Origin of the sequence: Nitrospira sp. BLG_1 (assembly GCF_047338595.1) — a bacterium.
Taxonomy (GTDB): Bacteria; Nitrospirota; Nitrospiria; order Nitrospirales; family Nitrospiraceae; genus Nitrospira_D.
Genome location: NZ_JBLFBO010000019.1, coordinates 1 through 42,997, shown reverse-complemented (window position 1 = coordinate 42,997; position 42,997 = coordinate 1). Strand labels below are relative to the sequence as shown.

The following is a 42,997-nucleotide window of genomic DNA, read 5'->3' as shown; positions in this document are numbered from 1 at the left end:
CGGCGCCCTGCTCTCACCCCCACCCTCCCAGGTGGGGAACTCCCGCGCAATTAGAAAATAGTTTATCCTGGTTTTTGACGCACTTAATAACTCCAGTGTATGTGTAAATTGCTACTCGCCCTCTCAGCCAATCGGAAATTGCGACACGACCTAGTGCTAGGATAGCTATTATCACTACTGACATGATCACCCAGAAAATCGCTCGTTTGTCCTTTATCGAAAGGTCACTCGCGAATTTACTCAGCACATAGAGAGCAACTACACCGAGAAGCACTACAAACAAATATGGTCCATATTGCTCCGCCTTGGCGGACAGTTTTAGGATTTCTGCTATCGACAAACTTGGCATGTTGGCATGCGTTCCTTCCTAGGAATGAGTATCTTCAGTTCCATGGTGACTCATCCGAACTGATGGTAGGCAATTCGTACTTTTGCAGTCCTAGACTTGGGAAGAACACAGTTCCTACCCTTGATTCAAGATGTTTCAAATTTGTTTTAAACTCCGATGGTGATTTATTTGAGTTGACCTCCATATGAGGTACTAAGAATGCGGTGAGTGCTGAATTATTGGTGTCCAACACAATTTTAAAAAACTGCGTTGGAACCGCCACTGCATTTCCACCAATTCGGGTAAGTGGCTCTTCGAAGACCGGTCCAGTAATCACGATCAAACTTCTACCGCCCTTCGCTAACTGCCTAACAGACTTTTCGAGCTCCACCCAGATACCCGTGTTAAATGATTGAAGCTGTGGAGCTATGTTTGAAAGATAAAACGTTTGCTTCATGGCGTCTTGGTCATGCGCCATATCTGCGGCAGGCACCATATGCCCTCGTTGAAAAGGAACATCTCGATAGTCCTCCAGCGTTGATTTTCTCCCAGGAAGAAGAGCTGGGTCCTCCTCAAAAGATAATGTGCCAAAGGCCCACCCAAAAGCCCGCTTGGGGAAAGCCATACGGGAGATATGTTGAGGTGTAAGTTCCTCAACGACCCATGCGGGGGTCTTAAAATTAGGACTATGGTCCACAAGAAATCCTCGATGGCATATCCGATCGTGAGTGGGCAGATAATCGACCATCTCACCCAATTTGCTACAATCTGCTGGCTTTAAGTTCGACGCGCAGCCAACAACTGCTAAGTGGATCAGCAGAATGTAACTGAATTCCCTGAATTGTGTGGAAATGGTTTTTTTCATCATACTGTGTTGTATATCCATCTAGAACCCATCTCAATAATGCCCGAGCAGTGATAACGCATACGCATGAAGTAGCCATACGAAATATTCATGGACACACGATCGGATTCGTTGCCACCTGCGGCAACGCATTCCATATTTCCGTGAGGTCAGCTGACCCAGTTGAGAACAAGATCTCCTCAGCACCGTCGACAATTTCCATTTTTGGCCCATAAGTGCTAGCAGAATAGAACCTCCACATAGGCTGCGATTCGGGTGTTCCCAACGTCTGTGCCGGAGCGGGAAGAGATACATCGGCTGTTTTTCTATTTCCATAGAGAAATAAATTACCTTCGTGGATGGGAAGACCAGCTGGCGTATCAATTCGGAAATAGACTGGCATCGCACTTGGTGAGTATATGTTGTCTTTGCCATTGATAGCGCTAAGCCTCAACGTCACGTTATTTTCATGAGGGCGCGATGGAGAAAGCATAAAGAGTTGTCGGTCCATCCCCATCTGGCTAAATTGAGGTTCACAACCATTAGCAAACTTCCGTCGCCTCAACACTGATGCTTCTGGGAGATTTGTATAGGGTGCGAAGATACGAGGAGGCCCTGACCTAACTTCAACACGATACAGAGTATTCGGTGTTGGATCCGGCAAATGAAAGGTCAGAGGGTAGGCACTAGTAGGAAAGTATTCCGTATCGAAGAGCTTTGTGGAAAGCACAAAGCTGGTGATCGCTTCTGGAGGACGAGGAGGGCCGGAGACCACGAACATCTGTCCCCGCGGATCACCGAATGACTTGAGCGCATCCATTGAGACATCGAGTGGTCTACCAGTCTGCGTTAATGCTAAGACCACCGTACTGGAATCGGACCACCCTCGTGTGGGGTAACCAGGGGGTGAACCAGCATCCGGGAAGTGGGCTCCTCCTCCAGGATAGGTCACCCTCTTTTCACCACGTTCGGAACGAAACCCAGCTGCTTTCAGTGCCTGAAGAAAGTAGGGAGCCTCCTGCAGCCATACTTGATTCACCGCTGAAACCCATGGGCCATATCCATGGTATCGCTCCCCAGATGAATCGTAATAAATACGTGCGGTATCATAAAAATCAGCCTGTACCCGCCGCAGATAGTCAGAATTTCCCGTGATCTGATAGAGAAAGGCATTTACGACTAAGTCATTGAACCCAGCCGTAGACCAGCTTACGAAACGATCCACCATCCGAGAGTCGTGTGTTAGATCATAATACCGCGTGAACCATTGTCTCGTCCAAATTGGATGATCTCCCGGAGAGCCGGTACATTCAAATGGTACGTTCAGCAAGTACTGTGACTCATCGCTCATCGCCATTAAGGCATGGGGATCCCACGTGCCGGTATAATAGTCCGTCATCTCTCCTAAATAAGAGACGCGGTCTCGCATAAAACTATTGGCCCAATCTTTACATTGTAACCCAGCTTGAGGCGCTCCAAGAGGCGTCAGCGAGCCTGGCCCGGCGACAGCAAACCACGTGCGTGCCAAATCCAGAGCACGCCTATCCCCTGTAAGGTAATAGCGCAGCATGAACGCCGCTGGGTTGATCCAATGCTCATGCAGCCCCGAATCGCCTCCCCACGGGAGAAACCCCTTGACGTGATACATATATCCGGCTCGCCCGTGTATGGCGCTTCCATCGTCGAAATTGTTGGTATCGATATCCATGTGATGGTCCGAATGCACTCGAGCCCACCGCAAGTGAGCGGGATTTCCACTGCGGAAATACAGCATCCAATCGCCCCACACATTTTGGTAGTGCGATGCGTTCCAGACGCGATGAATCAACGCTCGTCCGTGCGCAGGATCCCAAGAGTTATGGATATTGCCATAGATCCACATGCCATACTCGTCCCCCTGCTCCACAATACCGTGAAGGTAGCCGGGCATAGCGATCTCCAACGCTCGTTCCGTTGCCGGATCGAACTGCCGATCAACAGAAGACAATTTCCCCAATACTTCGCTTGCCGCATTCCACTCAGAACTCGCAAGGGCATGAGGATCCTCTCGGAATAGAGCAACCTGAGCTTGTATGCGGTCTGACGGTGTGCTAGAAGAATGAAAGGACAGCAGCAATTCATTATTGATCACCAACCCTTGACCGTTTGCACTGTTCATCCCAGAAACCTCACCATCACCATCAGGGTGGCCATTGAGTTCTTCAGTTAAGTAACCGGTGACCGCATTCGTGTAATCAACCGGGGGCTGAAGTTGCATTAACCGACCCTGGTGGGCATAGCGAAGCTTGTAAATATGCTCTTGAGCTGTGTCCACCGGCGAGCCTTCAAACACAGTGCGTCCATGTTTAGGCCAGAAATGCACGATCTGGTGGAGTTGTGAGCCAGAGTTACCAGGTGGTTGAGAAGCTCCAATCACGTTGTCGAGTTCAAGTTCTTTAGGATACTTCTGATAAATATCTTTGATCCCGATTACCATATGCGGAAACTTTGGAGCTAAGCCTTTTACCGCCAGCCACCCATCTGCATGGCGACCTGTAGTCAAGGTGGCCCCGTTCCCATCAACAAGCCGGAAAGCATCTCCCTTTTCTTGATGTAAAAAAGTAGTCTTCCCGCGTTTGGGCGCTGGCCCTTCAACGGGCTTGCTCCCCTCGATGCCAAATGCATAAGTTCCGGCTCCGACAAGCGTGTGGTTGTCCCAACCCAGATCTTGAATACGATTCTGTCGAGTATCGTACGTCAGGATGGTTCGATGTGAGATTCGGATGAATGGCTGATTCGCATAGGCTGAAATTCGCGTGACAAATTGACACAATTTGTTTCCAGTTGCGCTGATATACCAGCCGGATGCGCGAAGCGTAACTCGTTGTGGTCCGAATTCTTCCAATTCAACACCGCTGCCAGGCATGGTCTGATCTGGAAGCAGGCCATTGTCTGAGGTGTAGAGGGTCCCTGCTTCATCGACCAAGAATGGCTTCCCCGATCGCAGTGTCTGTTTCATCGGTGCGTGGTTATTCTCTTTAAAAAATACCTGCTCAATGCCAGCAAACCGTTGCCTATTCACTCGGAACTTGAGTGGGCCAGTCTCGACACTGATAGTCTTCGGAGTTTGGGAAACCTTGAGAGGACTTGATGGAGTCGGACTTGTGGGGGAAACATGTTGAAGCGTATAGGTGCGTGGAACCATTCCGTCATAACGTGCCGTGAAGTCGACGCCAAGCCACTTGATGCTTCCACCCAGCGGACGCCACATAGCCCGTGGAATGAGCTGTGCCGGTATGCGAACTCCGTTCTCAAACACGCCAAGAGATTGGGCATCAAATAAAGTACCTTCCGGAAACGGGATTCCCATTGTCACAGGCCATTGGGCATTGGATAGCACAGACTGTGAACCTACCTGGAGTGGTATCGATACAGGGAGGGCCGCAGCCGGTCTATTCTGGTTGACTCGTTCAAAGCTTATGGAAGCCGTCGTGAGCACTGCTCCCATCGCCTCATCAAGCAGCTGTGTTGCGACCATGAATTTCCCGATGGATAGCTGTTGCAGGTCGAGAAAGAATTCTAGGTCAGGCTCTATCATGAGATTCGTTGGAATATGATGACGCCCAACGACAGCACCCGAAGCATCAGTGACCTGGACATCGATCGCACGACGTGGATTGGTGACTCCTGGTTCACCCAGGAAGCTCACAACGATATGGGCCACAGGATCGCTGGCCCAATACACCTTACGATCGCTGAAGGCTCGAAATGCCTGTGGCCTTGCAGTCTGCTTGGGAGCGGGTGGAACGAAATGCACTCCACAGACCAGCGCCCCCTCGCAAAGAGGGGCGCTCAGAACGGAAGATGTTCCTAACCCAAGCGTTACGATTGTTGCTGTGAGAAACAAATACAATCCTCTCATAACGTTCCCCTTCATCTGCGTTTTGGACTCCATGTTCAGTGGTGAGAATCATTCGCTTTCACAGACGGGGAACTCCGCCTCACGTAGAGGAACCAGACATTGAGCGACCAGTGCCGCAGAGTCGGCTTTAGCGCCTCTAAGTCATAGACACGAGCCAACACCTTGTTCGAAGTCGACACGTGCCCCTGCGGCCCCCTTGACTTGAACTGTGTCGACAATAACTGAGGTAATGCTCCCATATTCAACACATCCCGGAGTCGAGTTTCCGGCACCACCAAACGGTCCCGATTTTACCCGCAAGCTGAAACCGCTGGTATTAACAATGATATGGCGCTTCACATTGACTCCCCAGAGGGAGTCTAATGTTTCCCAGTCGTTGGTCTTTAGGACCTGGGACATCGGGATTCGGCTTTTCTGCCCTGCTGCGCTGAAGGGCGGACCGTCCGGTCTTGGTGAGGGGGAGTTTGAAAAACACCCAGCCAAGACCAAAAGTAGAGCTGAGAGTAAAAGAAATCTAAAACCGTTGTTTCTTCCCATATCTTGTTGACTCCTTGCAGGGTATAAGTACGCCTCTGAGACAGATGTTTGGTATTTAATTGTCACTGATTTGTCCACCTTTCCGTTCCTCATGTACGACTCTATCTGCTGGCATTATTCCCGATGACAAAGTTGAGAAAATATTTTAGGTCATCTCCCTTCAGCACGGCTGTCCCGGTGTTCTCTCTCGTAATCATCTCCGCCGTGATGAGAGTCGACGTCAAATTCGGTAGCGTATTGGTAACAAAGCTGACGTATTGGGCACCGCTTAGGTCGTTCCGCAGATTTGCAAGACAGGCTTGAAACAGCATATCGCGCAGTACTTGCAATCCTTGGCTGCGCTGAATCAGAGCCGCCGTAATCAGTTTTCGAGTCGCCTCAACTTCAGATTTACTGGCTAATGTCACGTCATGCGGTAGCTTAGCACTCAACTCTGCCACACTCTTTAAGGCTGCCTCGATATCCGCTTTCACATCTGGCGATGGCTCAGGACAGGCGTATGCCGTTCGCGTTGGGAACGTAAAGATTGCACGTTTATCCGCTTGCAGGAGAAGTACCTTACTCTTGTTGGTATCCACAGTGATGACCTGATTAGGATCATTGAACGTTGAACAGGCAGTAAGCAGAAGGCAGGGAAGGATAAGAACAGCGAGTGCTGGATAGGTGTTCATGTGAGATCCTCCTTGCACCAGAATGTTATTTTATTAGATATTGATCCTGCCAAGCGCGATCCCGTTGAATGCTAGGATCTTGCGACGCCGAGCTGTTGTTTTCTTGTCGGACGGAAGGAAGGCGATACCCTTCTTGTTTAGCTGCCTCCTTACATTTCGCGACGTCGGCGCGGTACTCTAAAGGTGTGTGGCCCAAAGGGATCTTTCCAATACAAGCCTGATACTGTGCATATTGTTCAGCCGTCAATGCATACTTCCCATCTAACACTGCTCTCACGTCAGAACCGGTCGGGTTTTTGGTAGCTTCGGATGGCTCGCCGCTAACCCAAAACACTCTGACATCTGAACCGAATGGTGCTGGGGTGTATCCTTCTACTCCTCCAACCTCTCTACCGAGAAGGATAGGAAAGAGAAGAGCAATGAGTTTGGCTGTAATCATAACCATACCTCACATAGTTTCATCACTCGGCGGTTAAGCTCGGATGATCATAGAAGTGATATGCATTCCTAGAGACGATCCCTATCCCTTGTCCATAGCGTGCTCCCCCAGCCAGCCAGTGCTGCGTCAGGGAAGCTCATCGAATTCGCTCGGTCGTCGCTCGCCTTACCAACAGTCACATGGAGGAGCTGCCTGAGGAGGAGGTAGTTCCTTGATTTCCCTGATTTGAATGTCGCAATTGATAGGCTGGAAGGGCGGTGCGCCGAAATGAACCCGAGCTTGGCAATCGTGTTTATTATTCTTGTCAACCCATCCTAATGGAACTCCAGTCCTTGGATCAGTTTCCCCTTCACTCCCATAACAGGATCCTCCTCCACTACGTTTCGTTACTTGTACTTGCAGTCGTTCATATCCTGCAGAGCAAGGTCCTCCGTACACCAGATTTTCGCTTATACCTCCAATGTTTCCACCTTTATTTTCAATAATGAGAGGAAAGCTCCGCTCATCACCCGGTCCGTGGACCGGAGCTGGTGGGGCTCCAGGGCACTGCTTAACTAATACATTGACACTACTAACCTCCTGGGGACCAAACCTCATGATAATTTTCCTGTTATTCTTGCTGCAAAGCGGTGGTGCTTGGATGCTTAGTGTTCTTAGGTAGTGAGTGGGGGTTGCCATCCACTGGTCCAATGAGTCCTCTCCGCCATCATGCTTCAAAACAACATGAATCCCTTCCGGGCCTGTTGAATCAAGATCGTAGCCGTAATAGGCCAGTTGTGCAGGAGGATGCCCCATATCAATGCCTTCCGGTACGACCTGACAAAGACCCGGTTTCACAGGAGGGATGGGCTGACTACGCAATCGAGCCACTATGCGTTCCAGATCCTGCTTCATCCGGGTACGCACAAAATCGACATTGCATCTGATCTCCACTCCCCCAGTTGCAATACCCTTCTGCGCGAGTTGTGTAACCTCGTTTGCGAGAGTGGTCTGAACATCTTTAGTAAGCTGTCGCTCCAAATCTTTAAGAACGGTTTGCCAGTCACTAGACTGATTCAAAAGCTTATTAATTGCATCTTCAAAACGAGGGATAGCGTCTCTTGTAGCGGGTCCAGTAACTTTATCAATCAAACCTGTTACGTGATCGCATGCCTGAATGGTAAACGCTAGACACATGAGCATGAGTAAACATGCAAGGTGGGATTTTTTGCTCAAAGCAATGAAGCGTGAAGGGCGGGGTCGTAAATTGCCCCCTCTCTCCTCTGTCTCGAGCATGGCTGATTTAGCTGAACAACTAGGCTTCATGTCTCCACATTCAATCATTTCCACAAAACACCTCCTCTTGTGATTCAACTTCTCGCTTTGCACTTATTTGGGTACAAGTGCTTCTCTGCGCGGTCAATTACTGATACAAACCACAATGCGTATATTGCTCAAAGAGAGGAGCTAACTGGCCCGTTTCCCTCGCGCTGGTTTCAGCACGGCTTTTAAGCGGACCCGGGTTGGTCTTCCTCGTCGCACCTGTGGCCGCAAATAAGGCGGAGCCCATCTCCTAGACTCCGCTCTGTTAGAAGGATAGTGTCAGTAATCATCGTCCCTTCTCCCCTCTGGTTATTCTGGCAGCGGGGTTGGCTTCTCGTTCAAGTCCTTTTGCACCTAGTACAGGAAAGGTCTTGTATATCCTATCCGCGACACAGTCTTGGTAGTTATCCGGGAACAGCCAGATCTTCTGCCGGGTCTTGTCCGGGATGAGACAGCGATCTTCCGGCGACAGCGGAAGGCGAAGCGAGACTAGCACATCGGAAGCGATCCACTCGTTCGCGTACCAATAACCGTGGCCTCTCATGCCTCCCATCTCATGGTCCCCGCGCACGTCCGTCACGTCGATCGCATAGAGCCGGGGGTCCTTTGCCAGGTTCTGGAGGTCCTCGACTCGGAGCTCCTTAATGTCCGGCCGTCCTATGCGCGAGGTCCCCGCCACCATGGTGGAAAACCCGAGGGCTCGGTCACCCAAGGAAATGTAGACGTTCGTCTGTTGCGCAAGGTCCATAATCCCTGGCACGTGCTCGCGTGCGAACCTCTTCAGGTCCACGTCTGAGCCCGCGAAGACTACGCTGCCGATACGGAATCTCTTCGTGAGCTGCTCACGACTCTCGTCGGCGAACCGACCCCGCAAATGCGCCAGAGCACTTGCGAGCAACGGCGAGCCGCAACTGTAGCCAATCATGTTGATATACTCTGCCTCCGTATGGCTCAGCAGCTCGATGAGGCGTTCGATGTCCGGAATGAACTCCTCGGCGTCCGTGCATGCTCCATAGTTCCAAAAATGCCCACCCGTGGGCCATTGGAAGGCCACGGTCGCGCCCTTTCCCAGGTATGTGGACAGAGAACCCATGAGGACGGATACTTCCTCGAAACTGACCCGGTACCCGTGCACGTAGAGCACGATCTCGGGAGACCTGACCTTGGCCAGATACTCATTGATCCGTCTGACGAACTGCCGCTCTGCATCGGTGCGCGCCTCGCCAGCATACACATTGCCGATCGCTTCGATACGCTCGACGCGTCCCGGCCGCGGCTTGTCCACACTGCTCGTCCGGTCGGAAGCCACGAGGTCATCGAATGTCCAGCCCGGCTCGCCCAGGCCCACCTGCGCGAGGCCCAACTGGATTCCCTCATCGCTCCTCATAGCGCTGTAGAGGCTGTCCTTGCCGGGAGCAAGCGGCTTCCTGGATGTAGCATAGAAGACTGGGACTGTCGTCGTGCGTAGATCTGCGGGCACGTCAGAGAAGATATCAAGCCGCTCGTCCTTGTAGATGACCGGCGTGGCCATTAGATGCGGGTGCGAGCTCGCGCAGCCGAAGAGCACGGTCAAAAGGACCGACAGGACCATAAGTGACAAAGCTCTCGTCGCCTTCATATGTGCTGCATCCCTGCAGGCTGTCTCAATAGCATGGATTTGTGAGGCATGTTATGAACATGTCAAACTCCCAAAATCTAGTCCGATGTCAATTGTGTTCTGTAGGCCAGGCTGTACCTGTTTCGTACAGGTACCTCCATAGGAGGACACTGAAATGGTCCACAGGCCAGGCTCCAACATTGTAAACGGCTGTATGCTGGTCCGACACCCTGGAGCTGTCGACAACGGTAGTCCCGTAAACCCGTAGCCTGCCTCTTTTCTTTGCCCTGTTGTCGATTCTATCGTCACTGTTCCACTTCCTTTGCACGTTCCGGTCGTGAATCCCCCACCGTAATACAAGCCCACTGAAAGCATGCCGACGTTTCTTGGATTCTTCGGCTCGATTCCACCTCCGCCTCCAATGGTGCAACCGCCAAAAACCATCGCTGCCGACAACACCAATATATGAAACAGCCCATTGCAAACTCTACTCTCACGGCTTAGACTTGAATCCATCGCCTGACCTCCTCTGTTTTGCCATTCCCACACACGCACACGCCACTATTTGCAATATACCCCCTCAGTTTTGGCGCCAGACGATAGCATCACAAAACATTCGTAGTGTCTTTTACATAAAAACATGTAACAATGATAGATCCATATAGCCCTATCTTGCCTTAGGCCATTCGCCATCTATGACTCATGGAATGCCAGCGAATTATTTTCGTACTGTACCCATCAGGCAAGAAACAGGCCGCGAAGAAAACCCGTGACATGGCGTGAATTCCGAAGGAATGGCCTACTCCCTGCGTAAGAAAAATCCCACGAACTGAATCTCTTTCGATTCAGTGAATCTGAATGGATTCAGTGTGTGGATACAAGGCGGATCAGTTTGGAATCGAAGTTGTCGATGAGACCTAGCCCTGAGCGACGATATCCAGCTGACCTGTTGCGAAATTCAGGACAAACGGCCCTGGAAGTAAATGTTAGGCGCTACATTACATCCCGTTAATCCGACGACTTGCAAAAGAAGGTCGTGGAAGAGGTCGCCAAGATGCGGCAGTAGGGTCCCCTTGCTTCTCAAGTTCCAACGACACAGCATGTAGAGCGAGGAGTTCTGTACCCATCTGGATACGTTCTTCAGCCAACTCCCCAAGGACTTCCGGTATGCGGTCGAGATCCGTAACGCGGGGTTACTGGGTCCGGACTATCGCAAGGTCTTAGAGCATCACGGTGTCGCCCATGTCAGAGAGGGCTCCGGAAATTCGGACAGTGTGATAAGTGGTAGCCTGGCTTCACCGACGCCACCGAGAGGTGGTGAACCAAAGGAGCGAGGCGATGAAACGCACGAGACGGAATCACGGAGCAACCTTTAAGGCACAGGTCGCGTTGGCCGCCATCAAAGGTGACAAAACGTTGGCAGAATTGGCTGAGCAATTCAGCGTCCATCCCACCCAGATTACGGAATGGAAACAGCAGTTGCAGTCGCGAGCTGCGGACGTGTTTGGCGGGACGAAGCCTCCGTCAGAGACGCCGGATCTCAAAACGCTGCACGCGAAGATCGGGCAACTCGCGTTGGAAAATGATTTTTTAGCCGGAGCGCTCACCAAGGCGGGCTTGCGGAGCGCAAAACCATGATCGATCGCACCCATCCACTCCCGGTCGTGCGGCAATGCCAGTTACTCAACGTGGCCCGCTCGACCGCGTATTACCAACCGACGCCGGTCTCCGAGACAACGCTGGCATTGATGCGGCGGATCGACGAGCTGCATCTGCACTATCCCTTTGCCGGGGCGCGCATGCTGCGCGAGCTCTTGCGGCTGGAGGGCCATGTCATTGGACGGCGCTAGGTGGCCACGCTGATGCGCACGATGGGGATTGAGGCTCTGTATCGGAAACCGTATCTCAGTCGGCGGCATCCGGCCCACACCATCTATCCGTATCTCCTCCGCGATCTCATGATCAGTCGTCCTAATCACGTCTGGGCGGCCGATATCACCTACATTCCGATGCGACGAGGCTTTGTATATCTCTTCGCGGTGCTCGACTGGGCCAGTCGCCGGGTGCTGGCCTGGCAGCTCTCCAATACGTTGACGTCGGACTTCTGTCTCGACGCCGTGCGGGAGGCGATCACGCAGTATGGCTGCCCCGAGATCTTCAACACCGACCAAGGGTGCCAGTTCACCAGCCAGGAGTTCACGGGACTCTTGAAAGACCACGGCGTTCAGATCAGCATGGATGGCAAAGGCTGCTGGCGAGATAACGTGTTCGTGGAGCGACTCTGGAAAAGTATCAAATACGAGGAGGTCTATTTGCAAGCGTATGACACCGTCAGCGCGGCACATCATGGGCTGGAACGCTATCTGAGGTTCTACAACCAGACCCGACCGCATCAGGCACTGGATGGCCAGACGCCTGACCAGGTGTACTCTGACAATCTGACAACACGGCGGACCGCCGCGTAGTCAGGAATCCGCCAGGCACCACTTATGAACTGGCAGAAACTGTCCAACCAACTGGAGCCACCTCTCAGTAGAGCTGGTGAAGAAAGCGGTGGAAGAGAAGCGCAAAGCCTAAGTGATCGTGAACAATCGATCTGAGGGGAATGCCCCACTCACCATTCAAGCCCTACGGAATGTGCTGCAAGCCTCGGAGGCGTGAGCATTACTTATTTCCAGTGGAAATCCGCACACAAGTCATCGAGAGCGTCTCCATAGGATGTGCTTGCAACTTCTTAGCTCACGCCAACTACAGCAGTGGTGTTTAGTCTTGGGAAATTTCTACCCTGAGTCTCGTGAATCCAATTGGATACAAAGTGTATCGCTTTAGGTACAGTAGTGTGCCAGTACCTGAGGTATGTTCGCACATCTACTCATAATTTATCCTTGACATCAACAATAGCTTTGCTAATGATCTGCGCGGCAATCCAGTCGTGGGCATTTAGCATTCGGGAAACTGTCATCTGGTATCGAGAGTGCATTGGCACCAACTTAGGTTTTTCGGTATCACGTCGTGAGTGATACGGAGCTATAGTTCCAGGCACACACACCACATGTTTCGTGATGTCAACGTCTTCCAATCCTGTGTGGATGACGTGAAAAAGGACTCTGGCGAAGTGAGGTGGCAATGGCGAAATCACCTATGCGAGACATGATTATCGTCTTACCCGGCATTACGGGTAGCGTGCTGGTAGACGAGGATGGCGAGGAGATGTGGAACGTCTCAGGTAAGGCCTTATGGTCGTATCTTCATAGCTTCGGCAAGAATCTTGATAAGTTAGTAGTCCCCTCACACCCTCCTGGCAGTGACGCGCCATCGGGAGGAGTGCGGGCCACTGGGCTGGTGCAGGGACTACATGGGGTCTTCGGTCTGGGTCGGATTGATGGATACAGTGGTCTGACAGCGATGATCCGGAACAACTTCGATGTCGTACCTGCCAACGATGATCTCTCCGTTCCCGCGAACTATGTTGAGTTTCCCTATGACTGGCGTTTAAGTAATCGCTTCACAGCCGCAAGGCTTAAAGCCCTCGTGGATACCCGGCTCCCAGTATGGCAACGTTCTGCAAAGGGTGGCCAAGAGGCAAAAATTATTTTGATTGCCCACAGCATGGGCGGTCTTGTTTCCAGGTACTATCTCGAAAAGCTTGAAGGCTGGCAAACATGTCGCGCGCTCATCACATTAGGCACTCCCTATCGTGGTTCGGTGAATGCAATCGATTATTTGGTGAACGGATACAAGAAAGTGTTTCATAACTTTACGGAAGCGATGCGTTCGATGCCTTCTGTGTATGAGCTCCTACCCATCTGGCAAATCCTGGAAAACCAAGGTAATTATAAGCGTGTGGCTGAAGCAGACGATCTGCCTCACATCATTCCAGCCCGTGCTCAGAATGCCCTTGCATTTCATCGCGAGATTGAGGAGTCGGTCGAGCGGCACCAATTGCTTCCTGAGTACTTGAAGAATTCGTACCGTATTATTCCAATCGTTGGCATTGCGCAACCGACACTGCAATCAGTGCAGATCACGGATGGTTCTCTGACCGCTTCACGAAGATTACCCAATAAGGTTGACCCCTCACTTGACGGAGGCGACGGAACGGTGCCGGAGCTCTCAGCGACGCCCATTGAGCTGTCAGAAGACAGCCGTGAGACATTCTTCGCCGAACGACATGGTTCTCTGCAGAACAACTCTTATGTTCTTGAAGGACTATATCGGTGCCTCAAACGGCTGCAGGTTCGAGGCCTGAAAGAGCTCCGTGGAGACTGGGCCGACAGTGTGCAACGTGCTCAGCTGAGCTTGGATATTGATCCTCTGTATTTGCCCGGGGAAACAGTCCACCTCCAAGCCCGAGTTTTGGGCCAATCTCCAGCGACTCTGAGTCTCAAGGCGAGGCTTGAGGGTGTGACTGTGGATTACGCGACTCGTGAGTACGGATTCCAAGGAGGAGAAGACAGCTACGAACTCACGTTAGAAGGGTTACGCCCCGGGTCATATCGCGTGAAGGTTTTGGCCAGTGAGGGGGGACCAAACACTCCCCTATCGATCAGTGAAACATTCGAAATCGCAGGAAAGACGTAGGGTCTGGCATGAATTGGCCACCTTGGCCCAAGGGAAACGAGAAAGATCTCGCTCGCTACGCCCTTCCTGATGTGGCAGACGGGATCCGACTGGCGGTTGGCCGCGATGACCTACTGGCCAAACGCAAACACCCTGAGCTTCTGCGGGCAATTTACGAGGCCCTACTCACACGGGATATTCGTTACGCCAGGGAAAAATTCGATCCCATACTGGAACAGCAGTTGATCCGACACCCCGAGAAAATATTAGCGGGGGCCGGAGACGCTACGTGCTTAGACCTTTCGCTTCTTTTTGCGGGTCTCTGTCTAGGAAATGAACTGCTCCCGTTGGTTGTCGTGCTAGACGGACACGTGTTTGTCGTCGTTTCATTGGTGCGGGATCTCCGTGATGCCGGTCTGCCTGGACGTCATGACCCAGATCGAGATGGCCCGTGGGCTGCAGAAGGTTTATTGAAAGATGGAAAAACGCTGAACGAATTGGTAAGACGCGGGGATTATCTGCCGATTGAATGTACAGGCTTCGCGAAAAGTGAGTCCATCAATCAAAGAGTACCTGAGGGGAAAGGACGTACTAACGACGGGCAACTGACGTTCGATCGGGCCGTTGAAGCTGGTCGTGAACAGCTGAGCCAGGTAGAACGTGCTTTTTCATTTGCAATTGACATTGCGGTGCTACAGAACGTGCATCATATCCGTCCCTACGAGACTCCGGTGATCCGACATGGATACGTTCCTCCTCCCGAAACACCCAGTAGAGACCAACTCGATTTGATAGATCACCTCCCTGTACTGTGTGACCGATGGCATCAGAATGATGAGTTTAATAACCAGGTTGTGTCGTACTTTAAAACCATGCGCTCGACACGGCCAGTGTTGGTGATCCTGCCTGGGCCTGTTCAGGAACGGCACGGATACTTTTTAGACAGAGTCAAACTGCATTCATTGAATGACTACTTGATTAGAGCAGGAGTATCTGGTGAAAGAAGAGTCTTAGAAATTCGAATGGCTCTTTCCAAGATAGCGACCCCTGAACGCCTACGGGGTGAAATCTTAGCCGAATTACAAGGCGAGCAGACAGGCGGTGACGACACCATTGTGTCTTACATCCGACAAGCACGACTGAAAGCGCTACTGGTCGACATACGACTCCGGGCCTCTGAATGCGAGGAGAGTCCTCAAAAGCCTCTCCAACTCCTTGCTGACTATCTCGCTGCTTTTCCGAATACAAAGGGAGATGTCCTGCTTGGTGCTGTGGTATCCCTCGAGGAAAATAATAAACAGAGTTGGTGGAGTAAGGTGAGAGGCATGGTGAGTTCAACTAAGTCAGAGATCAGGCCATTTGATAACTCTATTTCTAAGCTGGAGGAGCAGTATAGGGATGGTTTAAAGCTTCATGTAAGGGTTTTGACTCGGCTTACCTCGCCCACAGAGGATGATGTCAGGCAGTGGTTGGGCGACAAATTGGTTAAGAAATCAATCTCACGCGTGAAAGAAATTGAAAAGAGCATCAAACAAATATTCAACGGTCACAACAGCCTGCCAATGGATACTCTTTACCCTAAATTGTTGGATATGCTGGAAAAGCCAAAAGGGTAACCACCCATAAATTATTGTGCCGTAGGCTTTAGCTTTTGAAGGAGGGGAACCGTGCCATTTCCGTTTATCACAGGAAAAGCTACACAACCACCTGAACTGCCTGTCGATCTTCCGCAGCCATCCAAAGCCAAACAGTTAGATCCTTCCGGCTATCTCATGGATCAGGCATTGGTCGATGCCGTGAACGTGGCACTGCTGTTGAGTCAACCGTTGTTGGTAACTGGTGAGCCAGGGACTGGAAAAACACAGCTAGCGTACCGGGTTGCGTGGGAACTGGGGCTCAGTGAACCCCTGCGCTTTGATACAAAAGCGGGAAGTACTGCACGGGATGTCCTCTATCGGTACGACACACTCAGGCGCTTTCATGCCGCGAATACAAATTCTGGGAGTCAGGAGAATCTCGATTACCTGACCTATGAACCCTTGGGAAAGGCCATCGTATTGTCTCGCGAACGAAGAGAGGTGCTGGAGATCCTCCCACGAAGTTTGGAGCACACGGGGCCGAAGCGCAGCGTGGTCTTGATCGATGAGATCGATAAAGCGCCCCGTGACTTCCCGAACGATTTGCTCTTGGAAGTAGATAGTCTAGAGTTCAGCATTCCGGAGCTGGATGCGAAGGTAAGAACCAATCCAAAACTCCGACCTGTCCTCATCCTCACGAGCAACTCAGAACAGAATCTACCGGATGCGTTCCTACGGCGATGCATTTACTATCACATTCCCTTGCCTGATCGGAGAAGGCTTGCTGAGATTATCCGAAGCCGCCTTCCCGGCATTGGTGCCACTCAAAACAATTCCGTGTTGTTGGATTCAGCACTGGACTTCTTCCGTGAGGTACGTGACCTGGAGTTGAAGAAGCCCCCCTCAACAGCAGAATTGCTCAACTGGCTCCAGACCCTTGAACACTATGGTGTTGAACAAAATAGAAAGGTGTCAGAAGCTCCAGAGCCCTTGAGGAAAAGTCTCAGCACACTCGCGAAGACCCAAGAGGATCGGGACTATTTGACAACCTGGGTAGACAAGAATTTTCTTAAAGGTTCCTGAAGCGTCAGATGTTCCAGCTAGAGGAGATAGTCGATCTTGCTGACCATCTTAGAGGAGCGGACTATCAACCCACACTCCATCAAGTCTTAGCCGCCCAAACGGTGATTCGCCAAGCGTCCTTGCAGGACTCCGGTCTGGGATCGTTGGTTCGACTGTCTACTGTCCTCCGCCCAATTTTTAGTGCGACTCCAGATCAGCAAGAACGGTTCGAGAAGGTATATCTAGACTGGTTGCGAGCCAGAAGCAACCGGCCGCCTACAATCTCTGTTAATTCCCCGCCTATACTTCCACCTAAACCACCACGCATCCATTGGCGCATGAAATTGGTGGTACCATGCCTGCTGATTGCGCTGGCACTCACGGCCTGGTTCCTTTGGCAAGACCTTCGTGCACGCGAAGCAGTGGGCCGTGTCGTAGCAGAAAATCAACCCATTGCCCAAGCGATCGTGAAATTGGGCAACAGGACTGTCAGAACGGACGAACAGGGTGCTTTCAAGATCCCGTTTAACAATAGCGGCATGCCGCAGCCGTTGCTCGTCGAGATGAAGGGATACCTCCCGAACCAATCCCTAGTGGGAGAGACTATCCTAGCGAATCGGAGCTGGCTCTACCTATCTCCGGTGGATCTTGCAACCCAGTTCGAGATTGGCGAGGTGCAACTCGTCAAGGACACACCCGTACCCGTTCCACCCACGCGACCGCCAGCTATTGAGGCCCAACTGCCTCGCCCAACATTGAATTTGGAGACAATACCAGGCCGAAAACTGACGATTCCTCCTTGGTGGGATCGGCTCTCCTATCCGACCTCGACGGTAGTGTTGACACCGGGGTTACTCGTGCTTGTTTGGTTCCTGTACCGATTCAGTCGCCGGGCTGTGCTCAAACGCCAATCGAGCCTGATCGCTCCAGAGCTCAAGCAAATCCACATCCAGGCTGCGACCCAACACCTCTTTCCCTCCCTTTCGTTGCGATACGTAACGCAACGACTTCGCCAAAGGCGATTCGAAGAGTCTGCGGAATTGGACGTTGCTCGCACGATTCATCTCACGATCAATCGTGGAGGCTTGTTCGCACCGGTCTTCGGCTCGAAGCGCGAACCAAGCTATGTCGCCTTAATCGATCGCGCGACCATGGCGGATCACCAAGCCAGTATGGCGGCTCAAGTGGTGAAGGATTTAGTGAGAGGGAATGTCTTGCTGCGTCAGTTCGAGTTTGATGAACAGCCAACCATTCTAAGGAACGTCGACCCGCTTCATGCCAAGCTGAAACAGAGGGAGGAGGCAATATCTCTGGCGACGAGGCTAGAGATCATATCCTTAGGCGAGGTCACTGCCAAGTTTGCTACCAGTCGTTTACTCTATTTTGCGGAACCTATCACATATTTCGACCGGTTGACTGGCAAGCTCAGACCTTGGGTGGAGACCTTGGAGGCCTGGGACGAGCGGTTCCTGTTTACCTCCGACAATGATGGACAGTGGGGACAGGCAGCGCGGATTTTGAGCCGGCGAGGTTTTCACATTATCCCTCTCACCCACCTCGGGCTAAAACTATTTCCTCACCTATTAGAGCAAAAGACTCCCCAAGGAGAATCGACCGAAGCGACGGCTGGAAAACGCTGGGGGACTTATGGACGAACGCCTCAACGATGGCTGGAGCGGCATCCACCGTCACCAGAAATCATAGCGAAGTTGATGGCTGATCTTCGACAAGACCTAGGGCCGGAAGGCATGCTGTGGATGACAGCCTGTGCTGCCTACCCGGAGATTCACTGGGCCCTAACGCTGGAGTGGGGCGTTCGGCTCTTTGGACACGGCCATGCGACCGAGTCCCTTCTGCCAAAACTCGTATCGCTTGTTTGGTTTCGGCATGCTTTTATGCCGGATTGGTTCCGGGCGGCGCTCTATGACCAACTGACCGCGCAAGAGGCGGAACGCATCAGTCAGGAACTTAGCGAAATTATCAGTGCGTTGAATCCTGAAAGTGGCGACAGTCTTCAGCTCAAAATCGCTACGCCGTCAGGAGCGCGACAACAACCCACCTCTCAGGTTGGAGCGTTTCGCGGCTGGCTCCAGAAGTTTCATCGTAGGTCGGTCATACAAGCGATGGGGCGTGCTGCGGAGCCGGGTAACCCGACGCGCGACTATGTCATGCTGCAATATCTCTCGGGCAAACAGGGGAAAGCCATCACTCCCTATGCCCCCAAAGCCTTGCTCACACTCCTGTTTCCTAAAGGACAACCTTGGTTAGGATTTCGACCGCTTTTCCTGGTGATTGTCGCGTATGTGTTGTCAGCCGGTCTCTGGTGGTGGCAGGATCCTGCACCACTACCTATCCCATCGCCAATCGTTGATATTGCCTTTCTGCCGGGAACGATAGATGTGATTCTAAAGCGTGAAGACGGGTCGGTTGAACGGTGGGGTGAGAAAGAAAAGGAACTAGTTCGCTTGGAATCTGGAAGGGAGAGCGTTCTCGCCGATCGCTTGGCCAAGGTCAAAACGAACCAGCTGACTGTACCCGATCCGGAAAACCTGTGGAAGCTGCTCTATCAGAAAGAGGGACTTCTGTACTTGAAGTTTCGTGATAATGACGAGGAACTCTTACGAGAATCGGTGCCTTCTTCTGAAATAGCCAGTTTGTTCTGGCCAACGCAGCAAGATGCATTTTTAGCGGTAATCTCAGCGGGAGTTCCAGAACTGTTAAAGATCAAAGGACTTACTGAATTGATATTTGCCGAGGCAAAGAGCCATCCGCGTGGCTTTTGGAAGGAACAGCAGGAATTGTCACTCCTAGTCGACAAATTATATGCAGAAGCACTTACTGCGATATCCTCCCTAAAGGTGCAAGGAGGTGCACCCAGAAAGAAACAGATACAAGAAGCGAGAGATGCGGAGTTAACACCAATAGTGGGAAAATTGGAAGCTGCTTATGAAGGTGCTCGGAAACTACACGCTGGCTATGTGGGGCTTGCCGTAAACAGTGCCAGGGCGATTTCCCAGAAATTGTCTCGGGAGGATTTGCTGACACCCGTGCAGCGAGATCTTTTGATTGCAGCCATGGCGAGGAAACGCATGGAATACGGGGTGGCGGGGATTGAGGTGTTTTCGAACAAGATGGAGACTTTGACGAGAGCATTAGATGCGGAGATCCCCACCGGAGTGTTAGATTTGCCGATCAGTCAATTGGTCTTACAAGTCCTTACCGGCAAACAGGAGTTTACCTCGGTTCAGGAGGCGCAAACCGGGAGGTTGGTTCGCGCGGCGATTTCCGTGGTTTCCGCGAGCCGACGTGGCGAGATCGAGGGTGTTGTGGTTGTGGAGACGTACGTCCCCGAATCGCTGTTGACCAAGATGGAGACGATTGGCCAACAATATATGAAGTACAAAAAGATGACGTCAAGGAAGAAAAATGCAGAGTCCGCAGTGAATTCCCCGACTCGCTCACAACCCGCTGCATTTCCTCAACAGGAGAAGCAAAATGTGGAGAGCACAATGGGTAGGCACTCCGCGTCAGAACCTGCAGATTTGACTCAAAAGCAAGCCATTCAGTCAGGAGAAGTACAATCGGTTGACGAACTACCTTCACAAGTCACCGGAAAGGGCAGCGCACCAATCACAACTGCTGGAGACAACCCTAGTTCGCTACAGGCGACAGGTTTCCAGGTTTCGGTGAATCATGTGTACAACCATCCAAGCGTTCCAGTAATCAAGTTCGTGTTTAATGGTGAGATAGTCCTTGTTGTGCAAGAAGGGAATCATCCTATTCTCTTGGCTAGGTCGCAACTTTCTTCGTTCCCGGACGGTCAATGGGTCTCGTTACAAGGCCTCAATCAGTATCTGCTTCCGATCATGGTCATGCGCAGTGATCGCAGCCTTAAGGCCCAGTGGTTATCATCAGGACCGGCTCAACAGCAGGCAACAAAGCAGACCGAGCAGCCACCACAGGATCAAGTAGCTGAGAAATATCCACACACAGTTACCGGTAAAGACGACGCGCCGATGGTTCTCATTCCGGCGGGGGAGTTCATCATGGGATTCCAAGAGGAGGGCAAGAGCGTTCGATATGACGAACGACCAGTCCGTCCGGTTTATCTAAACGCTTACTATATCGATCAATATGAAGTGACGACTACACGCTATTTCAAATTCTTCCAAGAGACGAAACACCCAGCACCGGAGTATTGGAACGCGGATCTCCTTGAGCGGAATAAGAACAAGCCAGTAGTAGGGGTGGACTGGCATGATGCAGCCGCTTACTGTGCCTGGGCTGGCAAGCGCCTCCCGACAGAGGCTGAATGGGAAAAAGCTGCCCGGGGAACTGACCAACGCCTCCATCCTTGGGGGAATGAAGCGTTAACTAACGAGAACTTGGCAAATCTCATGCGGGGTCGAGATAATTACATATCGTTGGTTGATGTTGGTTCATTTGAGCAGGGGAAGAGCCCTTACGGCGTCTATGATATGGAAGGTAATGTTTGGGAATGGACCGCAGACGTCTATCTTGGCAACCATGATTATGACCCGAAAAAAACTCAAGACCTAAACCACAAAGTGGCTTCAAATGAAGCGGTCCGTTCGATCCGCGGAGGGCAATGGGATTTGGGCCCTGTAACCATTAGCGTTGTGGGCCGTGGAGCAGACAGATCTGACTATCGGCACGGCAGCCTCGGGTTTCGTTGTGCTCAGGACGCTCCCAAATAACCTTTTTGCTTGGCCCCTGTTTCTTTTCTAAGACTTAACGCTTCAGCTTCTAATATTTCACTTCGGTTTGGCAACGGGTGAAAGACCAAGTTTTCCTACTAATCACCTCCAACAAATCCCCTCGAATAACAGGAGTACAGCTCATTGTAGGAACCTGGATTCTTCTAACTGCCTCAACATGCGTGAGCTGCTCAAAAGGATAATCTGCGGTAAGCGCAACAGGACTTTCGTTATCGCCTCACGGCGGCCAACCCTGATCAGCAAAACTATAGAGGCGGTCTTCACCGAGAATGAGATGGTCGAGTAGCCTGATGCCCAGTAGGTCACCTGCTTCCCGCAATCGTGTGGTGAGTGTCCGATCCTCCGGACTCGGCGTGAGATCTCCGGAGGGATGATTAAGAAACACACCGCACTCGCGCTCATTCCTCCCAATCGATGCGCTCACGAGCGTCGGCACTCCTCCACCATTCACACCATTGACATGCCAATTGCCAAGCGTCACTTATCATTGTATCTGCAAGACGTGATTCTACGTTCTGGGCACAAGGGCCTGAAACGACTATTTGAGGATGGCAACCGTAAGAGCATCCTCGCCGAGTACGGTGAGAAGGCAGAGAACATTCTCGCTGTGTTAGACCGCGCCAGAACGCCGGAAAATATGAATCTTCCTGGTTTTCGGCTCCATCCATTGAAGGGCTGTCTCAACGGCTTCTATGCCGTAACCGTTCGGGCGAATTACCGCGTGATCTTCACGTTTGAGAATGTCATGCGTATGATGTGGATTTTCTCGACTATCATTAGGAGGAGCGATCAATGCCGATGAAATCCCCCCACATCCAGGCCGAATTGTGCGACAGGAGTGCATCGAGCCACTTGGACTGACCGTCACTGATGCGGCCAAACATTTACGCGTGACGCGACAGACGCTCAACAACCTCGTCAATGAGCGAGCGGGCATATCTCCGGATATGGCGATTCGGCTGTCCAAGGCATTCAGCAGTAGTCCGGAAGTCTGGCTCGGGCTCCAGTTGGACTATGATCTACCCCACGCCGCCAAACGAACTGCCAGTCTCAAGATTGCTCGCCTTGATGCAGGTAACATGTCCCCTGCGGCCTCGCAGGCTGTTAAGAAAGGCCACCAGCGGCGTTCTCGCGTCACTTGAAGTGTCTCTCGTCAAACGTCGTTCGCTTGTGAGATACGAGCTGCGAACAACGAGGCACGGTGTGCGGCCTTGGTCGGTGAACAGCGCGTCTTGGCGCACTGGGGGGGACGGGTGAAAACGGAGGCCTTTCTGAACAGCCTGTGGCGAGGGTGAAACCTATTCGTAGCGCAAGGCCTCGATCGGATTGAGGCGTGCCGCTTTATTGGCAGGATAGAGTCCAAAAAACAGACCAACCACGAGTGAAAAACCAAACGCGGTGAGGATCGTTTCTCCTTCGATGACGATCGGCCAGCCGGCAATAATAGATGTCAGTCTCGCCGCGGTGACTCCGAAGAGCACGCCGATCCCTCCCCCGACCATACTGAGCGTCATGGCTTCAATCAGAAATTGCATCATGATATGGAGCCGTTTGGCACCAACCGCCATCCGTATCCCGATCTCTCTCGTGCGTTCCGTCACCGACACGAGCAAGATATTCATAATGCCGATGCCTCCGACAAGGAGCGAGACGGACGCAATGGCGAGCAACATGCCCGTCAAGGTCTCGCTGGTCCCCTCCTGAACTTTTGCGACATCAATCTGGGTACGAATAATGAAGTCATCAGGTCGGTCCCCCTGTATCCGGTGGCGTGACCGCAATACCTCCCGTATTTGGTCGACCGCATCAAACACATCCTCCGCTCGATCTGTTGACGCAAAGACCCCACCGACGGATCCAAGGAAAGACGTTCCCAGGACTTTTCGTTCGGCAGTACTGAAAGGAATCATCACTACATCATCTTGGTCGCTCCCTGAAGGACTCTGCCCTTTCGGACTCAAGACACCGATCACCCGGATCGGAACATTCTTGAGGCGAATAATCGCTCCAACCGGCTCTTCTCCCGGGTCAAATAGATTGTCCACCACCGTCTGCCCAATCAGCGCAACACGGGCGGCGGTATCCATGTCCGTTTGTGTGAAGGGACCTCCGCTGCTGTAGGCCCAGGCTCTGATGGTCAACACGCTCGGTGAAGCCCCGATCACCGTCGTGCTCCAGTTACGCCCGCCACTCATCACCTGCATCGTGCCTGATCGAGACCAGCCTGCTTCAGCCAACAGAGGAATCTTCTTCTTTAAGTCGATGGCATCGGCCACGGTTAAAGTCACGACGGCACCCTGCCCCCCACGCACACCACCGATCATCGAATAATTCGGCCAAATGAGGATACCGTTCGCCCCCATCGAAGCAATCTGTTTCTGCACGGCGAGTTTCGCCCCCTCTCCGATGCTCACCATGGCAATCACCGCACCGACTCCGATGATAATCCCTAACATCGTCAACCCAGCACGTAGGCGATTGCGTCGCAAGACTCGCAACGCCGTCATGACTGTCAGCCAGACAAACGTCGACACCGGCACCCCCTACGAATGAACTCGATGGTGGATCGGACGGTCACTCAACACTTGTCCGTCTTTGATCACAATTTCTCGTGCAGCGTGACCCGCGATATCGACTTCGTGCGTCACGAGAATGACCGTGATCCCATCACGGTTCAATCCTTCAAGAATCTCCATTATTTCCAGGCTTGACCGCGTGTCAAGATTGCCGGTCGGTTCGTCGGCGAGGAGCAAGGATGGGGAAGTGACCAGTGCCCGAGCAATCGCCACCCGTTGTTGTTGACCACCTGACAGTTGTGTGGGGGTATGATGCTCACGGCCCTTCAGCCCGACCCGTTCCAGTGCGGCCGAGGCGAGAGCTCGCTGTTCTTTTAAGGGCAGGCCTCGATACATGAGCGGCAATTGCGCATTTTCCAATGCACTGGTTCTTGGAATAAGGTTGAAGCTTTGAAAGACAAAACCAATTTGTCGATTCCGAATCTCTGCCAACTGATCCGGCTGCAACCCCTTCACCTCAACGCCGCCCAGCTGATAGCGTCCCTTACTCGGCTGATCGAGACAGCCAAGAATATTCATCAACGTCGACTTCCCTGAGCCGCTTGTCCCCATAATGGCGACAAACTCACCCTTGTTGATCGTCACACTGAGGCCCCGCAATGCCTGCACCTCAACGTCACCGACTCGGTAGACTTTCCAGAGATCTTCGCAGACAATGAGCGGGGACATATCCCTACAAAATCTTAATCATCTTATCCGGTTGAAAGAAGAGGAACGTCATTCGGTGTGTCACCATCCTCAGACATCCCAAAGAGACCTCAGCGATTTCGAGGACGGGGCGGGCTACCAAACCCTGGCGGGAGCTCGTTGCCCCTTTTCTCATCTCCTGATCGTTCAATCCCGATCACAATCAGATCACCCTCCGTCAGGCTCCCAGATATGATCTCCGTTAGAGCCCCGTCTGAGATACCGGTCTGCACGGGCACCGCGACAAGCTCTCTACTTTCTGTCTGCTTCCAGACGGCTCTCGTCTCCATGGTTCTCCCGTCGAGCGTGACCGGACGAGCCGTGTCTCCCCTCGACGTTCGTCCACCGGCGTCTCGCGGACTCCCTTCGCCTTTCGGAGGCACAAATCTGAGCGCGGCATTGGGAACTTTGATGACCTGATCCTTCTGCGCGACCACAATCGAGACATTCGCGGTCATACCGGGCTTGAGTCGTAAATCGGCGTTATCCACACTGACCACCACATTGTACGTCACAACATTCTGGACACTGATCGGTGCGAGCCGAACCTGCTTCACGATACCCGTAAACGAGATCCCAGGATAGGCGTCGACGGTAAAGACGGCTTCCTTTCCCTCCGACATCCCCCCGATATCCGATTCGCTGACATTTGTGTCGACTTGCATTTTCGTCAAATCAAGCGCGATGAGAAAGAGATTGGGCGTGGCGAAGCTGGACGCTACCGTCTGTCCAACCTCGATGTTGCGCGCCACCACGATCCCCTCAACCGGCGAACGGATCACTGTATATTTCAGCTCGAGATCCGCGGCATTCACCGCCGCCTCAGCTTGCTTGACCTGTGCCTCAGTGACGCGGAGTTGCGCCTCTGCATTTTGGTAGTTCGTCGTGGCAACATCGGCATCATTTTGTGAAACAAACTGCTCCGGCAACAACACTTCTACACGACTGAGTTCTCGTTTTCGTTGGGCTAATTCGGCTCTCGCACGCGCGACGCTCGCCCGCGCCATATCCAGATTGCTCGCAGCCTGTTCCCGACGAGCCTTGAACGGCTCCGGGTCAATGACCGCCACAATATCCCCGACCTTGACGCGCGAATTAAAATCGGCGTGCAGGCTCTTGATCATGCCCGATACTTGCGTCCCCACCTGTACGGATACCACCGGATTGATCGTCCCGGTCGCACTGACGACTGAAATCACCTGCCCACGCTCAACCGGCGCCGTTCGATATCGAACAGGGGGCTTCCGCTCTCCGTTAAAAAAGACATAGCCTCCGATGCCGACACCGACGGCTAAAACGCTAAGAATCAATCCAATTCGTCGCATACATTACACACGTTCGCACGAAGACATCACTTTATCCTATCAGGAAGACTGCCAAGAATCACGTTTCCTCCGTCACGAGACACATGATCATTCCGGCACACCGATTCAACTCGGTACGCAGGTGGACTGTCACGGACCAATGGAATGAACGCACGCCCAGCGGGAAATCCGAACACGGGAGGATCAGGAAGGAACGATCACCGGCTACCTTGCCAAGAAATGCTCCAAAAATGTGGTCGAAACATGGCCCTTCTGAAAATCAGGGTCATCAAGGATTCGGCGATGAAGCGGGATCGTCGTCTTGATCCCCTCAATCACGAATTCGCCCAGGGCTCGCCGCATCCGCGACATCGACTCTTGTCGATCACGACCATGGGTAATCAGCTTCGCAATCATCGAATCGTAATGCGGCACAACGATCGAGCCTGACTCCATCGCAGAATCCACTCGCACGCCGAATCCTCCCGGGGGACTGTATTTGGCGATGGTTCCGGGAGACGGGGTAAACTTCTCAGGATCTTCGGCATTGATGCGGCACTCCAGACTGTGGCCGGTGAGCACGACGTCTTGTTGGCGCAGCGAGAGCGGATGTCCGGCTGCAAGCCGAATCTGTTCCTTGATCAAATCGACACCCGTCACCATTTCAGTAATCGGATGCTCCACTTGAATACGGGTATTGACCTCCATGAAGTAAAAGTTTCGTTCCTTATCCAGAAGAAACTCCACCGTTCCGACATTGCGATAGTGCGCCGCCTTGACGGCTTCCACTGCGACTCGCCCGATCTCTCGACGAAGCTTGTCGTCGACGACAGGGGATGGGGTTTCCTCGACCAGCTTCTGATGCCGCCGCTGGATGGAGCAGTCACGTTCCCCGAGATGAATCACCCGGCCCTGCTGATCAGCCAAGACCTGCACTTCGATATGGCGTGGTTCCAAAAAATAGCGTTCAAGATACACCCCGTCGTTTCCGAACGTCGATTTGGCCTCGGCTTGAGCGGCTTGAAAGGCTCGTCCCAGGTCTTCGGCTCGATTCACGACCCGCATCCCACGACCTCCCCCCCCAGCCGTGGCTTTGATGATAACCGGAAAGCCGATCTTCTGGGCAGCCTGTAACGCCTCTTCCTCACTCCGCACTTCCCCTGGACTTCCTGGAGTGACGGGGAGCCCTCGTTTTGCAACGATCTCTCGGGCTTTTGCTTTATCCCCCATCATGGCGATATTCTCAGAACTTGGCCCAATGAACTTGATCCCGATCGATTCACACACTTCGGCAAAATGGGCGTTTTCTGAGAGAAACCCATACCCGGGATGAATCGCATCGACTCCGGTAATCTCCGCCGCGCTCAGGACATTAGGAATATTCCGATAACTCAGCGCGGAATCGGCCGGTCCGACACAGACTTTTTCATCAGCCGCCCGGACATGCATCGCAAGGGCATCCGCCTCGGAATGAATCGCGACGGTCTGAATACCGAGCTCCTTGCACGCGCGAATGACTCGCAGCGCAATTTCTCCACGATTGGCGATCAGCACTTTTTTAAACACGTCTTGGCTCCGACACGATGGAGAGAATCACCGTGAGAATGACCTATGAGGTAGCTTTAGGATCGATGAGGAACAGGGCTTGACCGTATTCAACCGACTTGGTGTTCTCCACGAAGATCTTCACAATCCGACCATCTATTTCAGACTCGATCTCATTCATGAGCTTCATCGCCTCAACGATGCAGAGCACTTGGCCCTTCTTGACCACATCGCCTTCATCGACATAAAAATCCGCATCGGGAGAAGGAGAGCGATAAAACGTCCCAACAATCGGCGAGGTCACCGTCACGAACCCGGCAGTGCCTTCCATCCCCGGCGTGACAGAAGGAACGGCATGCGACGGTTGCTGAGGAACGGTCGGAGCCGACTCCTGATGCACCGCCACCGGAACCTTGGCCGGAAGCTCATGCCTCAGCCGTATCCGAACACCCTGGTGCTCAAGCTCCAGCTCGGTCAGATTATTACGCCGAAGAAGATCGATCAGCTCCTGGAGATGTCTGCTGGAACCGATCGTGGGCATGGCTTCACCAAGCGGCGAGCCAGGCCTCTTCGGTAACACGATACGACGCGCTTTTGGCTTTGAGCGACGACCTCTCACCGAACACGCTCCACATAAGATCGCGTACGCGTATCGATTCGAATCACCGTCCCAACCTCCAGGTACAGCGGCACCTTGATGGTGGCTCCCGTTTCCACGATGACCGGTTTTGTTCCTCCGGATGCTGTGTCTCCCCGCACACCCGGCTCTCCGTCGACGACCTTGAGTTCAATAAAGTTCGGCAATTCCACCGCAATCGGACGATGCTCATAGATGAGGATCTTGACGACCATGTTTTCTTTCAACAGATCGGCGTTCTCCCCCAATTGACCTTTCTCAAATGTCAGCTGCTCATAGGTCTCCGTATCCATGAGCGTATAGGCCTCGCCGGCTGCATAGAGAAACTGCATCTCACGTTCTTCAAGATCAGGCTCTTCAAATCGCTCTCCAGATCGAAAGGTACGATCCAGCACATTCCCTGAGAGGTAACTCTTCAACTTGGTACGGACAAATGCCCCACCTTTGCCGGGCTTGACGTGTTGAAACTCAACGATATAGAAAGGTTCCCCTTCAACCATCAGACGGACACCGCCACGAAAATCAACCGTGGAAATCACTCTACACTCCCTTCGATGAAAAGAAACACCCCTCGCCTACCAGTAGGATCACGCAAGGTTGGTTCTGCCTCTCACTGCAGGCGAGGCCTCTGGTTTGGAACCCCTCGGCAAGGAGTGAGTGACATGCTCGCATAGTCCACGCAAGGCCAACAAATAGCCGGATGGGCCAAACCCGGATACCTGCGCGACAGCAACTCCAGACACATAGGACTGTTGCCGAAACGCTTCCCGCCGATAAATATTTGACAGATGAACTTCGACCGTCGGGAGATCGACGGCCGCCAACGCATCGCGTATTGCGATGCTGGTATGAGTATAGGCGGCCGGATTAATGATGATCCCCTGACAATCTCGGCGGGCTTCCTGAATCCACGTCACCAACTCTCCCTCATGATTGGATTGCCGGATCACAAGCTCGGCTCCAAGTTCGTCTCCCAATCCGCGGAGGGAGGAGTCAATCGTTTCAAGGGACGTTGTCCCATAAATAGACTGCTCGCGATTGCCCAGCAGGTTCAGATTAGGACCATGCAAAACCAAGATACGGAGCACGTCGCGTATGTCCCCTTCCACACCAAACGAAAACCACCCTTACCGCCGGAGGCGGCATTCTAGCAGTCTGCTTTCAGAGGGTCAAACCGTGGACGTTACACAGAAGTGTTCTGGATAGAATGTGGTGGGCCACAAACATCACGGCGGCGCGCTTGGATCAAATGAAGCCACTGCTCAAGTCGTGCGACGGCGGACCTGTTCATTCCAGAAGGACTCACGGATCGGGCAGCACCGACTGGCTCGGCGCATTCGGTTACGCCGGGTCTGATCCTGGCCACATACTCATCACCATCATTCCCTACTGCCGGGGCATCCTCAGCCACAATCGATGCTTTTGGTTCTGCACCAGGACGCTCAGACTGAAACTTCTCAGTCTTCTCACATTCCACTCTCGGTTGGTTCTGAACCGGAACCTGTTCTTTCGCCACCGCGTGGTCAAGACTTGCCCGCAGAGTCAACGCTTCCTGATCCTGTGAGTTCACCGCCAAAATGGCGTTACAAGAACGGATGGCGGCATCTTTGGCCCCTTGGGCTGCATAGAGTTTTGCCAATGTTCGATGCGCACGGAGATTATCCGGGCTGATCTTTATGGCCTCCTCAAGAATGGCTTTCGCCTTGACCGGCTGGTTCACCTGCTCATACGCACGCCCTAACGCCACCATGGCCGTAATGAAACCGGGATAGGTCTTCAGGCCATCCTCAAGCACAGCGACAGCTTCTTCCCACCGACCAGCCTTCCCATACTCTTCGGCCAGAGGAATAAAGACTTTTGATCCTGGCTCTTTGGCGAACGCCATGGCCAATCGATCGATTTCGGCAGCGTTGTCCGTCTTCTTAGACCCAGAAGCCATAAACAGGATTACTCCACGAGTGATTGTCCACGTGGTACCACCAGACACAAATCACGCACCGCATTCAGAATCTCATCTGCCAACCGCCGCTTGGGCATCAGACCGAACGCTCTCTGCTCTCCTGTGGCTGAGAGAATTGTCGCCGCATTGTCATCACTGCCGAACCCGCCACCTGCGTGCGTCACATCATTGGCGACAATCAGATCCAATCCCTTTGCTCTCAGCTTGTCCTTGGCATGGGAGAGCAGCTGTTCTGTTTCTGCGGCAAACCCGACAACAACCTGTGATGTGCGCCTTGCGGAGAGCATCGCAAGAATGTCCGGCGTCGCTTCGAGCGCAAACTCAATCGCAACTTTGCCCTGTTTTTTCAGCTTCCCTGAAGCTGGCACCCGTGGACGAAAATCGGCAACGGCAGCCGCCATGATCAGGACTGTGCAGGAAGAAAAGTGCCGAGACAAGGCATCGGCCATCTCACTCGCGGTATTCACGTGAACAGTCGTGACCCCCGACGGAGGCGTCAATGCGGAAGGTCCCGTGACCAATACCACGTCCCCACCCCGTGCACAGACCGCTTCTGCAATGGCATACCCCATTTTCCCGGATGACCGGTTGGAAAGAAATCGCACCGGATCAAGTGGCTCCTGGGTCGGTCCGGCGGACACCAATACCCGCTGACCTCGCCAATCTCGCTGAGGCAGTAAGGCAGCATGAACTGCGTCCAGAATTGTCCCCTCTGCGGGGAACCTTCCCTGTGCGATCCGACCAGATGCAAGTGGGCCCACTTCCGGATCAAGCACGACCACTCCACGCGCTCGGAGCGCATCCACATGTTGCGTAACTGTGGGATGAGTCCACATCTCCCCGTCCATCGCGGGAGCAACAATGACAGGGCAGCGAACATTCAGCAGCATCGTGCTCAAGACATCATCGGCAAGGCCAAGCGCCGCCTTCGCCAGAAAATGCGCGGTCGCCGGGGCTACAAGAACCGCATCGGCACCCTCGGCCATGGTCAGATGCGGCATGGTTTCAGGAGACTCAAAGAGATCGGTGACCACACGATGACCCGAGAGCACTTCAAACGTCAGAGGCGTGATAAACTTTGTCGCTCCCCGTGTCATGAGAACCGATACGGTCGCCCCTTGCTCCCTCAACGCGCGAAGCACGCCGACAGCCTTATAGGCGGCAATACTCCCCGTCACCCCGAGTACGAGGTGTTTGCCACCAAGAGTCCCGGCGGCCCTCGCTTCGTCCACCATTCTACTCCTCGGTTGGGACGACCGCCGGCTGAGCCGTATCATCTACATATACACTCAGCTCTTTCTTGATCTCTTTGGCATCTTCTCCGGTCATCATCGCAATACGCTCGGTTTCGCCCTCTTTCCCGCGCTTGGCTTCCTTCATTGCATCGCGCGCTTCCTTGCCCATCAAATACTTCACTTGCCCTTTCAAGACCTCATCAAGCGCAACCGTCGTTTCTTTTGTAAACCGGGAGGGTCCCCCAGGCCTGGCGCCCTGGGTCAAATGTTTGGCCCTCTGGGAAGCGACAATTACCAATCGGTGTCTGGAGTCGAATTCGTTGGACGTGTACTGCGGCAACAAGTTCAGCATGTCGATCATAGTATGACTCGCTCCCTCTGCGATAAAATGTGAGTAAAGACTCTCACCCTGCCGGTGCTGCATTGCACTCGCCGGTAAAGTTCCGCTCAAGCCACTGCAAGTCCATCCGCTGGGACTTCAGACGTTCCGCCTGAAAAATGCTCTGTAACTCACGAAGAGACCGTTCAAATTCATCATTTCGAAGAATGTAGGAGTATTCACCAACACACCGGACTTCGTCCTTCACCTTGCAGAGTCGGCGCAGGATTTCCTCCTGAGAGTCCGACGCTCGGTTCTGCAGTCTGGCACGGAGAATCTCCATGGATGGCGGTAGGATGAAGATGGACACCGCATCGACAAACTGCTTCTTGATCTGGAGAGCGCCCTGAACATCAATTTCAAGCAACACATCAACACCCTGTTGAATCTTGTCGAGAAGGGGGCCCCGAGGAGTTCCGTACCAGTGGTCATGGACATAGGCATATTCCAAGAATTCATCACGTCTCACCATATCGTGAAACACTTGTTCCTCGATGAAGAAATACTCTCGTCCGTGTTCCTCCCCCGGACGAGGCTTTCTGGTTGTCGCGGATATGGAATGCCACACTCCGGATATCGAGGCCACAATCTGTTTACACAACGTTGTCTTTCCAGCGCCTGAAGGGGCTGAAACGATAAACAGAATCCCCCGACGCGTGGGATCAGGTTGCTGCTCCGGCAGGCTGGAAGCCAGATGGGATGTGGTCGATGGACTACTCATTCGACGTTCTGTACCTGCTCACGCAAACGTTCCATTTCTGCTTTCATTCGAACCACCTCTGCGGCAATCGCAGAATCGTTCGCCTTCGAGCCAATGGTATTCACTTCACGCCCCATCTCCTGCAGAAGAAAGTCAAGAGTCTTCCCGACAGGCTCACTCTGCTGAACAGCCTGTTCAAACTGTACCATATGCGCATCCAGTCTGACCAATTCTTCCGTAATGTCACACCGATCGGCGTAGATGGCCAGCTCCTGGTTGAGTCGCGGGAGATCCGGAATGGTCTCTCCCAGCAGCTTCTCTACACGCAGCTTCATCCGATCAAATGCTTCCTGTGTCACGGATGAGGCACGGCCGGCGATCACCGTCTTGCCGGTCCGTACGCAAGCCAAGCGACAAAGAATATCCTTCTCCAACAGACCACCCTCCTTTTTCCGCATGGTGGCCATATCACGGACCGCTTTCGCTCCTAACTGCTCGACTAGCTTAAAGAGCTTGGGATCATCAGTTGACTGTTCTGAAAGCACAATGACATCACGAAACCCAGCCATCGTGGCGATGTCAATCGATCCTTTCAGCTTCAACGTACGTTGGAGAGCTCGAAGCGTATGATGGTAGTGCTTGGCTAAGCTCTCGTCAAGTTGAGGCACTCGCCCATTCCCCCGTGCTCCCTGGAGCACCACCGTAAGATCAACGCGTCCACGAGCACAATGCTTCTGGACGGATTTCTTCAGTATTTCTTCCATCCCTCCCATTGATTTCGGCAGGCGGATGGATGTTTCCAAAAACCGATGGTTGACTGATCGCACCTCGATCGTGACGGTCGTTTCCGCATACGTTCCCTGGCGTCGACCAAAACCGGTCATACTCGTGATCATCTGGTTAATTTTCCTTCCCACTCGCACACATCCGAGATCGGACAGGCACGACAACGGGGCTTCCGCGCAAGACACACGTATCGTCCATGCAGCAACAGGCGCTGAGAAATATCTGTCCACTCAACTTGTGGGTAGATCGCCTGAAGATCACGCTCAATCTGTTCAGGACTTTGCGAACGACTCAAATCCAAGCGGTTCGCCATACGCTTCACATGGGTATCGACAACGACTCCCGGTTTCCCAAACACTCCTCCGAGAAGTACATTCGCTGTCTTTCGTCCAACACCGGGGATGGACGTCAGTTCGTCCATCGTATTCGGTACGTGGCCACCAAAGCGGTTCGACACAGCCTGCGCACAGCCGACCAAGTTCTTTGCCTTGCTCTTGTAGAAACCCGTTGGTTTGATCAGCGCCTCCAGATCGACCGTCTCCGACTTCGCCAGAGACTGTGGAGTCGGATATCGTTGGAATAATGCCGGTGTCACTTGATTCACTCGCTGGTCCGTACATTGTGCCGAAAGAATCGTGGCAACCAAGAGCTCCCAGGGAGAACGGTGTGCTAACTCTATCCTCACCTCCGGTATGGCTTGACGTAGCTGTACGGCAATTTTTTCTGCACGGCGAGACGAAGAGCCTGTCTTTCTGCGATTGGTTGGTATCATAAACGCCTAATTGTGCAGCGCTTACTCGTAAGTTGCAAGGGCAACCGCATCATCGCCCTGAGGCATGTCCGCCGTTTGACCATCGACAGGCATCAAGGCTTTCACGTGCAACTCCAGTCGAGCAAGCAGAGGACGCAGCGTGGTGGGCTGAAGTGCAGAAATCCCGATGGCGTCATACCGTTGGCAGAGCCGTTCAACTTGTTGAGGAGAAACCCGGTCACATTTGTTGAATACGAGCACTCTCGGAATCGCCGTCAGCTGCAGCTCGGCCAGGATGGTTTCTACAGCAGTGATCTGCACGTCAATATCGACAGCGCTGACATCGACGACATGGAGCAGGAGATCCGCCTCACGAAGCTCATCCAGCGTCGTCCGAAACGCGCCGACCAATTCCTGCGGAAGATCGCGAATAAAGCCCACGGTGTCCGTAATGATGACTTCCCGGTCTTCGGGAAATCGCAACCGTCGGCTTGTGGTATCAAGTGTTTCAAACAGGCGGTTTTGAGCTGAAACCTGGCTCTTGGTCAAGACATTGAGTAGAGTAGACTTCCCAGCATTGGTATACCCGACCAGCGAGATCACAGGAAGTCCGAATCGCCCTCGTCGGGATCGTCGCCGGTCTTGGTGCCGCGCGAACCTCGCCAATTCCCGCTCCAAATGCGTGATCCGCTCACGAACTCGTCGTCGATCCGTCTCAAGTTTTGATTCACCTGGCCCCCGCGTCCCGATGCCTCCTCCTAAACGCGACAACTGCGTTCCCCGCCCGGACAATCGCGGCAACAGATAGCGGAGCTGTGCCAATTCGACCTGAATTTTCCCTTCACGGCTATGTGCACGACGGGCAAAAATATCCAGAATCAGCTGCGTACGATCAATAACCTTGATGTCCGTCATTTCTGAAATGGCGCGGAGTTGGGCCGGCGAGAGTGTCTGGTCAAAGATGACCATGTCAGCCCCACGGTGAAGCGTCTGAATCAACACGTCTTTCATTTTACCGCTTCCCAGCAGATAACGCTGATGTCCATCCGATGTTCGTTGGGCCATGCGATCGATCACCGTCACATCAGACGACGCTGCCAACTCCGCCAATTCAGTCAAACGTTCCTCCTGCTCCGCTCGGCTTTGTGCAGACGCACTCACAAGGATTGCTGACTCCTTTCCCTGTGCAACCGAGTACTGCGCAGCAGCCTGCTGAAGTTCCGTTTCGAGATCCTGAATAAACTCGTCAAACACAACCTTGAGACTATGAAAGGGGATCGACGGCCAGACCTTGAATAATTGGCCGGTAGCATTGGAAGGCAGCAAATTCGCCAGATACATGTGCCCCAGCTGCCCATCATCGGCGACACTAATGACGCCAATGAGATCGAGTCGCAAGAAAGCGAGGTCGGTGAGCACTTCCTGGTTCAGCGGCTGATCATGCAATTGCGTCCGAATAAATCGCAAACCACGAAGAGCCCGACTGCCGGCACGGAACAAGGCGAGCGTCACAGGAGCGAGCGTCAACTCCGTTCCCACGATGACTTCCTGAACCTGTCCCCGCCTGGTCAGCAGCACACCGATCGGTCGACGGAGTTCACGCGTAAGTTGGCCCAGCACCTTGGCCAGATCCGGAGACATGATCGTGTCACTCATCACGCGACGACGGTAGAGTCGTTCGAGCGCGACGAGCTGGCTCGCACGAAGCCCGGCAATATGACCACGGATATCAGAAATGGTTCTTCTCCTTCTACTTCGGGAAACCCGCAGTCACCGAACTCGTCTCACTCAGAATCATTGCACCATCCATCGGATAAATGTCCAGATCAGAAGCACAGGGCTCTCTACGCATCAGTCGCTCACGCCCCGCCGATGCAATCATGGCTGCATTGTCCGTACAGAACTCCATCGGAGGAAGCGACAGTCGGAACTGCCCATGCCCCGCTCGTTCGTTCAACACCGCACGTAGCCTCGAGTTCGCTGATACACCACCTACCACCGCAAGCGCAGATAACCTCGATTGCTTCAAGGCCGCCAAGGACTTCGTCACCAGCACCTCTACGATGGCCTCCTGATACCCAGCCGCAAAATCAGCGATCTGTTCCGGCCTGAGCGGAACGGCCATTCTCCGTAACTTATACAGCAATGACGTCTTGAGACCACTGAAGCTAAACTCAAGACTATCCCTACCCCCATGAAACCGTGGGAACGGAATGGCCAGTCGATCTCCTGTCAGAGCAACTCGGTCAATCGCCGGCCCTCCAGGATAGCCTAGGCCAAGCATCTGAGCCCCCTTATCAAACGCTTCGCCCGCAGCATCATCACGAGTGCGCCCGAGCAGAATACACTCCCCATTTGTCTCACGACGATAAAGATGCGTGTGTCCTCCGGAGACAACCAGAACAATGCAAGGAAGGGGAAAGGTCGGATCGGCTAACCATGCAGAAGCAATATGGCCCTGCAAATGATCGACCCCCATAAGAGGAATGCCGAGTCCGTAGCTCAAGGCTTTGGCATAGTTCACCCCGACAAGTAACGCCCCTGCCAATCCCGGCCCTTGAGTGACCGCCAGAGCCTGAAGCTGACGCTTCTCAATCTGAGCTTGCTCCAACGCGCACATGACAACCAAATCAATCTTTCCAAGATGGGCTCGAGCTGCCAATTCGGGAACCACCCCGCCGAATTTTTCATGGACGGAGTGCTGCGACGCCACCACATTGGAAAGCACCGCTCCACTGGAACCAAGAACCGCAGCGGCGGTTTCATCACACGAAGATTCAATACCGAGGATCGGCCCCGATTTCCAGACCATCTAGTTAGGATCTTCCTGTACTGAAGTACCAACGGTCGCCATGTGCTGACGAGATCACCCAAGCCCGTTGAAACAAAACGGCCTCTGTAGCCAGATGCTACAGAGGCCATGTCCATCGTATTGAATCGCTGAACAACCAAAGAACGGCACTACACCCCAGCCATGGCCTCCTGCTCAATAAAGGCCGGAGCCCCATCCCGCAAGACCACCTTTACCTTACGGCTTTCCTTAAACCGCCCCCGGATCAATTCGTCAGAAAGGGGATCACCGATGGCGCGTTGGATGGCCCTCCGCATCGGTCGCGCCCCATAGAGCGGCTCATAGCCTTCTTTAATAAGCCATTGCTTGACTTCATCATCAACCTCGATCTCGATTCCTTTGTCGACCAGCCTCAGATTCAACTCATGGAGAAGGATGTCCAAGATATTGTAGAGCTGTTCTTTCTCGAGCTGATGGAAAATAACGATTTCATCAATACGATTCAAAAACTCTGGACTAAATGACTTGCGAAGCTCTCCAAGCACCTCTTCCTTTTTCCGACGTGCGGCTTCCCCTTCCGTACTCTGGAACCCCAGCGACACACCCTTCTGGATCATCTTTGTCCCAATGTTGGACGTCATAATGACCACAGTATTCTTAAAATCAACTTTTCGGCCGAGGCTGTCAGTCAGGACTCCGTCATCTAACACTTGGAGCAGCACATTGAACACGTCAGGATGCGCTTTCTCGATTTCGTCAAACAGGACGACGGAGTACGGCCGACGGCGAACCTTTTCCGTCAGCTGGCCTCCCTCTTCATACCCGACATAGCCCGGAGGGGCCCCGAAAAGCCGAGAGCTGGTGAATTTCTCCTGGTATTCTGACATATCAACGCGAATCAACGCATCTTCGCTGTTGAACAGAAATTCCGCCAGAGTCCTGGCAAGTTCTGTTTTTCCAACCCCTGTCGGCCCAAGAAAAATGAACGAGCCAATTGGTTTTTTCGTCTCTTTCAAACCGGCTCGAGATCGGCGAATGGCTCTGGCAACGGCTGAGATCGCCTCGTTTTGGCCAACCACCCTCTTGTGAAGGAATTCTTCCATTCTCAGGAGCTTATTCGATTCTTCCTCTTCCAGCTTGAAGAGCGGAATACCCGTCATTTTTGAGACAACGTAGGCGACATCTTCCTTCCCAATCACAGGCTTGTTTTTCTCTTGGTTCTTTTTCCACTCTCGTTTGGATTCATCGAGTAGCTTGCGTAACCGCTCTTCTTCTTCACGATGCCGAACCGCTTCCTCAAAATTCTGCGTAGAAATAGAGAGCTCTTTCTCGCGAGAAACTTTCTTCAGTTCTTGCTCCATAGCCTTCAATTCTGAAGGAAGCGCATACGTCTGCAGCTTGGCGCGTGAGCCGGTTTCATCAATCAAGTCAATCGCCTTGTCCGGCAAAAACCGATCAGTGATGTACCGATCGGACAACTTGACGGCCTCCACGATCGCATCCTCCGTGATCTCCACCCCATGGTGTTCTTCATAGCGATCTCGAAGCCCTTGAATAATGCGGACGGTTTCATCCATGTTCGGCGGCTGGACATAAATCGGTTGAAACCTCCGCTTCAATGCCCCGTCTTTTTCGATATGCTTCCGGTATTCATCTAACGTGGTCGCACCGATACACTGAATTTCTCCTCGCGAGAGCGCCGGTTTCAGCATGTTCGATGCATCAATGGATCCCTCAGCCGCTCCAGCACCCACCAGTGTATGTAGCTCGTCGATGAATATAATGATATTACCGGCTTGAACAATTTCCTTCATCACAACCTTGAGACGCTCTTCAAACTGTCCACGATACTTCGTCCCCGCAACAAGAGACCCTAGATCCAATGCGATGACTCGACGCGAAAGCAGGTTATCCGGCACCTCAGACTGGATGATCCGTTGGGCAAGCCCTTCGACAATGGCTGTTTTCCCGACACCCGACTCCCCAATGAGCACCGGATTGTTCTTGCTTCGCCGGCTGAGAATCTGCAAGACCCGCTCGATTTCGTCAGCCCGACCAATCACGGGATCCAATTGACCTTCCTGCGCCAATTGAGTCAGGTCACGGCCAAACTCATCCAACGCGGGAGTATTGCTCTTCCGATCGCGCTCACGAGGCGCAGACTTCCGCAAAAACGTCACGGTTAACTGACGCGCGGTCAATAGATTCGCCCCTAGACTTCGAAGGATTTTCCCACCGATCCCTTCCTCTTCACGTAACAGTCCGAGGAGCAGATGCTCACTCCCGATGTGGTTATGGCCCAATAACCGAGCCTCCTCCACCCCATATTCAATTACCTTCTTGACCCGTGGGCTAAAGGGGATCTCCCCAAACGTCATCGTCGTCCCCCCACCGGGCAAGTTTCGTTCGATTTCCAATCGGATCTGTTCAGTCGACAACCCCATCTTCTTCAGGATCATGAGAGCAATCCCGTCGGACTCACGAAGGATCGCCAAGACCAAATGTTCGGTACCTAGATAGTCGTTCTGATGCCGCTCAGCCTCCTCACGCGCAAGGATGATGATCTTCCGACCCTTATCCGTAAATCGTTCGAACATCCTGCCTCCTTCTCGGTGAGTGGAACCCCGGCCGCATTCAAGCAAACCCTTGAAAAACCTTGCTCTGATTCTAACCACAGTATGTTTGAGAGTCAAGATTGAGTCGAGAACGAGACTAGTCCATACGGTCCTGACTTATGAATTCCACGTCCTTCCGTGTGAGCACACTTCAGGAATGCTCGATTGCCCCACAGATATCGCTTCAATTATACGCATCTCTTTCTGTTATTATATGGCTTATTCGCCCGTTGCGAAATGCACGCTGGCAGAGTGAAGACGCGGGTCAAGGAATCCTCTATCGACAATATGGAACGTCCAACAGCCTTTCCGTTGACACAAAATTACGCATCCCGATACAATTACCGTTCCTATCCGCCCACCATCATGCTTGGCATTCATGAAAAGTAAGAGTATTGGGATTCTGACGAAGCCAAAGTTCCCCGAAGTAAAGACTACGCTGCTCGGCGTAGTCGCCTGGCTTCGTGAGCATCACATCGACGTCTTACTCGACACGACCTCCGCATTGTTGTTGAACGAACCCGGAGGAATCCCTAAAACTCAACTTGCTCAAAAGGCCGATGTTTTACTGGTACTGGGAGGGGACGGAACCATTCTCAGCGCGGCGCGACTTTCAGCTGAACGAAGCATTCCAATTCTGGGAGTCAACATGGGAGGACTTGGATTCCTGACGGAGGTCCGACTCGACAACCTCTATCCATCCCTGGAACGAGTCTTCGCCAACGATTTCGCCCTTGATGAACGGCTGATGCTTGCCACACATATCCACCGGCATGGAGAAACGGTCGCGCAAGGCGTCGTGCTCAACGATGTGGTCATCAGCAAAGGCACCTTGGCTCGCATGATTGAACTGCACGTTGCAATTGGAGGCCAATTCGTGACGAATCTTCGGGGAGATGGCCTCATCATCGGAACGCCCACAGGCTCTACCGCTTATTCACTCTCCGCCGGGGGCCCGATCATGAATCCCGGTCTCCAAGCGCTCATCCTGACACCAATCTGTCCGCACACCTTGACTCATCGACCCTTGATCGTGCCCAGTAATGCCGTCATTGAAGTGACACTGACCAGTAAAGATGATGGATCAATGGCAACGTTAGATGGACAAGTCGGCGTGGCCATGACACAGGGCGACACCGCCGTCATCCAAGCTTCAGAGAGCCGGACTCGGCTCATCAGATTTCCTGAAAGCCACTATTATGAAGTGTTACGGGAAAAGTTAAAGTGGGGACATAGTTAATGACGGGAGCGCGGTCTGCCGGTTTCAGCGACTTGTCTGTTCGATATATTTCAGCATGTCCTGATTCGCCGAAAACTTGAACTCACCGATACAGTCGGTCTTCTCGGAGAATGTACGTTCGGCCACATCCAGAGCCCGCAGTCCATTCACATCAACCGGTCGACTCTGTCGTTGCTTTAACCGCGTGTGCAGACGGTCCAGGACGTTATTCACGCCTCCCCCGCCGGTCTTCGTGCCCAAGTACCGTTCAACCACCTCGGCGCACCAGTCGCCATCGCGTTTCGCAACACCAACGAGGCCTTCACTGGCTTTTCGAGCCCAACCCGCTAAGAAGACCCCCTCCATCACCTTGCCGGTCGATTCATCATACGCCTGGAACAGAGCATCATCAGGATCATTCCCGGTCTTGTTCGGATTGGTGGTAAACACTCCATTCTTATAGGGGAGCCCGACTGTCTCATCGACCCGATCACCAACAGCAAACACCACTGAATCACAAGGGAACTCGTAATACTCTTTCAGGCCGACAGCGACCGTATCCTCTCCCTTGGGATCGAGCCGATTGTCTTCCATTTCGAGTCCGCGCACGCGATTGTTGGAATCAATGAGAATCCGTTTCGGAGAGGCAAGGAAACGAAAACCCATCTTTGTCTCAGACATTTTTGGTTCGCACTTGGTAAACTCGTCGGTAAATGCCTTCAAGACTTCCTCAGGGTTCTGTCCGACCTTGGTGAGGCGGTCCTTGATACGGGCAAACTCAGCGTTGATCCCCTCAAGATCCATGTTGGCACAGATACTCCGAATCTCCTTGGGATTGTATTTTCGTTCAACCGGTCCACGTCGCACGATCGCCGTAACCCGTTCGACCTGTTTATAGCGGGTTAACCAGTGGGCAATATCCACCATCACGTCACCAGCCCCGATCACCGCAACGTGCTTTCCCATGTCAAAGGGGCGATCCCCAAATCCTGGAAGCCGATTGAAGTGATAGACGACGTCTTTTGCGTGAAACACGCCTTGTGCAGAATCCCCTTCCACACCAATGGCTTTGGTTCCCTGAGCACCGATGGTAAAGACAACCGCGCTCGCCCCTAGCCCACACACCTCTTCAACTGTGAGATCCTTTCCTTTCCCAATCGTGACGTTCCCTAAATAATGGACGTTCTTCTGTTGAAGGAGCTCCCAGTACTGTTTTTTAAGACCCCCGCGAAGCTTCAACTTGGATGGGAAGATCCCATATTCTGCCAACCCACCGAATTTAATATCACGGTTTAGAATGATGACCTCGTGCCCGACTTTTGAGAGAGCAGCCGCCACTGCCATACCAGCTGGCCCTGCCCCTGCCACGATGACAACATGTGCCTGCGATCCGCTCATATTCACTCGTCCTTCGATATACGTAGAAAAGCCTTGATTATCAACGATCCGCGGACTGTAACATAGCGATTCCTGCACTGTCAAAACGGGTGGCGCATTGATGACTCAAAGGAACCGCCGCCCATGGCTCCTACTTGCACAGTTCTCACCTGTCGTCTACAATCCACCGGCTTCTACGGAGAAGCGCTGCGAGTCACAGGCACGATCCGTTTCGGTCTTGCTTCCCACGGTATCCAGGATCTCCGGTGCCTCTCTCATTCAGGATAGGCAGATCCATCACAACCCGTGAGACTCGACAAGGCTCTTCATGCCCTCACACCCGACGGCTGCTCCATCAGACACTGGCCCCCAACCGACTTCTATTCACTTCCATCCGGCTTGCATGGATGGTCAGCCTTTCTCTCCCAGGCAGTTGCGCCCGGACGAAGCCTATCTCGTACCGGACTTTGATCAGGCAGAAGTACTTATTGCTCAAGGCATCAATAGCGCTCGCGTGGCAGTGAGTGCTCATCGTACGGAATACTCTCAGGTGGCGGGAGAACTGCAGCTCGTGCCGACCTCACCATTCACATTTGACGAATCCATCGTTGTGGTCCTTCCGACCTATAATGAACGTGCCAATCTGGAGGCATTGGTTACGGCAATTGGCCGATATCTCGTCACCGATATTCTGATTGTGGACGACAACTCACCGGATGGGACCGGCGATCTGGCTGATCAGCTCAGCACCGGCTCCCCTCATATCCATGTGCTCCATCGGTCCAAAAAGGAAGGGCTCGGACCGGCCTACATCGCGGGCTTTCAGTGGGCCCTCCAGCGACCGTATGATCGAATCATTGAGATGGATTGCGACTTCA

The 42,997-nt window shown here is 53.0% G+C and carries 32 protein-coding genes and 1 pseudogene; 9 read left to right on the top strand and 24 right to left on the bottom strand.

All coding sequences use genetic code 11. From position 1 onward, the window contains the following. Window positions 1-383: 383 nt before the first annotated feature. The 6 genes from ACMTNU_RS13825 to ACMTNU_RS13800 form a co-directional block, all read right to left on the bottom strand. Window positions 384-1,196 carry a DNA/RNA non-specific endonuclease gene (locus ACMTNU_RS13825; RefSeq protein ID WP_413935844.1) on the bottom strand — a complete coding sequence of 271 codons (813 nt, stop codon included), beginning with the start codon at window positions 1,194-1,196 and terminating at the stop codon, window positions 384-386. 85 nt (window positions 1,197-1,281) lie between these two features. Next, window positions 1,282-5,073, bottom strand: a complete 3,792-nt coding sequence (locus tag ACMTNU_RS13820) for a hypothetical protein (RefSeq protein WP_413935843.1) — start codon at window positions 5,071-5,073, stop codon at window positions 1,282-1,284. Window positions 5,074-5,711: 638 nt separating this feature from the next. Then, window positions 5,712-6,281 (bottom strand): hypothetical protein, encoded by a 570-nt coding sequence (locus ACMTNU_RS13815; RefSeq protein ID WP_413935842.1) that lies wholly within the window; start codon window positions 6,279-6,281, stop codon window positions 5,712-5,714. A 25-nt stretch (window positions 6,282-6,306) separates the two neighbouring features. Next, on the bottom strand, window positions 6,307-6,720 hold the full coding sequence (locus ACMTNU_RS13810) for a hypothetical protein (RefSeq protein WP_413935841.1): 414 nt from the start codon (window positions 6,718-6,720) through the stop codon (window positions 6,307-6,309). A 165-nt stretch (window positions 6,721-6,885) separates the two neighbouring features. Then, window positions 6,886-8,049, bottom strand: coding sequence for a hypothetical protein (locus tag ACMTNU_RS13805; protein ID WP_413935839.1), 1,164 nt, complete (start codon window positions 8,047-8,049; stop codon window positions 6,886-6,888). Window positions 8,050-8,308: 259 nt separating this feature from the next. Continuing rightward, window positions 8,309-9,640 (bottom strand): alpha/beta hydrolase, encoded by a 1,332-nt coding sequence (locus ACMTNU_RS13800; protein WP_413935838.1) that lies wholly within the window; start codon window positions 9,638-9,640, stop codon window positions 8,309-8,311. 1,317 nt (window positions 9,641-10,957) lie between these two features. On the opposite strand from ACMTNU_RS13800, the pseudogene ACMTNU_RS13795 reads away from it, so the two are divergent. The 5 genes and pseudogenes from ACMTNU_RS13795 (at window position 10,958) to ACMTNU_RS13775 (ending at window position 21,536) form a co-directional block, all read left to right on the top strand. Next, window positions 10,958-12,084 (top strand): annotated as a pseudogene (locus ACMTNU_RS13795) (IS3 family transposase). 661 nt (window positions 12,085-12,745) lie between these two features. Further along, the gene (locus ACMTNU_RS13790; RefSeq protein WP_413935837.1) at window positions 12,746-14,200 is read left to right on the top strand and encodes a lipase/acyltransferase domain-containing protein; all 1,455 of its coding nucleotides are present in this window, start codon (window positions 12,746-12,748) and stop codon (window positions 14,198-14,200) included. Between the two features lie 8 nt (window positions 14,201-14,208). Continuing rightward, a complete protein-coding gene (locus ACMTNU_RS13785; RefSeq protein ID WP_413935836.1) occupies window positions 14,209-15,795 on the top strand; it encodes a hypothetical protein in 1,587 nt (528 codons plus the stop codon). A 51-nt stretch (window positions 15,796-15,846) separates the two neighbouring features. Then, window positions 15,847-16,839 carry an AAA family ATPase gene (locus tag ACMTNU_RS13780; RefSeq protein WP_413935835.1) on the top strand — a complete coding sequence of 331 codons (993 nt, stop codon included), beginning with the start codon at window positions 15,847-15,849 and terminating at the stop codon, window positions 16,837-16,839. 8 nt (window positions 16,840-16,847) lie between these two features. Next, window positions 16,848-21,536, top strand: coding sequence for a formylglycine-generating enzyme family protein (locus ACMTNU_RS13775; RefSeq protein WP_413935834.1), 4,689 nt, complete (start codon window positions 16,848-16,850; stop codon window positions 21,534-21,536). A gap of 238 nt (window positions 21,537-21,774) precedes the next feature. Here the strand turns inward: ACMTNU_RS13775 and ACMTNU_RS13770 are convergent, their stop codons facing one another. Beyond that, on the bottom strand, window positions 21,775-21,981 hold the full coding sequence (locus tag ACMTNU_RS13770) for a JAB domain-containing protein (protein ID WP_413935833.1): 207 nt from the start codon (window positions 21,979-21,981) through the stop codon (window positions 21,775-21,777). 78 nt (window positions 21,982-22,059) lie between these two features. Between ACMTNU_RS13770 and ACMTNU_RS13765 the strand changes: the two genes are divergently transcribed. Together ACMTNU_RS13765 and ACMTNU_RS13760 are read left to right on the top strand one after the other, a co-directional pair. Beyond that, window positions 22,060-22,359, top strand: a complete 300-nt coding sequence (locus tag ACMTNU_RS13765; RefSeq protein ID WP_413935832.1) for a type II toxin-antitoxin system RelE/ParE family toxin — start codon at window positions 22,060-22,062, stop codon at window positions 22,357-22,359. Beyond that, the gene (locus ACMTNU_RS13760) at window positions 22,346-22,699 is read left to right on the top strand and encodes a HigA family addiction module antitoxin (RefSeq protein WP_413935845.1); all 354 of its coding nucleotides are present in this window, start codon (window positions 22,346-22,348) and stop codon (window positions 22,697-22,699) included. Before ACMTNU_RS13765 ends, ACMTNU_RS13760 begins: the two co-directional genes overlap by 14 nt. A 156-nt stretch (window positions 22,700-22,855) precedes the next feature. On the opposite strand, the gene ACMTNU_RS13755 is transcribed toward ACMTNU_RS13760, so the two are convergent. The 16 genes from ACMTNU_RS13755 to ACMTNU_RS13680 form a co-directional block, all read right to left on the bottom strand. Further along, window positions 22,856-24,091: an ABC transporter permease gene (locus ACMTNU_RS13755; RefSeq protein WP_413935831.1), complete on the bottom strand. Its 1,236-nt coding sequence runs from the start codon at window positions 24,089-24,091 to the stop codon at window positions 22,856-22,858. 9 nt (window positions 24,092-24,100) lie between these two features. After that, the gene (locus tag ACMTNU_RS13750; protein ID WP_413935830.1) at window positions 24,101-24,802 is read right to left on the bottom strand and encodes an ABC transporter ATP-binding protein; all 702 of its coding nucleotides are present in this window, start codon (window positions 24,800-24,802) and stop codon (window positions 24,101-24,103) included. Between the two features lie 89 nt (window positions 24,803-24,891). Beyond that, on the bottom strand, window positions 24,892-26,145 hold the full coding sequence (locus ACMTNU_RS13745; RefSeq protein ID WP_413935829.1) for an efflux RND transporter periplasmic adaptor subunit: 1,254 nt from the start codon (window positions 26,143-26,145) through the stop codon (window positions 24,892-24,894). Between the two features lie 204 nt (window positions 26,146-26,349). After that, window positions 26,350-27,690 (bottom strand): acetyl-CoA carboxylase biotin carboxylase subunit, encoded by a 1,341-nt coding sequence (accC, locus tag ACMTNU_RS13740; RefSeq protein WP_413935828.1) that lies wholly within the window; start codon window positions 27,688-27,690, stop codon window positions 26,350-26,352. A gap of 43 nt (window positions 27,691-27,733) precedes the next feature. Beyond that, a complete protein-coding gene (gene accB, locus ACMTNU_RS13735; protein WP_413935827.1) occupies window positions 27,734-28,288 on the bottom strand; it encodes an acetyl-CoA carboxylase biotin carboxyl carrier protein in 555 nt (184 codons plus the stop codon). Further along, window positions 28,285-28,845, bottom strand: a complete 561-nt coding sequence (efp, locus tag ACMTNU_RS13730) for an elongation factor P (protein ID WP_413935826.1) — start codon at window positions 28,843-28,845, stop codon at window positions 28,285-28,287. Before efp ends, accB begins: the two co-directional genes overlap by 4 nt. 48 nt (window positions 28,846-28,893) lie before the next feature. Further along, window positions 28,894-29,394 carry a type II 3-dehydroquinate dehydratase gene (aroQ, locus tag ACMTNU_RS13725; protein WP_413935825.1) on the bottom strand — a complete coding sequence of 167 codons (501 nt, stop codon included), beginning with the start codon at window positions 29,392-29,394 and terminating at the stop codon, window positions 28,894-28,896. A 95-nt stretch (window positions 29,395-29,489) separates the two neighbouring features. Continuing rightward, window positions 29,490-30,245 carry a tetratricopeptide repeat protein gene (locus ACMTNU_RS13720; protein WP_413935824.1) on the bottom strand — a complete coding sequence of 252 codons (756 nt, stop codon included), beginning with the start codon at window positions 30,243-30,245 and terminating at the stop codon, window positions 29,490-29,492. 8 nt (window positions 30,246-30,253) lie between these two features. Then, window positions 30,254-31,501, bottom strand: coding sequence for a bifunctional phosphopantothenoylcysteine decarboxylase/phosphopantothenate--cysteine ligase CoaBC (gene coaBC / locus ACMTNU_RS13715; RefSeq protein ID WP_413935823.1), 1,248 nt, complete (start codon window positions 31,499-31,501; stop codon window positions 30,254-30,256). Window position 31,502: 1 nt separating this feature from the next. After that, on the bottom strand, window positions 31,503-31,862 hold the full coding sequence (locus ACMTNU_RS13710) for a DNA-directed RNA polymerase subunit omega (protein WP_413935822.1): 360 nt from the start codon (window positions 31,860-31,862) through the stop codon (window positions 31,503-31,505). 43 nt (window positions 31,863-31,905) lie between these two features. Continuing rightward, window positions 31,906-32,601: a guanylate kinase gene (gene gmk / locus ACMTNU_RS13705; protein ID WP_413935821.1), complete on the bottom strand. Its 696-nt coding sequence runs from the start codon at window positions 32,599-32,601 to the stop codon at window positions 31,906-31,908. Next, window positions 32,598-33,476, bottom strand: a complete 879-nt coding sequence (locus ACMTNU_RS13700; protein WP_413935820.1) for a YicC/YloC family endoribonuclease — start codon at window positions 33,474-33,476, stop codon at window positions 32,598-32,600. The genes gmk and ACMTNU_RS13700 overlap by 4 nt, the downstream gene beginning before the upstream one ends. Next, window positions 33,473-34,138: an endonuclease III gene (nth, locus tag ACMTNU_RS13695; RefSeq protein ID WP_413935819.1), complete on the bottom strand. Its 666-nt coding sequence runs from the start codon at window positions 34,136-34,138 to the stop codon at window positions 33,473-33,475. The genes ACMTNU_RS13700 and nth overlap by 4 nt, the downstream gene beginning before the upstream one ends. A 21-nt stretch (window positions 34,139-34,159) precedes the next feature. Beyond that, window positions 34,160-35,758 (bottom strand): GTPase HflX, encoded by a 1,599-nt coding sequence (gene hflX, locus ACMTNU_RS13690; RefSeq protein WP_413935818.1) that lies wholly within the window; start codon window positions 35,756-35,758, stop codon window positions 34,160-34,162. A gap of 109 nt (window positions 35,759-35,867) precedes the next feature. Continuing rightward, window positions 35,868-36,929: a tRNA (adenosine(37)-N6)-threonylcarbamoyltransferase complex transferase subunit TsaD gene (gene tsaD / locus ACMTNU_RS13685; RefSeq protein ID WP_413935817.1), complete on the bottom strand. Its 1,062-nt coding sequence runs from the start codon at window positions 36,927-36,929 to the stop codon at window positions 35,868-35,870. 149 nt (window positions 36,930-37,078) lie between these two features. Beyond that, on the bottom strand, window positions 37,079-39,505 hold the full coding sequence (locus ACMTNU_RS13680; protein ID WP_413935816.1) for an ATP-dependent Clp protease ATP-binding subunit: 2,427 nt from the start codon (window positions 39,503-39,505) through the stop codon (window positions 37,079-37,081). Window positions 39,506-39,902: 397 nt separating this feature from the next. On the opposite strand from ACMTNU_RS13680, the gene ACMTNU_RS13675 reads away from it, so the two are divergent. Continuing rightward, window positions 39,903-40,763 (top strand): NAD(+)/NADH kinase, encoded by an 861-nt coding sequence (locus ACMTNU_RS13675; RefSeq protein WP_413935815.1) that lies wholly within the window; start codon window positions 39,903-39,905, stop codon window positions 40,761-40,763. Between the two features lie 24 nt (window positions 40,764-40,787). Here ACMTNU_RS13675 and ACMTNU_RS13670 read toward each other — a convergent pair whose 3' ends face one another. Then, window positions 40,788-42,140, bottom strand: a complete 1,353-nt coding sequence (locus ACMTNU_RS13670; RefSeq protein WP_413935814.1) for an FAD-dependent oxidoreductase — start codon at window positions 42,138-42,140, stop codon at window positions 40,788-40,790. 307 nt (window positions 42,141-42,447) lie between these two features. On the opposite strand from ACMTNU_RS13670, the gene ACMTNU_RS13665 reads away from it, so the two are divergent. Further along, window positions 42,448-42,997: glycosyltransferase (locus ACMTNU_RS13665; protein WP_413935813.1), on the top strand; the 550-nt coding region annotated here is incomplete at its 3' end.

Bases quoted from the DNA above. Each gene is read 5' to 3' on its own strand.
- ACMTNU_RS13750 (WP_413935830.1), bottom strand. From the start codon at position 24,802: ATGTCCCCGCTCATTGTCTGCGAAGATCTCTGGAAAGTCTACCGAGTC.
- ACMTNU_RS13815 (WP_413935842.1), bottom strand. From the start codon at position 6,281: ATGAACACCTATCCAGCACTCGCTGTTCTTATCCTTCCCTGCCTTCTG.
- ACMTNU_RS13785 (WP_413935836.1), top strand. From the start codon at position 14,209: ATGAATTGGCCACCTTGGCCCAAGGGAAACGAGAAAGATCTCGCTCGC.
- ACMTNU_RS13825 (WP_413935844.1), bottom strand. From the start codon at position 1,196: ATGATGAAAAAAACCATTTCCACACAATTCAGGGAATTCAGTTACATT.
- gmk (WP_413935821.1), bottom strand. From the start codon at position 32,601: ATGAGTAGTCCATCGACCACATCCCATCTGGCTTCCAGCCTGCCGGAG.
- ACMTNU_RS13680 (WP_413935816.1), bottom strand. From the start codon at position 39,505: ATGTTCGAACGATTTACGGATAAGGGTCGGAAGATCATCATCCTTGCG.
- ACMTNU_RS13800 (WP_413935838.1), bottom strand. From the start codon at position 9,640: ATGAAGGCGACGAGAGCTTTGTCACTTATGGTCCTGTCGGTCCTTTTG.
- ACMTNU_RS13675 (WP_413935815.1), top strand. From the start codon at position 39,903: ATGAAAAGTAAGAGTATTGGGATTCTGACGAAGCCAAAGTTCCCCGAA.
- ACMTNU_RS13670 (WP_413935814.1), bottom strand. From the start codon at position 42,140: ATGAGCGGATCGCAGGCACATGTTGTCATCGTGGCAGGGGCAGGGCCA.
- hflX (WP_413935818.1), bottom strand. From the start codon at position 35,758: ATGTCTCCGGATCTGGCCAAGGTGCTGGGCCAACTTACGCGTGAACTC.
- ACMTNU_RS13775 (WP_413935834.1), top strand. From the start codon at position 16,848: ATGTTCCAGCTAGAGGAGATAGTCGATCTTGCTGACCATCTTAGAGGA.
- coaBC (WP_413935823.1), bottom strand. From the start codon at position 31,501: ATGGTGGACGAAGCGAGGGCCGCCGGGACTCTTGGTGGCAAACACCTC.
- ACMTNU_RS13720 (WP_413935824.1), bottom strand. From the start codon at position 30,245: ATGGCTTCTGGGTCTAAGAAGACGGACAACGCTGCCGAAATCGATCGA.
- ACMTNU_RS13810 (WP_413935841.1), bottom strand. From the start codon at position 6,720: ATGATTACAGCCAAACTCATTGCTCTTCTCTTTCCTATCCTTCTCGGT.
- ACMTNU_RS13710 (WP_413935822.1), bottom strand. From the start codon at position 31,862: ATGATCGACATGCTGAACTTGTTGCCGCAGTACACGTCCAACGAATTC.
- nth (WP_413935819.1), bottom strand. From the start codon at position 34,138: ATGATACCAACCAATCGCAGAAAGACAGGCTCTTCGTCTCGCCGTGCA.
- tsaD (WP_413935817.1), bottom strand. From the start codon at position 36,929: ATGGTCTGGAAATCGGGGCCGATCCTCGGTATTGAATCTTCGTGTGAT.
- ACMTNU_RS13700 (WP_413935820.1), bottom strand. From the start codon at position 33,476: ATGATCACGAGTATGACCGGTTTTGGTCGACGCCAGGGAACGTATGCG.
- ACMTNU_RS13820 (WP_413935843.1), bottom strand. From the start codon at position 5,073: ATGAGAGGATTGTATTTGTTTCTCACAGCAACAATCGTAACGCTTGGG.
- ACMTNU_RS13790 (WP_413935837.1), top strand. From the start codon at position 12,746: ATGGCGAAATCACCTATGCGAGACATGATTATCGTCTTACCCGGCATT.
- ACMTNU_RS13745 (WP_413935829.1), bottom strand. From the start codon at position 26,145: ATGCGACGAATTGGATTGATTCTTAGCGTTTTAGCCGTCGGTGTCGGC.